Source organism: Bacillus sp. UNC322MFChir4.1, from assembly GCF_000746135.1.
In the GTDB taxonomy this organism is placed as follows: domain Bacteria; phylum Bacillota; class Bacilli; order Bacillales; family Bacillaceae_G; genus Bacillus_A.
In genome coordinates this window covers 1-42,152 of sequence record NZ_JQKQ01000036.1, presented here as the reverse complement: position 1 = coordinate 42,152, position 42,152 = coordinate 1, and the positions used below count along the sequence as shown (strand labels likewise).

General features: G+C 36.5%; 43 protein-coding genes, 1 pseudogene and 1 riboswitch. Of the genes and pseudogenes, 27 read left to right on the top strand and 17 right to left on the bottom strand.

Translation table 11 applies throughout. The features are described from left to right. Together BR72_RS14325 and BR72_RS26430 are read left to right on the top strand one after the other, a co-directional pair. Positions 1-730: pseudogene (locus tag BR72_RS14325) on the top strand (septum formation initiator); the annotation flags it as partial. A 105-nt stretch (positions 731-835) separates the two neighbouring features. Then, positions 836-991, top strand: a complete 156-nt coding sequence (locus tag BR72_RS26430) for a hypothetical protein (protein ID WP_156107946.1) — start codon at positions 836-838, stop codon at positions 989-991. 913 nt (positions 992-1,904) lie between these two features. Here the strand turns inward: BR72_RS26430 and BR72_RS14315 are convergent. Next, positions 1,905-3,323: an amino acid permease gene (locus tag BR72_RS14315; RefSeq protein ID WP_035433922.1), complete on the bottom strand. Its 1,419-nt coding sequence runs from the start codon at positions 3,321-3,323 to the stop codon at positions 1,905-1,907. 132 nt (positions 3,324-3,455) lie between these two features. Beyond that, a riboswitch (Lysine riboswitch) is annotated at positions 3,456-3,635 on the bottom strand. 279 nt (positions 3,636-3,914) lie between these two features. On the opposite strand from BR72_RS14315, the gene BR72_RS14305 reads away from it, so the two are divergent. Then, on the top strand, positions 3,915-4,244 hold the full coding sequence (locus tag BR72_RS14305; RefSeq protein ID WP_035433918.1) for a hypothetical protein: 330 nt from the start codon (positions 3,915-3,917) through the stop codon (positions 4,242-4,244). 57 nt (positions 4,245-4,301) lie between these two features. On the opposite strand, the gene BR72_RS14300 is transcribed toward BR72_RS14305, so the two are convergent. From BR72_RS14300 to BR72_RS14290, 3 genes are all read right to left on the bottom strand, one after another. Further along, on the bottom strand, positions 4,302-4,484 hold the full coding sequence (locus BR72_RS14300) for a hypothetical protein (RefSeq protein ID WP_035433916.1): 183 nt from the start codon (positions 4,482-4,484) through the stop codon (positions 4,302-4,304). A gap of 243 nt (positions 4,485-4,727) precedes the next feature. Next, complete coding sequence (locus BR72_RS14295; protein ID WP_035433915.1) at positions 4,728-4,913, bottom strand: hypothetical protein; 186 nt, start codon at positions 4,911-4,913, stop codon at positions 4,728-4,730. Positions 4,914-5,181: 268 nt separating this feature from the next. Next, positions 5,182-6,621 (bottom strand): NADP-dependent glyceraldehyde-3-phosphate dehydrogenase, encoded by a 1,440-nt coding sequence (locus tag BR72_RS14290; RefSeq protein ID WP_035433913.1) that lies wholly within the window; start codon positions 6,619-6,621, stop codon positions 5,182-5,184. A 687-nt stretch (positions 6,622-7,308) separates the two neighbouring features. Between BR72_RS14290 and BR72_RS14285 the strand changes: the two genes are divergently transcribed. The 5 genes from BR72_RS14285 to BR72_RS14265 all read left to right on the top strand — a co-directional run bounded on the left by BR72_RS14285 (position 7,309) and on the right by BR72_RS14265 (position 13,665). Next, a complete protein-coding gene (locus BR72_RS14285) occupies positions 7,309-9,063 on the top strand; it encodes an ABC transporter ATP-binding protein (RefSeq protein WP_035433911.1) in 1,755 nt (584 codons plus the stop codon). Next, on the top strand, positions 9,060-11,060 hold the full coding sequence (locus BR72_RS14280) for an ABC transporter ATP-binding protein (RefSeq protein ID WP_035433909.1): 2,001 nt from the start codon (positions 9,060-9,062) through the stop codon (positions 11,058-11,060). The genes BR72_RS14285 and BR72_RS14280 overlap by 4 nt, the downstream gene beginning before the upstream one ends. Before the next feature lie 348 nt (positions 11,061-11,408). Next, a complete protein-coding gene (locus tag BR72_RS14275; protein ID WP_035433907.1) occupies positions 11,409-12,215 on the top strand; it encodes an amino acid ABC transporter substrate-binding protein in 807 nt (268 codons plus the stop codon). Then, positions 12,202-12,903, top strand: coding sequence for an amino acid ABC transporter permease (locus tag BR72_RS14270; protein ID WP_035433905.1), 702 nt, complete (start codon positions 12,202-12,204; stop codon positions 12,901-12,903). Before BR72_RS14275 ends, BR72_RS14270 begins: the two co-directional genes overlap by 14 nt. A 27-nt stretch (positions 12,904-12,930) precedes the next feature. Next, a complete protein-coding gene (locus BR72_RS14265; RefSeq protein ID WP_035433903.1) occupies positions 12,931-13,665 on the top strand; it encodes an amino acid ABC transporter ATP-binding protein in 735 nt (244 codons plus the stop codon). Between the two features lie 162 nt (positions 13,666-13,827). Here BR72_RS14265 and BR72_RS14260 read toward each other — a convergent pair whose 3' ends face one another. The 6 genes from BR72_RS14260 to BR72_RS14235 form a co-directional block, all read right to left on the bottom strand. Continuing rightward, a complete protein-coding gene (locus tag BR72_RS14260; RefSeq protein ID WP_035433901.1) occupies positions 13,828-14,436 on the bottom strand; it encodes a hypothetical protein in 609 nt (202 codons plus the stop codon). Between the two features lie 19 nt (positions 14,437-14,455). After that, entirely contained in the window at positions 14,456-15,010 is a 555-nt protein-coding gene (locus BR72_RS14255) for a stage II sporulation protein M (protein WP_035433899.1), read from the bottom strand. After that, positions 14,964-15,659 (bottom strand): ABC transporter ATP-binding protein, encoded by a 696-nt coding sequence (locus BR72_RS14250; protein ID WP_035433897.1) that lies wholly within the window; start codon positions 15,657-15,659, stop codon positions 14,964-14,966. The genes BR72_RS14255 and BR72_RS14250 overlap by 47 nt, the downstream gene beginning before the upstream one ends. A gap of 10 nt (positions 15,660-15,669) precedes the next feature. Continuing rightward, entirely contained in the window at positions 15,670-17,160 is a 1,491-nt protein-coding gene (locus BR72_RS14245) for a hypothetical protein (RefSeq protein WP_035433895.1), read from the bottom strand. A 98-nt stretch (positions 17,161-17,258) separates the two neighbouring features. Continuing rightward, positions 17,259-17,561 (bottom strand): hypothetical protein, encoded by a 303-nt coding sequence (locus BR72_RS14240; RefSeq protein ID WP_051957323.1) that lies wholly within the window; start codon positions 17,559-17,561, stop codon positions 17,259-17,261. A 257-nt stretch (positions 17,562-17,818) separates the two neighbouring features. Next, the gene (locus BR72_RS14235) at positions 17,819-18,037 is read right to left on the bottom strand and encodes a hypothetical protein (protein WP_035433893.1); all 219 of its coding nucleotides are present in this window, start codon (positions 18,035-18,037) and stop codon (positions 17,819-17,821) included. 720 nt (positions 18,038-18,757) lie between these two features. On the opposite strand from BR72_RS14235, the gene BR72_RS14230 reads away from it, so the two are divergent. Continuing rightward, on the top strand, positions 18,758-18,976 hold the full coding sequence (locus BR72_RS14230) for a hypothetical protein (protein ID WP_035433891.1): 219 nt from the start codon (positions 18,758-18,760) through the stop codon (positions 18,974-18,976). Positions 18,977-18,996: 20 nt separating this feature from the next. On the opposite strand, the gene BR72_RS14225 is transcribed toward BR72_RS14230, so the two are convergent. Then, entirely contained in the window at positions 18,997-19,197 is a 201-nt protein-coding gene (locus BR72_RS14225) for an alpha/beta-type small acid-soluble spore protein (protein WP_035433889.1), read from the bottom strand. A gap of 252 nt (positions 19,198-19,449) precedes the next feature. Between BR72_RS14225 and BR72_RS14220 the strand changes: the two genes are divergently transcribed. Further along, positions 19,450-19,644, top strand: a complete 195-nt coding sequence (locus BR72_RS14220) for an alpha/beta-type small acid-soluble spore protein (RefSeq protein WP_035433887.1) — start codon at positions 19,450-19,452, stop codon at positions 19,642-19,644. A gap of 53 nt (positions 19,645-19,697) precedes the next feature. After that, entirely contained in the window at positions 19,698-19,943 is a 246-nt protein-coding gene (locus BR72_RS14215; protein ID WP_035433885.1) for a hypothetical protein, read from the top strand. 42 nt (positions 19,944-19,985) lie between these two features. Here the strand turns inward: BR72_RS14215 and BR72_RS14210 are convergent, their stop codons facing one another. Further along, positions 19,986-21,050, bottom strand: coding sequence for a YheC/YheD family protein (locus BR72_RS14210; RefSeq protein WP_051957322.1), 1,065 nt, complete (start codon positions 21,048-21,050; stop codon positions 19,986-19,988). A 306-nt stretch (positions 21,051-21,356) separates the two neighbouring features. Here BR72_RS14210 and BR72_RS14205 point away from each other — a divergent pair, with 306 nt between their 5' ends. The 3 genes from BR72_RS14205 (at position 21,357) to BR72_RS14195 (ending at position 23,962) form a co-directional block, all read left to right on the top strand. Further along, a complete protein-coding gene (locus tag BR72_RS14205; RefSeq protein ID WP_035433928.1) occupies positions 21,357-22,487 on the top strand; it encodes a DUF445 domain-containing protein in 1,131 nt (376 codons plus the stop codon). A gap of 113 nt (positions 22,488-22,600) precedes the next feature. Further along, positions 22,601-22,957 (top strand): YlbF/YmcA family competence regulator, encoded by a 357-nt coding sequence (locus BR72_RS14200; protein ID WP_035433883.1) that lies wholly within the window; start codon positions 22,601-22,603, stop codon positions 22,955-22,957. Between the two features lie 180 nt (positions 22,958-23,137). After that, on the top strand, positions 23,138-23,962 hold the full coding sequence (locus BR72_RS14195; RefSeq protein ID WP_035433881.1) for a DUF4037 domain-containing protein: 825 nt from the start codon (positions 23,138-23,140) through the stop codon (positions 23,960-23,962). A gap of 40 nt (positions 23,963-24,002) precedes the next feature. Here BR72_RS14195 and BR72_RS14190 read toward each other — a convergent pair whose 3' ends face one another. Beyond that, complete coding sequence (locus BR72_RS14190) at positions 24,003-24,617, bottom strand: DNA-3-methyladenine glycosylase (protein WP_035433879.1); 615 nt, start codon at positions 24,615-24,617, stop codon at positions 24,003-24,005. A 136-nt stretch (positions 24,618-24,753) separates the two neighbouring features. Here BR72_RS14190 and BR72_RS14185 point away from each other — a divergent pair, with 136 nt between their 5' ends. The 5 genes from BR72_RS14185 to BR72_RS14165 all read left to right on the top strand — a co-directional run bounded on the left by BR72_RS14185 (position 24,754) and on the right by BR72_RS14165 (position 30,404). Next, entirely contained in the window at positions 24,754-25,623 is an 870-nt protein-coding gene (locus tag BR72_RS14185; protein ID WP_035433877.1) for a Cof-type HAD-IIB family hydrolase, read from the top strand. Positions 25,624-25,928: 305 nt separating this feature from the next. Continuing rightward, positions 25,929-27,419, top strand: coding sequence for a coproporphyrinogen III oxidase (locus BR72_RS14180; protein ID WP_035433875.1), 1,491 nt, complete (start codon positions 25,929-25,931; stop codon positions 27,417-27,419). Positions 27,420-27,562: 143 nt separating this feature from the next. Continuing rightward, complete coding sequence (locus BR72_RS14175) at positions 27,563-29,122, top strand: fatty acid--CoA ligase (RefSeq protein WP_035433873.1); 1,560 nt, start codon at positions 27,563-27,565, stop codon at positions 29,120-29,122. 174 nt (positions 29,123-29,296) lie between these two features. Beyond that, complete coding sequence (locus BR72_RS14170) at positions 29,297-29,608, top strand: hypothetical protein (protein ID WP_035433871.1); 312 nt, start codon at positions 29,297-29,299, stop codon at positions 29,606-29,608. Positions 29,609-29,714: 106 nt separating this feature from the next. Next, entirely contained in the window at positions 29,715-30,404 is a 690-nt protein-coding gene (locus BR72_RS14165) for a pseudouridine synthase (protein ID WP_035433869.1), read from the top strand. 103 nt (positions 30,405-30,507) lie between these two features. On the opposite strand, the gene BR72_RS14160 is transcribed toward BR72_RS14165, so the two are convergent. Together BR72_RS14160 and BR72_RS14155 are read right to left on the bottom strand one after the other, a co-directional pair. Beyond that, positions 30,508-30,981 (bottom strand): hypothetical protein, encoded by a 474-nt coding sequence (locus tag BR72_RS14160; RefSeq protein ID WP_035433867.1) that lies wholly within the window; start codon positions 30,979-30,981, stop codon positions 30,508-30,510. A gap of 43 nt (positions 30,982-31,024) precedes the next feature. Beyond that, complete coding sequence (locus BR72_RS14155) at positions 31,025-32,440, bottom strand: O-antigen ligase family protein (protein ID WP_035433865.1); 1,416 nt, start codon at positions 32,438-32,440, stop codon at positions 31,025-31,027. Positions 32,441-32,630: 190 nt separating this feature from the next. Between BR72_RS14155 and BR72_RS14150 the strand changes: the two genes are divergently transcribed. The 3 genes from BR72_RS14150 (at position 32,631) to BR72_RS14140 (ending at position 34,393) form a co-directional block, all read left to right on the top strand. Then, positions 32,631-33,419 (top strand): enoyl-CoA hydratase, encoded by a 789-nt coding sequence (locus BR72_RS14150; protein ID WP_035433863.1) that lies wholly within the window; start codon positions 32,631-32,633, stop codon positions 33,417-33,419. Between the two features lie 86 nt (positions 33,420-33,505). After that, positions 33,506-33,841 (top strand): hypothetical protein, encoded by a 336-nt coding sequence (locus BR72_RS14145; RefSeq protein ID WP_035433861.1) that lies wholly within the window; start codon positions 33,506-33,508, stop codon positions 33,839-33,841. 225 nt (positions 33,842-34,066) lie between these two features. After that, a complete protein-coding gene (locus tag BR72_RS14140) occupies positions 34,067-34,393 on the top strand; it encodes a nucleoside triphosphate pyrophosphohydrolase (RefSeq protein WP_035433859.1) in 327 nt (108 codons plus the stop codon). A gap of 195 nt (positions 34,394-34,588) precedes the next feature. Here BR72_RS14140 and BR72_RS14135 read toward each other — a convergent pair whose 3' ends face one another. Further along, on the bottom strand, positions 34,589-35,587 hold the full coding sequence (locus tag BR72_RS14135) for an HAAS signaling domain-containing protein (protein WP_035433857.1): 999 nt from the start codon (positions 35,585-35,587) through the stop codon (positions 34,589-34,591). Next, positions 35,574-35,921: a PadR family transcriptional regulator gene (locus tag BR72_RS14130; protein WP_035433855.1), complete on the bottom strand. Its 348-nt coding sequence runs from the start codon at positions 35,919-35,921 to the stop codon at positions 35,574-35,576. Before BR72_RS14130 ends, BR72_RS14135 begins: the two co-directional genes overlap by 14 nt. A gap of 206 nt (positions 35,922-36,127) precedes the next feature. On the opposite strand from BR72_RS14130, the gene BR72_RS14125 reads away from it, so the two are divergent. From BR72_RS14125 to BR72_RS14105, 5 genes are all read left to right on the top strand, one after another. Beyond that, positions 36,128-37,177 carry a M42 family metallopeptidase gene (locus BR72_RS14125; protein WP_035433853.1) on the top strand — a complete coding sequence of 350 codons (1,050 nt, stop codon included), beginning with the start codon at positions 36,128-36,130 and terminating at the stop codon, positions 37,175-37,177. 164 nt (positions 37,178-37,341) lie between these two features. Then, positions 37,342-37,671 (top strand): PadR family transcriptional regulator, encoded by a 330-nt coding sequence (locus tag BR72_RS14120; protein ID WP_035433851.1) that lies wholly within the window; start codon positions 37,342-37,344, stop codon positions 37,669-37,671. Continuing rightward, positions 37,668-38,393 carry a VanZ family protein gene (locus tag BR72_RS14115; RefSeq protein ID WP_035433849.1) on the top strand — a complete coding sequence of 242 codons (726 nt, stop codon included), beginning with the start codon at positions 37,668-37,670 and terminating at the stop codon, positions 38,391-38,393. The genes BR72_RS14120 and BR72_RS14115 overlap by 4 nt, the downstream gene beginning before the upstream one ends. 244 nt (positions 38,394-38,637) lie before the next feature. After that, the gene (locus BR72_RS14110; RefSeq protein ID WP_051957321.1) at positions 38,638-40,683 is read left to right on the top strand and encodes a glycoside hydrolase family 13 protein; all 2,046 of its coding nucleotides are present in this window, start codon (positions 38,638-38,640) and stop codon (positions 40,681-40,683) included. A gap of 289 nt (positions 40,684-40,972) precedes the next feature. Beyond that, entirely contained in the window at positions 40,973-41,734 is a 762-nt protein-coding gene (locus tag BR72_RS14105; RefSeq protein WP_035433847.1) for a bifunctional DNA primase/polymerase, read from the top strand. Positions 41,735-42,152: the final 418 nt, after the last annotated feature.

Sequence of the window (42,152 nt, the reverse complement as noted above, 5' to 3'; positions counted from 1 at the left end):
GTGGAATACGTCAATGCTTAGTTTTTCAAGTGTTTCTACTGCTTCAACAGGCACAGGATATTTTGGAACGATATTGATGATACTACCAATCATCGTATTCTCGTTCAATCATTCGCCTATGATTTCATCATTTGTTATGAAACAGAGAGCTACCTATGGAATAGAAGCTACTGATGCCAAATGTGCTCAAATACAAAAAGCTTGTTATATCATGACATTCGTTGTTGTTATGTTCTTTGTTTGGAGCAGTACCTTGAGTTTGACTCCAGATGATCTTATAATGGCAAAAAAAGAGAACTTGTCAATCCTATCTTATCTTGCTAATGAGCTGAATTCACCTATAATCACGATTGCAGCTCCTATCATTGCTTTTGTGGCCATAACAAAGTCTTTCCTTGGTCATTATATTGGAGCATATGAAGTAATGCGTGACATGATTATCAAGTCCGGTAAAAAACGCGGAAAAGATTTGGGAGAAAAAACAGTTAAGACAATGATCCTTACGTTTGTTGTATTAACATGCTGGTATGTAGCTTATGCAAATCCAAGTATTCTTGGAATCATTGATGCCCTAAGTGGTCCGTTAGTTGCTGCTATCTTATGTCTATTACCAATGTATGCAATCCGTAAAGTACCAGTACTAGCTAAATATAGAGGGAAAGCGAGCAATGTATTTGTTATTATTATAGGTATACTTACTGTTCTAGCAAGTATTAGATCATTATTCTAATTCACTATTTAAACTAAAGAAATCATAGATAAGATGTAACTACTCAGCCACTTTATGAAAAAAAGGCGGAAAAGCATTTTTTTAAATGGGCGTGAGGGACTGGCCGTGCATAGAAGCGGTCAGGGCCTATTTCTGCCACGTGCAACGTTTGAAAACAAAGAAATGCAGCAAGGCGCATTACCATTTTTATCCCGCTATTCGTGGGCAGTAATACTCCCGCCTCAAAATTCAGCGGAAGCAAAGAAGTTAGGCGGGAGATAAACTGCCCGTAAAAGCTCGATTGGTTCAACTAATAATCAGTGGGGGGATGAAGAAAACCCCCACTGATTAAAGTTTCACTTTATCTTCATGGCAGCAATCTATGCGCTGAAAAGTGATAGGTAATAAGTGATGTATGGCTGATTAATTACGATAAAATATATCTGTTTTTGGACAAACTTCTCACCTTGGGGAGTTTGTCCTTTTTGATTATATGCATAACTTCTATTCCAGCAAACGCTTTGGACAGCTGTTTGCAATTGCTGTCCAAAGTGTTTCGATTGTCATTATAGTCATCTCTATATTGTAGGATTATTACGATTTGAAATATATGAACAGGTTCTCAAAGCGACTTAATACCCGTTTTTTCGAAAATGTTCCAGTCTTTTATTCTTATGTTTTCTTCTTTTTGGTGCGTGTTCAGTTGCCATGCATAGGCTAGCTATAATATACATGCAATTAGATATTGCTATTGCTAGTACGGTTAAAGAAAAAGGCATAATAGGTAAGACAGGGAAAACGGCTAAACACATAAGAAGTGAGCGGTTTAGAATAATTGCGAATATGACTAACGTGAGGGACATGAGTAGAAAGGGAAGAAATACTATCATTTCTATATCTAAGTAAAGGTTGCGAATAAACACAATTAAATTGAAAGCGCATCCTAAAATCCCAAATAAATACCCTACAATATGTACAACACTTCTCTTTTTAAAAATTTGTAACATGTTGCCAATACTCCTTATTCCTTTTTCTGTTATTTTATCATATACACATCACGATATTGTGGGTAAATTTGGAAAAGTTTTTTGATTTAACACTGCGTGTGGCAGAAAAAGAACATAGCCAGATCCTCTTGTCTACCCTAAAAAAGTGGGTTTATGTCTTTGTATGCATACAAAAAAGCAAGCCACCCTTAGGCAACTTGCTCGCTTTGTTTCTCTTTTTTCTCATCGCGTTTCATTAATGGATAAAATGCAAATCCGACAACAAATAATCCAATCCCAAGCAGGAATGTTTTCATATCAGCGGATCCTGTTTTAATAACCCATAATGCATAAATAAGTGCAATCGCCGCAATGATTCCATCTATGATGCGAGAGCCTTTTTGATTTTCGTATGTTTCACCTGTCATTACGAGTTTCAGCTGGAAGATTGGTGAAACGAGATATGGAATTAAGTATGCTAGCGTTGAAACGGTAATTACAAATGTATACGCTTCGGCAATTGTGCCTGATAGTGTTGAGAATAGGAACACTTGCGACATAATATTTGTGATACGAAGCGAATAAATTGGGCTTCCTTTTTTATTTGTTTTTGTAAAGAAAGAGGGGAAGAACCCTTCTTTTGCAGCTTGATATGGTACTTCTGAGCTTAATAAGACCCAACCAAGAATAGATCCAAATAAAGAAGTAAGTGCAAGCAATGCCATTAGTTTTCCACCGCCATGACCCATAGCTGCGGCTAAGGCATCTGCTAATGGTCGTTCAGATGCTTGCAGTTTATCGATATGAAGAACGCCCATTGTTAAGATTGTAATTCCTAAGTAAATACCAACTGTTAATAATAAACCAGCAACAGTTGCGTGTTTTACTGTTTTTGGTGAAACAGCACGGTTTGATAATAAGACAGCTGACTCGATGCCGATAAAGGCCCAAAGTGTTGTTAAGGCAGCTAAGTTTACTTGTGATAATAGTCCGTGTGAAATGCCTTCTTTATCAATAATCGGTGTATACCATTGTCCAAATTTAGATGCTTGGAAGGCAAATAACGTGACAACGATGAAGAGAAGGAATCCTGTTACTTTCGTTGTTGTTGCGAGGAAGTTTAGTTTCCCAGCGCCGTTTATGCCGTTCGTTAAAATCATATGCGTCCCCCATAGTAAAAGGGTACAAATAGAGAACGTAATTAGTTTTCCGACTTCAATGTCAAACGCTCCGATTGTAAATAATACACGTGTATCTTTCATAATTGGGAAAAAGAGCGATAAATAACCAGCAAATGATGTAATGATTGCTACGTTACTTGCCCAGTTTGCAACCCAGTAGCCCCATACGATGCTAAAACCCGCCATTTTTTTCGTTTTTTGTGAAGAAAAGAGCGCATAAGCATGACTTTGCGGACCTGTCGTTAAATCAGGGCGACGAATTGCTAAATTACCGAAAACAAGTGCTAGCATTAACACGCCAAACCCTGTTGTTAACCAAGCTAATGTAACCCCAAGAGGGCTAGCCGTTTGTGCTAATGTACTCGGAACCATGAAAATACCTGCTCCGACCATATTTCCAACTACAAATGCAGTGAGTACCCAAAAGCCCCATTTTTTTTGTTGCATAGAAACTACCTCCAAAATTAGTATAACCAAGTCAAGCGAGGAGATATGTATGTGTTTGAAGTTCCAAACAAAACAAAAAAGCGCGTATATGCTCACGCGCTCCTTAATCTTATTAAGAAACCCACGGACATATCTCTCGATAGCTCTCCACAAGCAAAAAGCTTGTGACAGTCCTGCACTTATTCAATGCAGACCCAGCAAGAAAGCGTTGTGGATACTTCTTACTTCGGCAATGATTCCTTTTTGATTTGTTCAGCGATGCCACACATCTCCCAAATCGTACTATTAATCATTGCAACCTCTACCTCACCGAGATACGAATGAGGATTTATATATATAGTTAACATAACCAAGGGTAACAAATGGATTTTTATTCGTCAATGCAAATGATTATAATCGGATGATTGTGAGAATAGAGTATGTTTTAAATAATGAAACAACTTCTGGATTTGCATCATACAATATGTATATAAAAGAAGGGAAAAGTGCAACATCTATCATGTGGAGCACTTTATTTCCTCAAAACTTTGAGGTAGGGATAAGCGGATGGAGAGCTGGTTTAAGAGAAACTGCTTTATATGTGGAAAGGGAATGGATACGTGTGAAAAACCGAATCCAATAGAGGAGTTAAAAAAACAAAATGAAGAACTCGCAGCTTCTTTAGAACAGTGTATGAGGTTACTCTATAATATACAAAAGAATGTAAGTAAAAAAGCAGAAAAGAGTGCATTGCCTCCTCTTTTTTCATTAGGAGATAAGATAGAAATATTTGACGGAGAAAATAGTATAGAAGGTATCTTTATTGAGTGTACAAATGAATGGTTATATTGGATTAACGTAGATTATGACTTAACCATTAGTCATATAAAAAGTGTAAAGCGTATTATAAAAAAAGAGTCTATTCAAAAAGGGTATGTATAACACTTTCTGAATAGGCTTAGTATCTTTTTGTGAGAGGGTTAAATCATTTTATAGGAATTAGGAAACTTTACGAATGCTAATTGTATCTAAACTTGTAACGTTGATATTTGCATTGTTATCAACCCAAACTAAGAAGTTGTTATCTACGCGAATGAAAACACCTCGGCCGTCAATTTCACGTCCTGCTGAGAACACGCGAATTTTGTCGCCTTCTACTAAACCATTTAATGTGATTGCCATAAGGCCGCCTCCCCTCTATTAGAAGTTAATATAATATATGAAAATGATAGAGAGTGTGTGCGATAGGAATGTAGTACAAGCAACCATTTTTATAGAATTACATTCAATACTAGTAACTACTCAGTCATATGAAAAGTGTAAAGTGTATTATAAAAAAAGAGTCTACTCAAAAAGGGTATGTATAACACCTTTTGAATAGACTCAGCGTCTTCTTGTGAAAGAGTTAAATAGTGTCATAGGGAATTAGGAAATTTTACGAATACTAATTGTATCTAAACTTGTAACGTTGATATTTGCATTGTTATCAACCCAAATTAAGAAGTTGTTGTTGTCAACGCGAAGGAAAACACCTTCACCATCAATTTGACGTCCCGCTGAAAACACGCGGATTTTATCGCCTTCTACTAAACCATTCAATGTGATTGCCATAAGACCGCCTCCCCTCTATCAGAAGTTAATATAATATATGAAAGTGATAGAGAATTGGTGTTAGAAAAAGGCTGTGCTAGAAACTATTTTCTACTTCCGCTAATATATCAATTTTTTTAACCTAAAAATGCTGCTATCCGAAACAACCCATGGCCAGCACTCACATTGTCCTTTTGTTTTAAACATCGCCCGTGGCAAAAAAAAGCCCCGACCGCTACTACGCACGGCCAGGAACTCTTGCCCATCTAAAAAGAGGGTTTTTATATCGTTACATCAAATTCAATACAGTTACTTTCTCGCGTGTCATTGATTCCAGGCTTTTACGAATACCTTGTGCGCCCATACCAGAACCTTTTACACCGATAAATGGGAAGTGATCTGGTCCGCGTTCTGTGCGGCCGTTAATTTGAACAGAGCCGGTTTCGATTTTGTTTGCGATGTGAAATGCTTTGTTAATATCTTTTGTAAATACACTTGCTTGTAAACCGAAATCAGATTTGTTTGCGATTTCTATTGCTTGTTCGTCAGAAGACACGCGAATGATTGGGAGAATTGGACCGAATGGTTCTTCCCAAGCGACTTTCATATCTTCTGTTACATGGTCAAGAAGTGTTGGATAGATTAAGTTACGCTCACGTTTGTTGCCGATGACAACAGTTGCACCTTTTTGCACTGCATCGTCTACTAAGCTTTGAACGAAATCAGCCGATTTATCATCGATTAATGGTACGATTGTGCTGTCTTGTTCCGGAGAACCAACAGATAGTTTTGTGATTTCTTCTTTTAATAAGCGAACAAGTTCATCTGCTACATGTTCATGTACAAGGACGCGTTTAATTGCTGTGCATCGTTGGCCGGAGTAAGAGAATGCTCCGCTAATAATATGATTAGCAGCTGCCTGTAAGTCTGCATCCGCGCGTACAATACCAGGGTCTTTTCCGCCAAGTTCAAGGACAAGTGGAATCATTGCAGCCTTTTTCGCTAAATGTCTTCCTGTGTATGTACCGCCTGTGAACGATACCATGTTGATGCCAGGATGCTCTACTAAATAATCACCAATGACAGAACCGCGTCCTGTTACTACGTTAACAAGTCCTTTTGGAAGACCTGCTTTATGCAAGGCTTCAATCATTTTAATACCGCTAATCGCGCCTTGTGTAGCTGGTTTAAAGATAACTGCGTTTCCTGTAATTAGAGCTGGTGCAAGCTTGGCAGCCGCTAAGTTGACAGGATAGTTAAATGGTGCGATTGCTAGAATAACGCCAAGCGGAGCGCGCTGAACAATAGCAAGTTTAGACTTAGCGCCGCCAGGGAAGCTATCGCCCATCATACTTTCACCATGCATGTGCATCGCTTCATCTACTGTGTAACGAATGAAGTCTGCTGTGCGAACAACTTCTTTTTGGGCATCTTTATATCCTTTGCCGACTTCTTTCATGATGATATCGGCAATTTCATCTTGCATATTCACGAGCTCATCAGCCCATTTATATAAATATTGTGCACGATCTTGAAGAGACGCTTCTGCCCAGTCTTTTTGCGCTTCTTTCGCAAATTGAATTGCTTCATCTACTTCCGAGCGAGTAATTGCTTGGACTTGTCCGATTACTTCATGAAGATAAGGAGATGAAATGTCGATTGTTTGCCCCGAAGAGCTTTCCTTCCATTCTCCATTTATATAAAACTTATACGTCTTTCTAGTTGTCATTGCTAAGTCCTCCTAAAAATTAGTGACTTGTAAGAGTGAGTATATGGTGATTGTAGGGGGTTTGAAAAAAGAATTCAAATGAAATGTTTGTGAAACCTATTTTTGGCATGATATTTGCAATCGCTTTCTTTTTTATAAAATGAGGTTCTGTTAAAGGATTATTAACGGGTCACTCGCTTTGCTTTCACATTGTCTTTGGCAGAAAAGGGTAGCATGGCTAGGAGCTCTCGTCCATCTAAAAAAAAGTGGTTTTTCAATTTTATAAAAAAACAATTGACAGAAAAGTCTTTAAAGTTATACAATTAAAAATGGAAAATAAAAGAAGAAGGAGGTGTGCGTGATGATTGTAACTGTATATGTGACTGGCTTAGGTGTTTTACAAAATAAATATCATCACGCAACCTCTACGGACAAATAACGCTTCTTGTTAGCTTGAAAAGAAAGCGTACGTTGCGTGTGCCGTGACGTACGCTTTTATGCGTTTTTCGCATATCGTCAAAGCGACGGTATGCCTTTTTTTGTCTCTTTTTTTAGATTGTTCCTATACATTTGTATAGGAACAATAATTAGCTTCAGAAAGGTAGGAATGACGATGGAAAAGTTTGAGGTGCGTATAGTAAAAACGGAGACGCTAGATAGCGGATAACGAGCTTATGTTCAAACAACAACGAGAAGGGAGAGGTTACATTGTTTTCTGTATTACAAAAATTAACATGGTTTTTTAAAACGCATTGGAAAAGGTATAGCATTGCCATTGTTTGTTTACTTTTTGTTAATGTCATCGAGGTAATCCCGCCAAAGTTAATTGGATTAGCAATTGATGATATAAAAGCTGGGGATTTAACAAACACAGGGATTATGGAGTATGTAGGGATGTTGCTCGCGGCAGCGGCAGCTGGTTATATACTTTCTTATGTGTGGCAATATCAGTTATTTGGCGGTGCATTTGTGCTTGAAAAAACGATGCGTACGAAATTTATGGGACATTTGCTGAAGATGACGCCAACTTTTTATCAGAAAAACCGTACAGGTGACTTAATGGCGAGGGCAACAAATGATTTAAAAGCGATCGCCATGACAGCTGGATTTGGTATTTTAACACTCGTTGATTCGAGTTTATATATGCTGACAATTGTGCTTATGATGGGGATTTCAATTAGTTGGAAGTTAACACTTGCAGCACTATTACCGTTGCCGATTATGGCGTATGCAGTGAGTGCTTATGGAAAGAAGTTACACGATCGCTTTACAGTTGCTCAAGATGCATTTGGAGATATGAATGATAAAGTGCTGGAGTCGATTGCCGGTGTACGTGTGATTCGTGCTTATGTACAGGAAAGAGAAGATGAGAAGCGCTTCAGTACGTTAGCGACAGATGTGTATGAAAAAAATATGAAGGTCGCAAAAATTGATTCACTTTTTCAACCGACAGTGAAAATGCTTGTGGGGATGAGTTATTTAATTGGCCTTGTGTACGGAGCGTTTTTAGTATTTCAAAATGAGGTAACGCTTGGGGAACTTGTATCGTTTAATGTGTACCTTGGCATGATGATTTGGCCAATGTTTGCGATTGGTGAGCTAATTAACGTTATGCAGCGCGGTAATGCTTCGCTTGATCGTGTAAATGAAACATTAGCATATAAGCAAGATGTACAAAACGTAAAGAAACCACTGCGCGTACATCAGCCAGATTGCATTGATTTTGAAGATGTATCGTTTTCTTATCCGACATCTTCTACGCTCAATTTAAAAAACGTATCGTTTTCGCTTAGCAGAGGGGATACGCTTGGGGTTGTTGGGAGAACAGGGAGCGGAAAAACAACGCTCGTTCGGCAGCTTCTGCGCCAATATCCACTAGGAACAGGGGAAATTGCAGTATCAGGTATACCGATGCAAAATGTTCACATCGATCAAGTATTAAGCTGGGTTGGATATGTCCCGCAAGAACACATTTTATTTTCCAAAACAGCGCGGGAAAATATTTTATTTGGGAACCGAGAAGCAAGTGAAGAGGAGTTGCAAAAGGCAATTGAAATTGCTGCGTTTACGAAAGACTTGGAATTTTTGCCGGATGGACTTGAAACGCTTGTTGGAGAAAAAGGTGTATCGCTATCTGGCGGACAAAAACAGCGTATTTCCATTGCACGGGCCGTCATTCAAAATCCAGAAATTTTAATTTTAGACGATTCGTTATCAGCGGTTGATGCAAGAACGGAAGCGGCAATTATTGAAAATATCCGGAACGAACGCAGCGGGAAAACGACGATTATTACGACGCATCGTTTATCTGCAACGCAGCATGCGGATTGGATTCTTGTCATGGATAATGGTGAAGTGATTGAAGAAGGAACACATGACATGCTCATTCAAAAGGGCGGTTGGTATACTGAGCAGTTTGAAAGACAACAAGGGGAGAACGTTGAAGGCGAGGTGAAAATATGAGTGTTGGCAAACGATTATTTCAATATGCGATGAAAGTAAAAGTAACGATTGGAATTGCTTTAGCGATGTTATTTATTTTCGTTATTGCGGAATTGGCTGGACCATTTGTTGCGAAAACGATGATTGATGAACATATTGTTGGCATTGAAAGGCCTTGGTATGAAACAGTAGAAGGAGATGATGCTGTTCTTTATCACAACACTTGGTATAAGCGAAGCGATCGGTTTGAAGCAGGTGAGCAGAAAGGAAAAGAAGTGCGCATTGTTCAAATTGGCCGCGACTATTATTTTATTCCGAATAAAGTTTCAAATGAAGGAACGCGCTCTGTAAAAGGAGACATGGTGACGATTCAGAACGGGAAAGCAGCGCAAGTATATAAAGGGACGAAGCTTACAGGGAAGGAAGTTTTCTCGTTTTATCAACCAGAAATAAAACGACTCCTGTTACTTGGCGGCGGATATTTAGCTCTATTACTCGTTGTATCTCTCTTTTCGTATGGAAAACAATTTTATTTACAAAAAGCCGCGAATAAAATTATTCAAATTATGCGAGAAGACGTGTTTTCTCACATTCAAACATTACCGATTCGCTACTTCGATCATTTACCGGCCGGGAAAATTGTTTCTCGTGTGACAAATGATACGGAGGCGATTCGCGAGCTATATGTAACGGTATTATCGACATTCTTTTCTAGCTTTATTTATATTACCGGTATTTTTGTTGCCTTGTTCTTATTGGATGCAAAGCTTGCGCTTATGTGTTTAATCCTGATTCCGATTTTATGTGCGTTGGCGGTTTTTTACCGGAAATATGCATCTGAATACAATCATAAAATGCGCTCACGCTTGTCGGACATTAATGGAACAGTAAATGAATCCATTCAAGGGATGCCGATCATTCAAGCGTTTCGTCAAGAGCGCAGGGCAAAACAAGAGTTTGAACAATTAAACGAAGAGTATTATATGTACCAAAATAAAATTTTAAGTTTAAATGCAGCAACGTCTCATAATATAGTTGGCGTGCTTCGCAACATTGCATTTACAGGTGTGATTTGGTACTTTGGCGGCGCATCATTAAGTGCAGCAGGTGTAATTTCATTAGGTGTGTTATATGCGTTCGTTGATTATTTAACGCGATTATTTTCACCGATTACAAATATGGTGAATCAGTTAGCGAACTTAGAGCAAGCGCGCGTTGCTGCTGAGCGTGTGTTTGAATTGTTAGATGAAAAGGGAGAAGCAGTGCAGGAAGAGCACATTCCGTCGATGAGAGGAAATGTTCGTTTTGATGACGTTTCGTTTTCTTATAACGGGAAAGATGAAGTGCTGCGAAATATTTCCTTTGAAGCAAAGCAAGGGGAAACAATTGCGTTAGTCGGTCATACTGGATCAGGGAAAAGTTCGATTATGAATGTACTCTTTCAGTTTTATGAATTTCAAAAGGGCAGCATCACAATTGATGGAAACGATATAAAAGAAGTGCCAAAACAAGCGCTTCGCGAACATATGGGAATTGTGCTGCAAGATCCATTTCTATTTACAGGAACAGTTGCTTCTAATGTAAGTTTAGAGCAAGAACGAATTTCGAAGGAAACGGTTGTGAAAGCACTGCGTGACGTTGGTGCAGAGCGTTTTGCGGCTAACATTGAGGAAGAAATAACGGAAAAAGGAAGTACGCTTTCAACCGGTGAAAGGCAGCTCATTTCTTTTGCCCGTGCACTTGCCTTTGATCCAGCCATTTTAATTTTGGATGAAGCAACATCGAGCATTGATACGGAAACAGAGGCAATGATTCAACAGGCGCTCGAAGTCGTGAAAAAAGGGCGAACGACATTTATTATTGCCCACCGTTTATCAACGATTAAAAGTGCGGACCAAATTATCGTACTAGACCGCGGAACGATTCTTGAGAAAGGCTCGCACGAAGAGTTGATGGAAAAGCAAGGGCGTTACTATGAAATGTATAAAACGCAAATTGCCGGTAGTCATAGTGCGTAGTGTTCACGTAATGTTCAGATAATTTTAAAATAATGTTTACAAGTAGGACGTATTCTCCCTTTGTCTATATGATAATTTGAATGAAAGGGGGAATATAAATGGAGGAATTATCAGTTACATTTAATATTGCGTTCTTTTTGTTATTATGCGGAATGATTGGATATTGTGTGTTAGATTCTTGAAGAACTTGCCAGGGGGCAAGTTCTTTTTTGTGGTTCATATAATTGATTTTGAATGAAAAGGATACACTAATTGAAAACATTTTGATTGAAAAATGTTGCAAGATTGAATAGAATAGATTTCATGTTACTCTTTAATTCCTATCAGAATACTTGGAGGATTGTCGTTATGAAAAAATTACTTTCATTCTTCGTACTTGCACTGCTAATTATAGGAGTTGTAGCAGGTTGCGGAAAACAAACAAAAGATAATACAGCGCAAAGCACTAGCAAAGATGCGCTTGAGCAAATTAAGAAGAGCGGAGAGCTTGTTGTTGGAACGGAAGGCACATACCCGCCGTTCACATTCCATGATGGAAGTGGAAAGTTAACTGGATTTGATGTTGAAATTGCAGAAGAAGTAGCAAAGCGTCTTGGTGTGAAAGCGGTATTTAAAGAAACACAATGGGATAGTTTATTTGCTGGACTTGATGCAAAGCGTGTTGATATGATTGCGAACGAAGTCGGAATTCGTGAAGATCGCCAAAAGAAATACGATTTCTCTAATCCATACGTATCATCTTCAGCAGTACTTGTCATTCCGAAAGATAAAGATAAACCAGCGAAATTTACAGATGTAAAAGGGTTAAAGGCAGCACAGTCTTTAACAAGTAACTTCAGCGACATTGCGAAGAAAAACGGTGCAGAAATCGTTGGGGTAGAAGGATTTAACCAAGCGGTTGAATTATTAAACTCCGGCCGCGTTGATTTCACAATTAATGATCGTTTATCCGTGTTAAATTACTTAAAAACAAAACCGGATGCAAAAGTAAAAATTGTTGATACAGAAAAAGAAGCATCAAAAAGCGGTTTTATGTTCCGTAAAGGCAGCGATAAATTGGTTGCTGAAGTAAATAAAGCATTGGATGATATGAAAAAAGACGGCACATACGAAAAAATATCGAAGAAATGGTTTGGTGAAGATGTATCTAAGTAATGCTATATTGGATTTAGATCGATTATCTGTTTGGGTTGATATAACAACAGCATCCTTCATGCCTATGCTGAAGGGTGCTCTATTCAATACGATACCGCTCACGTTGATTTCATTTGTAATTGGTTTAGCGTTAGCAACGTTAACAGCGCTATGCCGCATTTCTGGAAATCGTGTGCTTCAGTGGATTGCGCGTATCTATGTATCTATTATTCGCGGGACACCGCTTCTTGTTCAGTTATTTATTATTTTTTATGGACTGCCGACAATAGGGATTACAATTAATTCCTTCCCAGCAGCGGTGATTGGATTTTCTTTAAATGTCGGAGCGTACGCTTCAGAAATTATTCGCGCTTCGATTTTATCGATTCCGAAAGGGCAATGGGAGGCGGCATATACAATTGGGATGTCGTACCCGCAAGCACTCTGCCGCATTATCCTGCCGCAGGCAACGCGTGTTTCGATTCCGCCTCTTTCCAATACATTTATTAGTTTGATTAAAGATACATCGCTAGCGTCATTAATTTTAGTAACAGAAATGTTTCGGAAAGCGCAGGAAATTGCAGCGTCAAACTATGAATTTTTAATTGTTTATACAGAAGCAGGGCTTATTTACTGGTTTATTTGTTTCTTATTATCGGTTGTACAGCAAATACTTGAAAAACGAACAGAGCGTTATATTTTAAAATAATCCTTGTTAAAAGGAGTTTTTGTTTCTATGATTTCAATTCAACATTTACAAAAAAGTTTCGGTGATAACACCGTTTTGCAGCAAATTGATATGGAAGTAGATAAAGGAGAAGTTGTTGTTATTATTGGACCGTCTGGTTCTGGGAAGACAACATTGCTTCGTTGTTTAAACGTACTAGAAACGCCGAATAGCGGTGTTATTCGTATCGGTGAGGAAACACTTGATTTTTCGAAAAAAGTGACGAAGCAGGGTATCGTGAACTTGCGCAAGCAAACTGGTATGGTATTTCAGCATCATAATTTATTTCCGCATTTTACAGCGCGTGAAAATGTTATGGAAGGTCTTGTAACCGTTCAGAAAGTTTCAAAAGAGAAGGCGAAAGAAAAAGCGGAGTACTTTCTGAGAAAAGTGGGACTCGGCGATAAGATGGATTTATATCCATTTCAGCTTTCAGGCGGACAGCAACAGCGCGTAGGGATCGCCCGCGCACTGGCGATGGAGCCGCAAGTCATTTTATTTGATGAACCGACATCAGCGCTTGACCCTGAACTTGTCCAAGAAGTACTAAAAGTAATGAAAGAACTGGCACAGGAAGGGATGACGATGGTAATCGTTACGCACGAGATGCGCTTTGCCCATCAAATTGCGAACCGGGTTATTTTTATGGATGGCGGTGTCATTGTAGAAAAAGGTACGCCGGAAGACGTGTTAGTACATCCGAAAGAAGAGCGTACGAAGAAATTTTTACAAATGCTGCAGTAGCAAATATAAAAATGCAAATTGAAAAAACACCTTTTTTTAGGTGGGGAGGGCATCTGGCCATGCATAGAAGCGGTCAGGGCCCTTTTTTGCCACGTGCGAAGTTAAAACAAAGAAAGTAGCAGATTCATTTTTTGTTTAGGTTTTCTTTACTCTTGTTCAGTATTATAAGTTAGTAGCGATATAGGAAGCAATTCCATTAAAAGAAGTTAATATAATTAAAAGACCAGAATATGCTATAGTAATAGGTTTTTTGTATCTTTCGTCTGAATTTTTAAATATTAAGTAAGCCCAAGTACTTAAAAATATTATAAAAAAAATATCAATACTTTTAAAAATATTGAGAAGTATTTCGTTATGAAAAAAAACATTTAGTAATTCTAAAGAAAAATAGTTTATATTATCTGTTTTTATTACTATATTAGTAATGCCTTTAATTGAATTTCCAATTAATAAAAAAATATATGCTTTTATACCTGTATAAAAAATCTTTTTAAAATCTGCTTCTGTTGTAATTATTAAAAGTAATAACCAAATAATTGTACTATAAATTATTAAATTAAATATTGGTCCTGTTATACTAGAAAGAGCTCCTATACTTATTCCTATCCATTTTCCTATAACTAAGGCTTTATTATCATTTGTTATGTTGGAAAGGTGACTTTCTAATTCATTAAGGTTTAAAAAGGTAACTGATAGGAATATTAGTGCGTTTATTAAGGATATAAGGAATAAAGTTAACATGGGTTTTTTAGGTATTTCATAAGATAACATAGTAAGTACACTCCTTCTTTCATTTTAAAAGTTTTATTACCTCAAATTCAATTAATGCAGCTATTAATAGACATATAGTATTTGCAAGTATACATATAAGCAAACAATTTATAATTTTAGATATAATATTTTTTTGTCTTTTTTTTAAATTTTTGAAGAACATAGTGTATAAATATAATGAAGGTACGAATGCAAAATAAAAACCTAATAATTCAATTGGTGCATGGAATATTGAATGTTTTATAGAAAAAACAAAACTTTCAGTCAACGAGAAAAATATAAATGCCGCTGTAAAATTGAGTCCATTAAGAAACATTATTATCATAGGTACCAATCCTATTGTAAAAAAACCTGTGAAAAATATTAATAGGGATACTTTTATATTGTTAAGAAAAATGTCTTTAAAAGAATTTACGTCTTGATTTTGGATTATGGTATCTTTTTGAATATTGATCCCCATTGTAGCTATAGCTCCACCTATTCCAAAACACAATAAAAATAAGATGAAGATATTTATAAAAGTTTTTTTATCTTGCGATAATTCTTTCAAACTCTTGATTAATACGTTCCTCATCCCATTTCTCCTTTTGAACTGAATCAATTATACTTTTTATTTTCCCTTTATTAATGAAAATTAATTGGTCACATAATTGAGCGGCAAATGAGAAAATATGTGTAGAAAATACTACTAAATTACCTGATTTTGCATAAGAAGATATAGTTGCTTTCATTATTTTTAAATGATGTGGATCTAATCCAGTAAAGGGTTCATCAAGTAATAGAATTTTTGGTGAATGTAAGGTAGCTATAATATATCCTAATCTTTGTTTCATTCCTCTAGATAGTTCTGAAATAAAAGTATTTTTTTTATCAAGTAATTCTACTTTAATTAATATATTTTCTAGTTCTTTATGCTGTAAATTTAATTTTCGGATTAAGTTTATATATTGAAGCATTTCAAATACAGTTAATTGTTCATAAAAAGATGGATTATCTTCCATATATCCAATAAATTGATTTTTAGATTGGTTATTCTCTTTGAATATTATTTCCCCTTGAGTAGGAGAAATAAGCCCTGTTATAATTTCTAGGAGCGTAGTTTTTCCAGCGCCATTTCTACCGATAAAACCAACAATGTTAGAAGGTTTTAATGTTAAATTTATGTTATCAAGAGCTTTAATGTTAGTTTCGTATTCTTTTGTTACCCCTTTTATTTCTAACATGGTTTTTGAATCACTCCTTAAATAATTTTAAAGATATATAGTTTTTTGTAAGTGACTTTTTACTGAGTAATATTGATAGCTGATATGTGAAAAAGCCAATTCCAATCATTAAAAATGCATAGATTATAGTATAGACAAGGTAATTTTTAGTGAAAAAGATTAAAAAGAAGAAAATAATGTTTATACCTAATTGAATTGTATAAAAAGTAATAAAAGTTATTTTAGATAATGTTGTTGGAATTTCGTATATTTGTTCCCATTGGAAATTAGGGAAAATTACGGTTGAAAGTACAAGCATGTTTGAAGCATTTATATAAAAAAATATAGTTGAAATGAGAATTGTTATTAATTCTCTATTGTTATTAGGTGGAACAATAATAAAAGATAGTATAGTAAGTAATGTACTGAAAAGTAGAGTGAATATCAGAGAAATGGAAATTTTAAAGTTGATTTTCCATTTTAAAAAATTATTTATGTGTTGCATTTTGTGCATAAGGTTTTTATCTAAGTCGTAACTTATATAAGGATGTATTGCTAACATAACTACAATCATTGGCATATAGATCATAAAAACATATAATAAAAATCTATATTGATCGTCCATGTGAAGATTGTGTGTAGCTAAATAAGAGATACTACCAAATATTATTGTAGGAATGGTTAATATTACAATAAGTCCGGATAATTCTATTGGAGGATTTCTAAGTATTAATTTACTTTCTAAGATAAAAAGACTGTTGTTTTTTAACATTTTTCTTTTTTGTTTTTTTGGATGATTAGATAAGAAATATTCATTTAATGGGATTGTACTTTCTTCATTATTGTATCTAAAAAGTATTAGTAGACTTATGATTGTTAAAAAAATATATAGTAGTTCTGTAACAATTATAATGTTATTATGTAATCCATATTTATATAAACGATAAATGCAATATCCCAAAATACCATATCCAATCCATGATAAAAATGATAATCCTAGCATCATGATTTTGATTTTAATATTACTTATTTTAATAAGTAATATTAGTAATGAATATCTAAGAAAAAGACCTAAAAGTATATTTAAAGAACCGAATATTAATGATGTAAATGCTAGATTAAATTTAAGAGTAACCATATAACAAATAAATAAGGTTAGATTAGATATAAATATTAATAAAATGTAGTGATAAAACTTATATAAATCTTTAGAAATTATATAGGATAATCTATTAAATCCTAAAAGTTGTAGTTGTTTTTTATCATCAGCGAAAAATAATCTGTATATTGTTTTGTCTAAATTATGAAAAGTAATAAGCAAGGGGAATATAACAATGTAATGTATTGATTGCTCTTTTGTAAAATAAAATAATCCAATTGATAAAATAATTGGCATAAGGGCATCTATAAATAGAAAAATAAGGATACTAGTGAAGAAATTTTGTTTCTTAATAGTTTTATTTTTTAATTCTAGTAAATGATAGTAACAATAGATGAGTATTTTGTTTGTATTAGGTAACAATTAGACCATCCTTTACTATTTATTCTGCTTTTACATTATTATATTTTAATATAAAAAGAAGGACTTATTAAGTAAATAAACCCTTCTTTTATTGTTAATTACCATTGAATTGCATATCTTGTACCGTATTTACGAACTTGACTAATGAATATAGCGGCAACGGTTCCAAGTCCTGCACTTCCTAAAATAGCTGTAACTGCAGCAACCCATCCAGCAGTTTCTAATGCTACTCTAATAGCATGTATTGACCAAGCTGGAAGACCTGGGAATGTAAGTATTAAATTAGCCAATCCGGAAGAAGCACCTAGTTGTGCAAACATTAACGTCATGAGGGCGATTGTGGCAAGTGCTGTAAGACCTAAAAGTGCATTTATTCTGGTTTTGTTCAAAGTCATTGTCATTTTTTCACCTCCTTTCAATATTTTATAGATGGCTTTATTGTCGGAAATAACAGAAAATTACTCCCAGAGATAGGGTTTTCTTCCATATAATTCTATTTATATATTATATTTACATCTAAAAAAAATAAAGTGTTTGTTTAAAAGAAAAAGTTGAGAAAGTTTTTTTGCAAGTTATTTGTTGGGTATTAGGAATTATTGGATTGATAAAAGTAAAAAAAGACATCTAAAAGGTTATTAATAGATGTCTTTTTTTACTTTTACTTTTTGTTTGTTCTTTTTTTTAAAGTGTTAGTTAATATTAAGGAAATACAACCTATTCCTCCGATGAGAATTAGATAATCAAAAGTGTCTATCTTATTATTAATGAGATTTAGTATGAATTTTATAATACTAAATGTAGCTAATATTAGTAAGATTACTTTAAATAAGGGAGAGATATTATCTACAGGATTTTGAATTTTTTTAGGGTTTTCCATTGAATTTCCACCTTTTTGAATTTTATGAATATTTATAATAATAGTATATACATAAAAAATTTGATATATCAAATGAAAGAATAAAACCATTGATATTACTGTGCTATTTTTTGCCAATCTAATATGCTTGTCTTTCTAACTCTCTATATAAGGAGTTAAAGATTCCTAAAGGAACGGATAGTATTTTCTTTTGTTTTGTTATATTACCTCCTTGAAGAATTATTTTGGCAAGTATAGATATGTCGCTAAGCCGAACAGACAAAAACGGGATGTTGACCTGGTTTGACCTGGACTAGCAGTTATACCCGCCGAACCGCTAGTCCTTCCGTTCAAAATGGTGTTCTTTTGCTATATATATCAAAGCCATGTGGGGTTTTATCCCCGACACGACTAGCCAGCACTTACACCCAAAAACAAGGGAACTAATTGAGGGTTTGTAATAATTAGAATATTCCGCATTTTATTTCTAAAATATAATTAAGTTTACATATTGAGGTGATTATTTTTACGTTTAAAAGAATAAAAGGGGGATTGATGATGAAAACAATAGTTTGTAAAGAATATGGGTCTTCTGACTTAAAGGAAGGGGTATTAGGTTCTGAACAAGCACATGTGTATGAGACTAATAAGATATAGATATTTAAAAAAATTCAAAATTGCTTATGAAATTTTGTTTAATGGAGGAATTAGAAGCAGCTGTCATACAAGATCGTGAGGATCATGGGAAAAGCTTTAAACCTTAAAAAGGAAGGTGTTTCCACAAAAGATAAAATTCGCGAAAGTAAAACAGATCTAGACAGTGGTTTTTTAATGAGAGCTGGAAAACGATTATATAAAGTACGCTGTTCTACAATTGAGCGGAGTTTTGCCGATGCCAAAGAAATCCATAGTTACAATAAAAGTTCCCAACACTCTGGAAAGGTCTCAAGCGATGCTTGAGACCTTTTTGCCATATATATTTATTTGTGAAATCCGCCAAGGCTTTGTTCAGCCATTGCTACTAAACGTTTTGTAATTTCTCCACCTACTGAACCGTTTGCACGAGCTGTTGTATCAGCACCTAATGATACTCCGAATTCAGTTGCAATCTCGTACTTCATTTGGTCTAAAGCACTCTCTGCACCAGGTACTACTAATTGGTTAGAACTTCTGTTTGTCATAGTATATGTCCTCCTAAGTGTGAGTTTTTGGTTGGATTAGCTGGAGTTGAACCAGGATCGCCCCGTTTGGCACTAATCCATCGTTGGAGTGATTGTACTCATAGTATGGATGATACGTAGAAAGATATGCGAGTTATTGATTTGTAAAATTTGTAAATTTAAATAATGCCAAAAATTACACATGTTCTACTTGGATAGAAAAAATGTGCTTTTACATACTATGAATACACCAATACAAGGAGGTGAGATAACATGACTAGAAGCAATAATCTTGTAGTTCCTGGTGCGGAAAGCGCATTAGATCAAATGAAGTATGAAATCGCAACTGAGTTTGGCGTACAACTTGGCGCAGATTCAACATCACGTGCAAACGGATCTGTTGGCGGTGAAATTACAAAACGCCTTGTATCTTATGCAGAGCAACATTTAGGTGGTTTCCAAAAATAAATGTAAATGGCTATAGGGGACGGGAATACCGTCCCTTTTTTGGAGGAATCAAAATGGCGATTTGTCCGCTTTGTAATGCATTAGAATATAAAGAATATACTTGTCCTAATTGTACGAGCTTACTGCAAGATTGCGGAAAAACAGTCGATTATCTAGGTCCATATAGTGCATATCAAGATCAAGAATTGCTAGAGAAAGTCGATGGACTATCTGCACATGATTCGCAGCAATATTGCCTTCATCTGTTATATTGCCTGGTTTGTGAAAGGCAAACCGAAGTCACTGTACAGCTCATATAAAAACCCGTCTCAGCAAAAAGTTGAGACGGGTTTTTCGCGTATTTACATTTCCTGTTTACTGTTTTTGTTCTGATTTAGATAACGGTAATAATGAAGCGGTGCGGTACATATTTTTTCAGCTAAATCAACATTATGTTTGGTAAAGGCGGAGTAACTAGGGTTTGAATTGATATGATAGAGCCAAACAGCACCGTTATTGTCCATTACAATCGAAAGTTCTAATTCAAATAAGTGAGAAAAGGCATTTTCTAAAGTTTGAGGGACTTCTTTCGTAATGTTGTGTAAACTATCCTGCAGCAGTGTAAAGTCAATCTTAGATAGCTGATGTTGCCACTTCGTAAACGGAATACAACGTATTTGCTCTGTAAGAGGAAATAAGAAAGAATAAGGTGCTCCGGCTATTTGAATGAGCTTTTCTTGTTCTTCCCATATACCGCTTTTGTTTTTTTGTAAAAGATAGCGAATATGGACAGGGGGGGTCCGCACCATAGATTGCAAGTTATATTCACATGTTTGCAGCGACGATTGTAACCAAGAGAAAAATGGCTCTCTTGCTTGAAATGTTTTTGTCAGAAATTGATTTTGTTCTAATGTAGTAACATGAAACATCCGGTTTTGATAAGAAATATGATGAATGCTTTGTTTTGAAAATGGATGACAGGGCTTTAAAATCACATCTTTTTTGGTCTGTAATAATTGCAGAGTTGTCTTTTCATTTGCATGTTTGATTACTGGAACATATGGTGCTAGTTTTTTATTTGTGGCAAGAGTTTCATACATATCGGCTTCATTTGGAAGTTCAGCGTTTAAAAATACGGATTGCGGGCGGCTTTGCAACCATTTGATAATTGGGAGCACCTTCTTCATATTTTTTTCAGTTTTGTATGCGCATCGATTATAGATGTGAGATGGAATGGAGAATTGCTTTTCTACCCAATCTTGTTGATTGGCATCAAAAACAAGTCCGTTCACAAGCTCTGTTTGGGGATTGATGCTAAAGGGAGTAAACTGGGAAACAGTAATGTGATGGAAGCATGCGCGTTTTGCAATTTCTGTGTAGTATTCTTGCTCATGATGGAAACGTGATGTTAATAGTCCGAGAACCATAAGACAACCTCCTTTTATAGGGAACTAAACATGTATCTACTTGAGTAATATTCACAGAAATGTGTCTTATACCAACTATGAGTACTATTTTTGATGAATTGACTAGTATCTCGTTTACTGGTGCATCGTATAGCAGTTATAATGGAGGGTATGTGTATAAATCGATTAAAAATCCTTTTCTTTTTAGGTGAGATTTTTTGCTACATGCAAGAATGAAAACAAAGGGAGAAAGTAAGTGGCGATTTATATGTTAAAAAAAGAAAATGGATTTATATATAGGAAACGGAAGGTTGATATATTGTGAATATGTGGCTAAATCTGCTAACAACGACAGGAATAGGTGCGGTTATTGGCGGATATACAAATCATCTTGCCATTAAAATGTTATTTCGACCGCATCATCCTAAATATATTGGGAAGTTTCGGGTGCCGTTTACACCTGGACTAATTCCGAAGCGCCGGGATGAGTTAGCTGTACAATTAGGGAAAATGGTTGTTGATCATTTATTAACACCAGAAGGAATTGAGAAGAAATTAACAAATGAGTCTTTCCAGCAAGAGCTTATTAGCTGGGCGCAAACAGCGACGGACAAGCTTCTGATGAATGAAAAGACGTTGCATGAATTGTTAGAGAATCTGGATATGATTCATATGGAAGAACGAGTTACAAAGCAAATTGAAGGCATCATAACAGATAAAGTGGATTCATTATTTGAAACATATCGTGCTTATACGTGGGAACAAGCCTTGCCGCCGTCTGTTCACGAAAAGATTGATCAGAAAATGACAGATGCAGCAAATTTTATTATCCGAAAAGCTGTGGATTTCTTTGAAAGTGCAGAAGGGAAACAACGCCTCTCTAAAATGATTGATGACTTTTTTGCATCGCGCGGGACATTATTAAATTTAGTGGGCATGTTTTTAGGTAATGTAAGTTTGGCCGACAAGTTGCAGCCAGAAGTGATTAAATTTTTGCAGCAAGAGGGAACGAAACAATTGTTGTCTGATGTGATGAAAAAAGAGTGGGAAAAGCTGAAACAACGTGAAGTGAGCGAAGTAGAAGCATTCGTTTCAAAAGAAGATGTCCTAAAAGGCATTCTGTCTTTTGTGAAAGTGGAACAAACGGTAAGTACTATATTCAATCAATCTGTTCGTGATATATGTGCTCCGATTCGTGATAATGTAAGAAACAATGTGATTCCAAGTGCTGTACAAAAGGGTTTACAGTGGGCGACAAATCATATCGGGGATATTATGCAACGTTTGCATTTAGCTGATATTGTCCAGCAAGAAGTAGAAACATTTCCAATTGAGCGTATAGAAGAACTAGTTTTATCTATTACAAAAAGTGAATTGAAAATGATTACGTATTTAGGCGCATTACTTGGTGGTTTAATTGGAGCCCTGCAGGGGTTATTATTAATTATAACGTCATAAAGTGAATTTACTTCACATATGATACATAGTCTGATATCGTAAGAAGAGTATGTAAGGATTGAAAACATATAAACAATGTGATCGTATATCGCATTGCAAGGAGGATATATAGAATGGCAAATAACATGCATGATGTTGCGTATGAATTACAAAAAACAATCTCAGAACATCCAGATTTTCAATCATTAAAAGTGAGCTACGCAGAAGTACAAGCTGATGCAGATGCGAAACAACTATTTGATCGTTTCCGTATGATGCAAATGGAGCTTCAGCAAAAAATGATGCAAGGTGAGCAATTAACAGAAGAAGATAATCAAAAAGCGCAAGAAGTTGTAGCATTAGTACAACAAAACGCAAAAATTACAAACTTAATGCAAGCAGAGCAACGTTTAAATGTTTTAATCGGCGATGTAAACAAAATTATCATGAAGCCGCTTGAAGATTTATATAACGTTTATATGCAAGCGTAATAACAGAGCACTTTCTCGTTAGCGAGGAAGTGTTTTTTATTTTGCCTATACAAAGGTTTATGCAGTCTGAGTGAATAACAGGATATTTAAATAAGAGGAATTAGTACTCTAAAAGTAGAAATAGAGTATTTGTACGAAAGCTTAGGGGAGAAACTTTAGAATGTTTACGGAGGAAATAAGATGGATTTAAAACAGAAATCAATAGAGATGGCAGCTATATATAGGGAAAATCCAAAAATAGAAGCTATTATTTTAGCTGGATCCGTATCAAGAAATTGGCATGATGAAAATTCTGATATAGAGTTACATATTTTGTGGTCAGTACCACCAGAAGATGAAGATCGTCAGGCACCGATACAACGCGTGGAAGGACATGTTTTGTCTTATCATCCTTACGAAGAAGAAGAGTGGTCTGAATCTTATGTAACGAAAGATGGTATTAAATTAGAAATAAGCAATTTTTTATCTTCAACTGTAGAACGATTTATTTCTGATGTGATAGAGAAGTATGAAACGGATTATGATAAACAATGTATTGTTGCTTCTATTCATGATGGTGTGAGCTTGTATGGAGAAGAAAAAGTTAACATGCTAAAAAATAAAGTGGCAGAATATCCTGTAGAACTTTCCAAACATATGGTTTCAGAAAATCTTTGGCTTGGAAATCGTTGGAATAACCGTGAAGCACTTTTGAAACGAAAAGATTGGTTGATGTTCTATGATGTACTTTGTGATGTGCAGAAGAAGTTGTTTGGTGTTTTATTTGGATTGAATCAAATGTATGTTCATCATCCGGTATTTAAATGGATGCCTTTTAATACTGAACGTATGAGAATCAAACCAGAAAATCTTCATGATCGCATGACTACTATTCTAATGGATAATCCAGAAAAAAGTACAAAAGAATTAGAATCGTTAATTGAGGAAGTAATTAATCTTGTTCACGAACACCTTCCTGAATTAGATATTCATGAACAAAAGAATCATATGAGATATACGAAGTGATAGAAAAGGTGTTTTCATGTATCGAAGACACCTTTTTCGTTTATTTTGAAACAAACGGGTGATCTTGAAAGTAAAAACGCCATGGATAATGCACCGCTTCTTCGGCGTAATCAATATTAATACGCGGGCCTGCAGTGATGTTATATGAATGAGAAAGGTGATGTTCTGGAGAAACCTGTTCAATATAGAGCTCATCACTCGTAAGGAGAAGCCCTTTTTGCTTTAACGTAATTCCCAGTGCCTTGCATAGTTTTCCGGGTCCATTTGTTAAGTTTTTGAACTGTGATTTTGTAATTGTTGTTTTTCCGTATCTTGCTTGCTTTATTTCTTCGATGCCGTCTACTGGCTCTAATGCCCGAATTAACACTCCTTGCGGGGTTCCTGCTGGTGCTGTAATGACATTACAACAATGGTACATGCCATAAATAAGATACACGTAAGCATGGCCAGGAGATTCGTACATAATTTCTGTTCGTTCTGTGCGGCGGCCGCCATAGCTATGGGCCGCTTTATCATTAGGTCCTTTATATGCTTCTACTTCGACAATGATTCCGCTTCGTTTTACTCCATCTACAATGTGAACAAGTTTATGTCCAAGCAACCGTTTCGCAACGTCTAACGTATCGCCTTCATACCAAGAAAGTGGCCATTTCATTTTAGCAAATTCCTTTCGTTGTTTTATCTCTTATTAAAGCAAATTTATTGCGCAAATGCCAATTCGTTCTAATTAACAATATTGTTTCATAAATTAATGATAGAACAATGCAGCTAAGAAGAGGAGGTACTTCATCATGATTTATCGGTTACTAGCTCTTAATATAGATGGAACACTCTTACTTCCAAATGGGAAATTACAAAAGGGAACGCGTGAAGCGATTGAATTTGTAAAGAGAAAAGGTGTATACGTTACGCTATTTACGAACCGGAATTTTCAATCTGCTCACAAAATATCAAAATCATTAAAACTGAATTCGATTTTAGTGACGCATGGCGGTGCGTTTATTTCATCTTCATTAGATAAACCATTAACTCAAAAACGTTTATCAGAAGAAACAACGTTTAATATTGTGCAAGTACTCGAATATTTTGAATGTAACATTCGCATTTCTCATGAAAGGTTTTCAATTGGTAATCGCCATCAACATACACCAAATTTAATTGCCCGAACAGTTCTATCCACTTCGGAGCCGTTATTTTATCCGGTTCAATTTGTAGATTCGCTTGGCGATGCATTGCGTGATCAACCGGTCGCTGCCCCAAAAATTGATGTAACATTTTCAAGTCAAAGCGAAAAGCAGCGTGCACTTACGACTTTACAAAAATCATTTGAAAATGCGCATTTTATAGAATGCGGGAAAGTACAAATCGAAATTGTACCGCCTCATGTATCAAAATTACGCGGGCTACAATTATTAGGAGAGCATCTCGATATTGATCTGAAAGAAATGGTAGCGATTGGAGATAGCCTTGAAGATTTAAGTGTTATTGAAAATGTTGGATTAGGAGTAGCAATGGGCAATGCTCCGATTGAATTGAAAAAAGCTGCCGATTGGATCACACGATCAAATGACGAAAACGGCGTGCAATATATGGTTAAAGAACATTTCCGAAAGCAGTTTCCAATTAAATTTTTAAACAATCATTTACAAACGAAGAAATAGTAATGGGAATCTCAGGCGGGTGCCTGGGGTTTCTTTGTATTGTATCGGAGCAATTCGGAAATATTGGAGCAATTCGGATGTATCAGCGCTTTTTCAGATATATCAGCGCTTCGACACGATATAAAGACCACTCTACATTATTCGACATAAATGCACTGCAGAAAAAGGCCCTGACCGCTTCCACACATGGCCAAACCCCCTCGTCCCCCTAAAAAAGAGGGTTTTCGCATCCCAGTAGTTCCTTGTTGACCTCCTATCACCCTTCAAGTAAACTAAAGGAAGTTTGAAAATAGAAAAGGTGATGATTGTTGTTAATTTCAATTAAAACGTTACAAGATGATCGTTTTTTACGTCCGCTTCAAAATATTAGCGGCTTATTTTTTGAAGAAAGTACGGTAGCATTTGAACAGGAAGATGCAAATGTCATTGTTGATATAAAAATAGAAGGAAATGTGACGGCTTCTGCTCGCTTAACAGAAATTGAGACTGGAAACGTGTATGAAGAGACGTTTTCTAAAGATTTATCGTCCTTTACAGAAGAAAAGGAACGTATGAAGCAAGTGAAACATGTTGTTTCTTATGTATATTTGTCTGTTCTTCAGCAGTTAACAGGCGTGGAACAAAAGTGGGGAATCTTAACAGGTGTGCGCCCAACGAAGCTTCTTCATAAAATGTTGCAAAGCGGTATGACAAAAGAAGCAGCACATCATGAACTGCGTGAAAGCTATTTAATTCATGATGAAAAAATTGAGCTTATGCAGCGCATTGTCGATTGTCAATTATCTGTTGTTCCAGATTTATATCGTTTAAAAGAAGAAGTAAGTATTTATATTGGGATTCCGTTCTGTCCAACGAAATGTGCATATTGTACATTCCCAGCGTATGCGATCAATGGACGCCAAGGATCTGTTGATTCATTCTTAGGCGGTTTACATTATGAGGTTCGTGAAATTGGTAAGTTTTTAAAAGAAAAAGGCGTGAAAGTAACAACGATTTACTACGGCGGCGGTACGCCAACAAGTATTACAGCTGAAGAAATGGACATGTTGTATGAAGAGATGTATGAGTCGTTCCCAGATGTAAAGCAAGTTCGTGAAGTAACGGTAGAAGCAGGGCGCCCAGATACGATTACACCAGAGAAGCTAGATGTGTTAAATAAATGGAATATCGACCGCATTAGCATTAATCCGCAGTCGTACCATCAAGAAACATTAAAAGCAATTGGACGTCATCATACAGTAGAAGAAACGATTGAAAAGTACCATCTTGCTCGCGAAATGGGTATGAATAATATTAATATGGACTTAATTATCGGTCTTCCAGGTGAAGGATTAGATATCTTTAAGCATACGTTAGATGAAACAGAAAAGCTTATGCCAGAATCGTTAACGGTGCATACATTATCCTTTAAGCGTGCTTCTGAAATGACGCAAAATAAGCGTAAATATAAAGTAGCAGGCCGCGAAGAGATTACAGCGATGATGCGCGAAGCAGAAGAGTGGACGAAAGAGCATAATTACGTACCTTATTATTTATATCGTCAAAAGAATATTTTAGGTAACTTAGAGAACGTCGGCTATGCAATGCCAAGTCAAGAAAGCATTTATAACATTGTCATTATGGAAGAAGTACAATCTATTATCGGTCTTGGCTGCGGTGCATCAAGTAAATTTGTTCATCCACAGACGGGAGCGATTACGCACTTTGCGAACCCGAAAGATCCAAAATCATATAATGATGGTTATGTAAAGTATACGGAAGATAAACTTAAAATTTTACAAGAGTTATTCGGATAAGAAACTGCCAGTTTGGCGGTTTCTTTTTTTCTTTGTAAAAGGTTGTCGAGAATAATCAGAAAAAGGAAGTAAAAATGAGCAGGAAATGTCTATTCGTGAACGAATTCATAAAATTATGAAAATTAAAAGGGGGAATATGCGGCATGTACATGACTGTTGGTAGAATTTTTGATTTAGCTGTGCAAAAATATCCACAGAAAGAAGCGTTAGTAGAACCTGCAAAAAACATTCGCTTTACATATAAACAGTGGGATATGGAAGTAAATAAAACGGCAAACGCTCTTCTTGCAGAAGGAGTACGAAAAGGAGACTGCGTTTCAGTATACTTATATAATTCACATGAATTTGTAACGGTTTACCTCGCTTGTGCGAAGATTGGCGCAATCTTTAACCCGATTAATTTCCGTTTGAAAGCGAAAGAAGTTTCCTACATATTACAAGATGCTTCCTCTAAAGTTGTTGTGTTTGAAAAAGAAGTTGAATCAACAATTGCGTTAATTGAACGTGACTTTCCGCAAACTTCATTTTGGTACATTGAAGAGGACACGCCGCCCTTTGCCGTTTCTTATCATGAAAAAGTAAATGAGGCAAAGGCAGAACCGACAGGCATTGAAGTGGATGAAATGGATTACTGCTCGATGCTTTATACGAGCGGGACGACTGGGAATCCGAAAGGGGTATTGCACCGCCACCGAGACATGGCTGAGCATAGTATGATTTGTACATATTATTTAAAATATAAACGCGATAGCGTTGGATTAGTTGTTGCGCCGCTATATCATTGCGGTGAATTGAACGCTGGTATTTTGCCGCGCATTCAAGTTGGTGGGAAAAATGTGATTTTGCATCATTTTGATACGAAATCAGTGTTAGAAACAATTCAAAAAGAGAAAATTACAACGTTCTTTGCGGCGCCGACAATGTGGAATATGCTGCTGCAAGAAGATTTAACAGAATATGATTTAACTTCGATGAAGGTTGGAATTTACGGCGGAGCAGCAATGGCACCGGCGCTTGTGAAAGAGTGTAAAGAACGTCTGTATATCGATCTTGTCCAAATTTATGGAATGACAGAGTTTGGCCCTGTTGTTGCGTTTCTTGTAGAAGAAGATCAAATTACAAAAGCAGGATCAGCGGGTACACCTTGCTTTAGTCATGAGGTGCGCATTGTGAAGTCAAATGAAGATGAACCATCCGAACCGGACGATATTCTTGCGCCTTACGAAGTGGGAGAAATCATTGTACGCGGGCCAAGCATGATGGCTGGATATCACAAGCGCGAAGAAGCAACGAAAAAGGTAATGTATAAAGATTGGTATCATTCTGGTGATCTTGGCTATTTTGATAAAGATGGGTACCTATATGTAGCAGACCGCGTTGATGACATGGTCATTAGCGGCGGTGTGAATGTTTACCCGCGTGAAATTGAGGACTTCTTGCATAGTCATGACGGTGTTTTAGACGTAGCTGTACTTGGTGAACCAGATGAACTATGGGGCGAGCGCGTCGTCGCGGTAGTTGTGAAGAAAGATGAGTCATTAACAGAAGAAGAATTAGAGCGTTACTGTAAAGAAAGTGATGAGTTAGCCGATTATAAACGCCCTCGTCGTTACGAATTTGCGAATGAGCTGCCGCGTAATGCGAGTGGGAAATTACAGAAATTTGTATTGCGTGAATCTTTGAAGGAAGCGAAGAAATCTTAAGATAGCGTAAAAGCACAGCTGCAGTTTTGTGGCTGTGCTTTTTCTTGTTAACTTGTTATGCTAAATACATATATTTCGTTTGAATATTTTTGCTTTTAAGTTATATTCAGCTATCTGAGGATCTCATGATCAGTATTGCCGCGATATGCAAGAAGATATAGAGGAAGTGGGAAGATGGAGAAAAGAGTCAAAGATATAATGAATGCTACGCAGCTGCTTTACGGCTTATTAATTGTGCTAGGATTTGTTCCAGGTATTATGACGGGAATGATTTTTGATGCACCAGGTTCAGAAAAGGATATTTTCAGACGGTGCATTTTTTATTCGTATCCTTGTTTTGTTTTAACAGTCATAGTAACAGCACTACTGGCAAGGATATTTTATCGAAGAGGGAAATACAAGCTAATCAAATGGTTCAATATAATTCCTACCTTTTGGTTTCTTTGGTTTATCTTTTGGTCCTATTATTGGAGCTTACAAGGTTAAAAGTTTATGGGGAAATATTAAAATGCTCAGAATGATTTCGAGCATTTTTGTGCTGTGTACATTCATGATAGAATGGGAAAAGCGCGAATAAGGAAAGGAACTTTGCATGAGAATTAATAAATTCATTAGTGAAACAGGTTATTATTCAAGAAGAGAAACGGATCGTCTCATTGCTGCAAAGCGAATTACCGTGAACGGTGAAATTTGTGAGCCTGGACAAGAAGTAGAACCTGATGACATTGTCCTTGTTGACGGGAAGCCGATTCCTAAGAAGACGCACCCTATTTATATTGCATTAAATAAACCGGTTGGGATTACCTGTACAGCGGCGAAGCATATTGAAGGAAATATTATCGATTTTGTTAATTATCCGGAACGCATTTTTCCAATTGGCCGCTTAGATAAAGCATCACAAGGATTAATTTTAATGACAAATGATGGCGATATCGTAAATAAAATGATGCGCTCCGAATATGGTCACGAGAAAGAATATATTGTCACAGTTGATCAGCCATTTGACGATGCTTTCTTAAAAGGAATGGCCGGCGGTGTAACGATTCGCGATGGAAAAACGAATCCGTGTGAGATACACCGGATCAGTGATTGTGTCTTCCGAATTATTTTGACGCAAGGGATGAATCGGCAAATTCGCCGGATGTGCCGCGCATTTGGCTATACCGTTATGAGGTTAGAGCGCATTCGGATTATGAATATCACACTAGATGGAATAGAGATAGGGAAGTGGCGCGATTTGACTGAGGAGGAACTGAGTAAGCTTCTTGCGCTGTTAGGATAAAAGAAAAAGAAGGAGGCGATGCCTCCTTCTACTAGTGAGTCGAATATCGTCGAAGGGTCTTTAAATCGTGTCGAATCGCCGATATAGTGCAGACCCGTCTTTCTTACTTACGTGTAAATCCTTCTTCATCAAGGTATTGTGCTGCTTCTTTGTAAGAGTTAAATGTACCATCTAACTGTATCCCAGCATAAACGTTCCACATATCTTCATCTTCTTTAATAAGAGTTAAGGTATGATTGTCCTCATTTACCCACTCTTCTTCTTGAAAGTTCTCCGCAATTGCAACTTCTTCTACTGGTTCTTGTGAAAGGGAAACAATTGATTTTTCAAGTAAGGAGCGAAGTTCTTCCGCTGAAAAATCGCGGATGTTCACCATTCCTTTATCGTTCGTTTTGTAGCCTTTTAGATGCCCGGCATAGACAAATCCATTTCCGTTCGGATGTAAATGGTATACAACATTCTTTTTGTCTAGGCGGCTTTCTTCATAATGAAAATTAATGCGTCCTAGAGAGACAGTTTTTCTTTCTAGCTCTGGAAAAGATTCAATAATCGTTAATTTTTCTTCAAAAGTTAGCATAGTTCCTCCGTAATTGTAATTAATAATGTGATGGTTCATTATATCACTCTGCTTGTAAGTCCACAATCAGATAAGCGAGTAAGGCAACAAAGAAAATGCTGACAGCCGGTGCGGCAAATACATGTCCAGCTGTAAATGCGGTGGCGATTGCAAGCGCGATTGCTGTGCCAAGCAACATATATTTTACTGTAATAATAGACTTGAAGTTTGTGAGAATGCGCAACATAAGCCTGATACCGAAGTAAACAAATGGCAGTATGTATATGATGAATCCGATAATACCGAACCAGAAGAATAGGTCATGGAAGTCTCTTTCTACCACTTTTGGTGTTTCTTCATAGTTGCCGGCATAGCCCATGCCTAACAATTTTTGTGACAGTGGTGCTTCTTGAAAGTACTTTTGATGCATGTTTAAAAATTTGTCACGATCACTATAAATTAAACTGTTTACTTCTCCAGTTGTTAACGTTCGTTCTTCTTGTTTATTAGGTTGTTGTTCTTGTTGTTTATTAGGCTGTTGTTCTTGTTGTTGTTTATTAGGCTGTTGTTCTTGTTGTTGTTTACTAGGTTGTTGTTCTTGTTGTTGTTTATTAGGTTGTTGTTTATTATATATTTGTAAGTGAATGTCCATATTTTTGGCGATGGGAGTATGTGGCGTTACAATTATGACACCTCCTAATACAATCAAGGCGAGAATTGTATTAATGAGCTGCGGACGGCTTCGCTTCATCATATATTCGATAAACGAAAAGAATAGTGACACTCCTAATGTCACAATAATAGATACGTATCCAACCTTTGTTCCGATCATAATACTGGAATAGAGTGCTAGTATCGTCGGAAGCCAGTAGTATGCTTGCGTAAAAGAAGTTGTCTTATGAATCGAGTATAGGACAATAACTGGGAATGTAATAGCTAAAATGGCACTGATTTCGTTTGCGGCATAAAACCATCCTTTCGAGCCAATTTTCTCGATCGTATAACTTTGATAGTCTGTTCCAGTTGCGATGGAAATAACCATGACAAAACTCATAAATAAACTGGCATATAAGAAATAACGTAATAATGTATCGTACGAGTTTTGCTTGCCTCGCAAAGTTTTAAAGACAAGAATATATCCGAACAACATAACGATTGGATACATACATTTAGCCATAAACTTAACTTCTTCTCCAAGTGAAATGGGATGTTTTACAACGAGATTATTAAGAAGTCCAGCTGTCATGATAACGCCTAATAGGCAAATATACACGATAGATTTTTTATTTTTCTGATAAATAAATAGATAGATCATCGCAAGAAGCATCACGCCAAAACGTACGACAATACTTAACGTTGCATCCATATGTAACATTTGAATGGACAGTGATGTTAATAAATCTAAGACCGGTTGCAGTGCTATGAATAATAGAAAGAAATACGTGAAATAATGTTCCTTTTGTATCAATTTGGTACTCATTTTGTCCCCTTTCATAATCGAAGAAATGAATGTAGTTTTTTTTATACAATACACTACTTTGGTAAAATAGTAAATAAATGGCAGGGTAATTGCGAGTAAATTCGACAGAAAATTAAGAAAAAAAGAAGGGTTTTGAAAGCCCTTTCTATAATTATATAAGGATAACAGATTATAGAAGGAGAGAGAGTTTATGACAGTTTCAAGCAAAGCAGAATCAGTAATTGTACAATATGAAGGGCGCGTTGCGACGATTATGTTAAATCGTCCAGAAGTGCTAAATGCATTGGATGAGCAAACGTTAAAAGAACTACTACAAAAATTAAAAGAAGTAGCTGCAAGTTCTGTTCATGTTGTGGTACTATGCGGAAACGGCCGTGGTTTTTCAGCGGGCGGCGATATTAAATCGATGTTAGCAAGCGGAGATGAAAGTGCGTTTGACGGCATTATGAATACTATTTCCGAAATTATTGTAGCGCTGTATACAATGCCAAAGCTTGTGATTAGTGCGATTCATGGCCCTACGGCAGGGCTTGGACTTAGCATTGCCTTAACAGCTGATTACGTAATGGCTGATACTTCATCTATTATTGCGATGAATTTCATTGGCATCGCTTTAATTCCAGATGGCGGCGGACACTTCTTCTTACAAAAACGCCTTGGCGAGCATATGGCAAAAGAAATCATTTGGGAAGGAAAGAAATTATCCGCAAGCGAAGCGCTTGAGATTGGCATGATTGATGAAGTAATCGGTGAGAATTTCCAAGGTGCAGTGAAACAAAAAATTAGCGAATGGCTGCAAAAACCAATTGCTTCTATGATTCAAACGAAGCAAGTTTTGGCTGAATTAAACCGCCCTTCGTTAGAAAAAACGCTAGAGCTTGAAAAACGTGGTCAATACGCAATGAGAAGAACAGCGGATCATCGTGAAGGAATTACTGCATTTTTAGAGAAGCGTCCACCGGTGTTTAAAGGGGAATAAAAGTTTTATAAAAATAGAAAGTGTTAACACATTTTTTTGTATAATGGTGTTAGCACTTTTTTCTTGAATGATAAAAGGAGAAGTGGATGAGCTTAAAACAAAAAAGAATAAGCATAATCATAATCGTAGGATGGTTACTCGTATACGTGCTGTTACACCGCACACCAACCGCAGCAATTCGAACAGAGATGTTTCTATCTGGAAACCCAAAGGCAGCTATAAAAAGTGAGATTGAGAGAATGGAAGACCCATATGACGGTGTTGTGCCAGATCATCTCCGCGCTTTTTACGGTGTGCCAGAGAAAGAATATGAAAATTATTTCTTTCCAGAAATAAGTCATATTTCATCTAGTATTTATATGTCGTCAGCTTGTGTAAAAAAACATTGGTTTTTATATTATGCAGAGTTAGGGTGTTTTTGAGTATAGAAATTCACGTAACTACTCAGCCATACACTTCATTAGCAGATATATTGCTCGCATGAAGATAAAAATGTAAATGCACCTTGTTACTTTTCTTTGTTTTAAAACTTTGTATGTGGCAGAAAAGGGCCCTGACCGCTCCTATGCATAGCCAGACGCTCTCGCTCATCTAAAGAAAGAGGTTTTTAAGTTATACTTATAATAGAAGAAAAAGGAGGTATCCTCATGTCAGCTTATAATAAAATCGTCCGCGATCGTGTACCAGAAATGATTTTAATGTCTGGTAAAACATATACGTCGAAAAAATTAAGTAAACAAGAGTACATAGAAGAATTATCGAAAATTGGAATAGAGGAAATGCGTGAGTTTGTATCTATGCAAGAACGTGAGCATGCATTAGATTCATTAGCCGATGCATTAGAAGTGATTAAAGCATTGGCACAAGCAGAAGGTGTAACCTTAGAAGATGTTGAGCGTGTTCGCCAGGAGAAAGAAGCGGAGCGCGGCGGATTTGAAAAAGGTGTGTATTTAGTGGAAGTGAGTGAAGAGTAGAAGGCATCGCAGTATATGCGATGCCTTTTATCTCGCTATTCGTCGGCAGTAAGACCACAATCTTAAATTGTGAGGAAGATAGGTGGGAAACTCACTGATGGACTTAGCTTTATTTAAAAGTAAAGCGCCCGATAGTTAAATAACGACTACTTAATTATTTATTGTTTTTGGATGGTAGTTTAATAAGCAAATATATTAACGAATTCTAGCCTTACGGAAGCCATCAAATACACTGATTGCTGCAAATAAAATAAAGATGAAAATTCCACCGCCAACTACCCATGTTTCAAATTGATTAGCTGTTATGTTACATAAATTAGTCATATACGTAATATAATCTTTGGTTATCACATTCGGATTTATTACTATAACAGTGAATACAATGGTGGAGATAAGCTGGAGTGTAGTATTACAAATTGCAATTCCTTTTGTCCATTGTCCTTGTATTAATTTATAGAGAGCTAATGCTACTTCGAAACAAATTACAACAAGAACGATTGGCCAATATCCAAGTAAAGCTTCCTGATTAAAAGTTAGGGTCACGAGTTCAAGTCCGTCTCTGCCGCGTTCATATACACCTACAAGATGACTCGCATAAAAATAAAGAGTTGACCAAATCGCAGTCCACATTAAACTTCCAAATACTTCGCCCTTCGTAATCGCTTTTTTCTTAGGAATGTTAGGGGTATTCTTCAAATCATCAGGTGTCCATTTTTTAAAGCTTGCTGTTAATGGCTCCCCATCTCTTCCTTTATCTACTCTTTCTAAAATAGCAAACACAAGTGTTAGCCAAAAGAATACGTGGATCCCTACTTCAATGATGCCCCCTATTCCTTTTCCTATAAGACTAAAAACAGTATTTATAACCGCTTGTTCGCCGCCATAGCCAATAAAATGTTCGGCAATCACCGAGATTAACGAAATGACAGCGGCAATCGGTAAAATCATTTTTAGTAGCGTCACATATCCCTCAAAATAGTGTGGACCAATTAAGTGCATTGGCCAGTCTCGATAACCATTAGCCATTGTGACTGGATTCCCCAATTTTGCAAGAACCGCCTTTACATCTTCTTCACTATAATCATCAGGCAGCATATCCTCAATGGTTGACCGTAACTCTAGCGCAATATCCTCACGATTTTTTTCAGGCAGCCTCCGAGTAACTTCTTGTATATAAATCTCAATCAGATTCATCGTCTTCCTCCCTTTTTAATAAGCTATAGAGCTCTTTCGAATTCTTAAGCCATTCCCTTTTTAACTGCAAAAAGATCTCTAACCCATATTCACTTAAAACATAAAACTTACGGGGTCTACTCTCAGACGTATCCCAACTACTTGTCACTAATTCCTGTTTCTCCAATCGGCGAAGCAATGGATATAAGGTACTTTGTTCAATGGTAATGCCCGATTCCTCCAATAACTGAACAAGTGAATATCCATACTGGGGTGTTCGTAATTGACTTAAAACGGCTAATGTCAACGTTCCCCTCCTAAGCTCAGTCGTTAATGAATTCAATAAAGTACTCATTTACCCACCTCCCTTTTTATTTACTATATGTCATACAGTATATAATTCATGCTATGCATCATACAGTATTTTTGTTACAACATTATTTGACATGAAATTTGATTCATCTTTTTTTTAAGTCTACAATGGGAGTTCCGTTTTATTTCTATTTCGTCATTTTTCTATTATACTGAATATTAGAACGATAAAAGAGAGGGGAAAAGCATATGGCACATAACGTAAAAGACACAATGGAGCTAATTAAACAACTTGTTTCAATTCCAAGTCCATCTGGAAATACGAACACAATTATTCGTTTTATTGAGGACTACGTAAAAGAGTGGAATGTAGAAACGAAGCGCAACAATAAAGGCGGCCTAATTATAACGGTGAAAGGGGAAGACGATACGAAACAACGTCTCCTTACTGCTCACGTTGATACATTAGGCGCAATGGTAAAAGAAATGAAAGCGGACGGACGCCTACGATTATCTATGATTGGCGGATTTCGCTGGAATGCGGTAGAAGGAGAATATTGCGAAATCGAAACAGCATGTGGTAAAACGTATACTGGTACAATTTTAATCCATCAAACGTCTGTCCACGTATACAAAAATGCTGGAGAAGCAAAACGTGACGAACAAAATATTGAAATTCGTATCGATGAGCGTGTCTCTTCACCAGAAGAAGTACGCGAACTTGGCATTGAAGTAGGGGATTTCGTATCATTTGATCCGCGCGTTCAAATGACAGACAGCGGCTACATTAAATCGCGCCACTTAGATGACAAAGCAAGCGTAGCGATCTTACTGCAATTGATTAAAAGATTACAAGACGAAAATACGAAACTACCATATACAACTCATTTCTTAATCTCTAATAATGAAGAAATCGGTTATGGCGGTAACTCTAATATTCCAGAAGAAACAGTAGAATACTTAGCGGTTGATATGGGTGCACTTGGCGATGGTCAAGCATCAGATGAATACACGGTATCGATCTGTGCGAAAGACTCGAGCGGTCCATACCATTATGCAATGCGCAAACATTTAGTAGAACTTGCGAAAACAAATAATATCGAATATAAAGTGGATATCTATCCATTCTACGGATCTGACGCATCAGCAGCAATCCGCGCCGGAGTAGATGTGAAGCATGGATTAATTGGTCCTGGTATTGATGCTTCTCATGCTTATGAGCGTACACATGAGACATCGATTGCGCATACAGAGGCGCTTATTTATGCGTATGTACAATCACAGTTAGTAGGAGAATAAGGAATAAAGGAAAGAGCTGATCTGAGTGAGGATTGGCTCTTTTTTTATATAAGGGGTTCTGCCGCTGATTAAAATAAAGCTTTCATGAAATTAAGTTACTAAAAGTATCCTTATGTTGTTTTGCGACATATGTCGTGTTACGATGTATGTTAGGAGGTGGAAAAATGGATAAAGAGATGATGAAAGGAAGTATTGATATACTCGTACTTTCTATAATTTCTCACGATGATACTTACGGTTATGAAATTATTCAAAAACTTAAAGAACAAAGTAACGATGTTTACCATATGAGTCAAGGCACACTATATCCAGCACTCAAACGAATGGAACAAAAGAATTTGATTGAATCTTACTGGGGAGAATCAGAAACAGGACAAAAAAGAAAATTTTACCGTATTACTGCAGCTGGCAAGGAAGAACTAGGGAAGAAGCTGAATTATTGGGAGCAAATTACTGCGCTTATTCAAGCTTGCAGGAAAGGAGAATTTGCATGAAAGAGTTTGAAAATTACATAGAACGTATTGTAAAAAAGACTGCTCTAGATAAGGCGGCTCGTGAAGAACTATCTTTAGAATTGCTCGATCACCTCAATAGTTTAAAAGAAGAATATATTAAAAAAGGGATGTCTGCAAAACAAGCAAAACAATTAGCCATACAACATTTTGGAGAACCAAATTTTATTGGTGGAGAACTTCGAAAATCTATTTTTCCATATGAAAAGTTCATAAAGCGTTTTGCATGGTCTTTATTTGTTCCTTACATATTATTCTTTATTTGGTATGAGTACTTAGGAAATAGCGTTGGTCGTGAGTGGTTTCTTGGGATTATTGAGCAATTTTCAAGAAATCATGATGTGATGTGGTTGCTTCGCACTTTTATTGATATTACACCTTTCTATACCCTTTTTCTGTATAACATACCTGGTTTTTGGATAGCTCATGCAGTTAAACCCATTATCTTAATGATTCCATTGGGATTTTTAATTCCGATTTTATTTCATAGGTTCCGTTCTTTTAAAGCAGCTTTCATGCTCTTTATTAAATTAAATTTAAGCATTGAGTTGTTGTATATTGTCATGCTAGTAGGTACTTTTAGCACGACTGGTCTTATTTTAGATTTGGTTGGTCTCTTAGTTGGGTTTATGGGGTGGAAATTACTACAGAGGCTGCAAGTTAAGAAATTCATTAAACCATCTAATCCGAACTATGTGAAGTGATAAGTTTATTGTAATTCATTCACAAAAGATCTTGGGTCTAAATAAAAAATATACAGGAATTTTTTTGTCTTATTATTATTCAGGTGGCAATTTAGACTATTCCTTATATGTAAAAAAGCGCTATTCTTTTGTTAAGCACATACACGAAAGAATAGCGTTTTTGAGATTAATATAAAATTCATTTACTTTTACTAGATTCCTTATATAATAAAAATGAAAGCACTTACATTATAGGAGGTTTGTGATGAAAAAAGTAAAGAAAGATAGAAAAGCACGCTCTATTATGCAAACGATTGCATTATCTTCACTTGTTTTAGGGACATCTTTACTGTACACGCCAGCTTCATCATCGGCTTATGCTGCCGCTAACGACAACAATGTAGAGTGGAATGGTTTATTCCATGACCAAGGTCCTGTTTATGATAGCGCGCCAGAACCGACATCTGCTCAAAGTGTGATGCTGAAATTCCGGACGTTTAAAGGGGATATTACCGGTGTCAATATAAAGTATTATGATACCGTTGACGGGGCGTTCCATGTTATTCCGATGTCATGGGCGTCGGGTGATTCTACGGGGACGTTTGATTATTGGCAAGGAACAATCCCGGCTAGTTCTTCGCGAAAATATTATCGTTTCCAAATTACTGATGGGTCTTCTTCTATTTGGTATAATGCGAACGGCCCTTCTACATCTGAACCATCATCAGGTGATTTTTATGTTCTTCCGAATTTTAAAACGCCGGATTGGATGAAAAATGGTGTGATGTATCAGATTTTCCCTGACCGCTTTTATAATGGTGATACTTCGAATGACGTGCAAACGAATGCATACACTTATGACGGTGCATCAACGGAGAAAAAAGCTTGGGGAAGCAGCGTTTATGCTAATTCTGGTCATACGAACAACCTTGTGTTCTTCGGCGGTGATTTGGCGGGAGTCAATCAGAAGCTCGGTTACATTAAACAAACATTAGGAGCGAATATCATTTACTTAAATCCTATTTTTAAATCTCCTTCTAACCATAAGTATGATACACAAGATTATATGAATGTGGATCCTGCATTTGGGGCAAACGAAACTTTGCAAACGCTATCATCGAATGTTCATAGTACAGCAAACGGACAAAAAGGGTATTTAGTATTAGATGGTGTATTTAACCATACTGGAGACACTCATCCATGGTTTGATAAGTACAATCAATCTTCCTTTTTAGGCGCTTTTGAGTCGCAATCGAGCCAATGGTCTAATTATTATACATTCCAGTCTTGGCCGAATACATATGCTAGCTTTTTAGGATTTAACAGTTTGCCGAAGCTAGATTATGGAGCGAGTGGGTCACCAGTAAGAAAGCAAATATATGGCAATAGTGATTCCGTAGCAAAAACGTATTTGAAAGCCCCGTATAACATTGATGGCTGGCGATTAGATGCACCTCAATATACAGATGCTGGCGGTGCAGATGCTGGTGGAGGAAATGGTAGTAGTTTGGTGAATCACCAAATTTGGTCTGAATTCCGAAGTGCCGTGAAGTCTGTAAACGAGAATGCAGCAATATTTGGCGAATACTGGGGAAATGCAAATTCTTGGACAAATCAAGGGAACCAATGGGATAGTACCACAAACTTTGACGGATTTACACAACCAGTTTCTCAGTGGATCACAGGAAAAGATTTCAATAGCAATGCGGCTTCCGTATCTACTTCCGGGTTTGACAACTGGTTAAGAGGGACGCGTGCAAATTATCCAGCAAACGTTCAGCAAGCGATGAGCAATCATTTATCCAATCACGATATTTCACGTTTTGGCGAACGTGCTGGCGGCGATATTTGGAAGACGTATTTAGCGCTTATTTTTCAAATGACGTATGTTGGTACGCCAACGATCTATTACGGAGATGAATATGGCATGATGGGAGGCGCCGATCCTGACAACCGCCGTACGTTTGACTGGTCACAAGGGAATACTTCTAATCGTGCTGTAGCTTTAACGCAAAAACTTATCAGTATCCGTAATCAATACCCGGCATTAAGAACAGGTTCGTTTATGACGCTGCAAACAGATGATACAAATAAAATCTATTCCTATGGCCGCTTTGACACAACAAACAGAATCGCAGTTGTACTTAACAATGATTCTGTCGGTCATAGTGTAACCGTTCCTGTATGGCAACTCAGCATGCAAAATGGCAGTATCGTTACAGACAAATTGACTGGTAAAACGTACACAGTTCAGAATGGAATTGTTACTCTTACAGTTGATGGGCATTACGGTGCAATTTTAGCACAATAAATCGTATAACCAATATATCTCCATGGATTGCTCTTGTTTTGCCAGCTAAGCTGAGCACTCTTAAAGTGTTTTTGAAACAAGCAAAGGCTTCCTCGATTTCAGCGAGGGAACCTTTGCTATTTTTTTGTAAAGGAATTTTCCATTTTTTCAGATAGAATTTCACCTTTGTAAGTATATAAATATGCAATTTTACATATGTTCCTGAATTTATCTACATCTTTAAAACTTAATGTTAAGATTATGCAGGAAGGTAGCGTAATCATTTTTGAAAATAAGGAGGAGTTCAGATATGTTCGTGAAAAGAAAACTACCTATACTTACGGTCTTATTATTACTATTTAGTTTAATCGTAACTGTTTTTCCTACAAATTCTGCTTATGCAGCTGAGGGCAATCGTATACTGGATATTTATGGAGATCCAGTCAAGACAAATAAAGATTATATAATGGTACGTAAAATTTGGGATGGTAAGCCTCGGTATGCTGCTTATGCAGGTGTAGGTCAGAAGAAACTTGGGGTAACTTATGAGAAGTTTGCGGGTTGGCATTATGTAATTCAGTATAAAGATAAATCTTATTATGGTACTGCTGAGACTCATAAGGATACAAAAGGTAATGAGTACTATGGTACACCTATCAATTTTGAAGCTCCAGATGGGGTAGAAAGTGATGGATATATAAGACATAATACACCAGTTACCATGTCAATGTGGATTGGTGGACCGAATGCTGAGGCAGGAGGAACTAAAAAATATGTCAATGCAGGGAATCGCGGCTGGATTTATTTTAGCGACCAATCAAAAAGCACGTTAACAGTTTGGGAACAAAATTCACAGGAAATCAATTTAATAACAGGTAAAACTGATTACCTGAGAGATAAAATGGGCAGACCTTGTGATTGGTACAGTGCAGATCCACAAAATTCTGAGTATGGCGTTACATCATATTTCGAGCTAGAGACTTCAGAGCAACCATTTTCAAATCAAGATAAATTATGGGGAAGTTCTGCGCCGCCATATCAATCTGGTTTTGAATTCGTACCTTTACAATAAAAAAATCGATTACATGTAGCAAATAAAAAAGCGAAGAATGATAAATATTCTTCGCTTTTTTAATGAAATTGTAGGGTAAAAGCGACGCTATGTATGGAATAGTCTCGCCTTATAACAAAGTAAACGATGTATATATTATGTATATAGGTTTTTATATTGTTACATTTATTTTTTTGACATGCTTACTATGCAGAATACAACATAACCATTACTTGCTTGCTCCCTTTGTTTTAACATGTTTCCAAAAGAATTCCCCTTCCTCAAGGAATGAGAAGGGTGAAGCCCAATGAGTAGGGAGGGGATGAATTTTGGTTGGCGTAAGTCAAAGGATTGAAAAAGGAATTTCCTCGAATCAGATAGAATGTATGTAAAGAATGATTTGGATCTCAAAGTTATCGTTTGCTGGCTGTGGGCGGTG

What these genes read in the sequence shown, in the direction of transcription:
- BR72_RS14315 (WP_035433922.1), bottom strand. Translation starts at nt 3,323, where the DNA reads ATGCAACAAAAAAAATGGGGCTTTTGGGTACTCACTGCATTTGTAGTT.
- BR72_RS14305 (WP_035433918.1), top strand. Translation starts at nt 3,915, where the DNA reads ATGGATACGTGTGAAAAACCGAATCCAATAGAGGAGTTAAAAAAACAA.
- BR72_RS14300 (WP_035433916.1), bottom strand. Translation starts at nt 4,484, where the DNA reads ATGGCAATCACATTAAATGGTTTAGTAGAAGGCGACAAAATTCGCGTG.
- BR72_RS14295 (WP_035433915.1), bottom strand. Translation starts at nt 4,913, where the DNA reads ATGGCAATCACATTGAATGGTTTAGTAGAAGGCGATAAAATCCGCGTG.
- BR72_RS14290 (WP_035433913.1), bottom strand. Translation starts at nt 6,621, where the DNA reads ATGACAACTAGAAAGACGTATAAGTTTTATATAAATGGAGAATGGAAG.
- BR72_RS14280 (WP_035433909.1), top strand. Translation starts at nt 9,060, where the DNA reads ATGAGTGTTGGCAAACGATTATTTCAATATGCGATGAAAGTAAAAGTA.
- BR72_RS14275 (WP_035433907.1), top strand. Translation starts at nt 11,409, where the DNA reads ATGAAAAAATTACTTTCATTCTTCGTACTTGCACTGCTAATTATAGGA.
- BR72_RS14270 (WP_035433905.1), top strand. Translation starts at nt 12,202, where the DNA reads ATGTATCTAAGTAATGCTATATTGGATTTAGATCGATTATCTGTTTGG.
- BR72_RS14265 (WP_035433903.1), top strand. Translation starts at nt 12,931, where the DNA reads ATGATTTCAATTCAACATTTACAAAAAAGTTTCGGTGATAACACCGTT.
- BR72_RS14260 (WP_035433901.1), bottom strand. Translation starts at nt 14,436, where the DNA reads ATGTTATCTTATGAAATACCTAAAAAACCCATGTTAACTTTATTCCTT.
- BR72_RS14255 (WP_035433899.1), bottom strand. Translation starts at nt 15,010, where the DNA reads ATGAGGAACGTATTAATCAAGAGTTTGAAAGAATTATCGCAAGATAAA.
- BR72_RS14250 (WP_035433897.1), bottom strand. Translation starts at nt 15,659, where the DNA reads ATGTTAGAAATAAAAGGGGTAACAAAAGAATACGAAACTAACATTAAA.
- BR72_RS14240 (WP_051957323.1), bottom strand. Translation starts at nt 17,561, where the DNA reads ATGACAATGACTTTGAACAAAACCAGAATAAATGCACTTTTAGGTCTT.
- BR72_RS14235 (WP_035433893.1), bottom strand. Translation starts at nt 18,037, where the DNA reads ATGGAAAACCCTAAAAAAATTCAAAATCCTGTAGATAATATCTCTCCC.
- BR72_RS14230 (WP_035433891.1), top strand. Translation starts at nt 18,758, where the DNA reads ATGGGAAAAGCTTTAAACCTTAAAAAGGAAGGTGTTTCCACAAAAGAT.
- BR72_RS14225 (WP_035433889.1), bottom strand. Translation starts at nt 19,197, where the DNA reads ATGACAAACAGAAGTTCTAACCAATTAGTAGTACCTGGTGCAGAGAGT.
- BR72_RS14220 (WP_035433887.1), top strand. Translation starts at nt 19,450, where the DNA reads ATGACTAGAAGCAATAATCTTGTAGTTCCTGGTGCGGAAAGCGCATTA.
- BR72_RS14215 (WP_035433885.1), top strand. Translation starts at nt 19,698, where the DNA reads ATGGCGATTTGTCCGCTTTGTAATGCATTAGAATATAAAGAATATACT.
- BR72_RS14210 (WP_051957322.1), bottom strand. Translation starts at nt 21,050, where the DNA reads ATGGTTCTCGGACTATTAACATCACGTTTCCATCATGAGCAAGAATAC.
- BR72_RS14205 (WP_035433928.1), top strand. Translation starts at nt 21,357, where the DNA reads ATGTGGCTAAATCTGCTAACAACGACAGGAATAGGTGCGGTTATTGGC.
- BR72_RS14200 (WP_035433883.1), top strand. Translation starts at nt 22,601, where the DNA reads ATGGCAAATAACATGCATGATGTTGCGTATGAATTACAAAAAACAATC.
- BR72_RS14195 (WP_035433881.1), top strand. Translation starts at nt 23,138, where the DNA reads ATGGATTTAAAACAGAAATCAATAGAGATGGCAGCTATATATAGGGAA.
- BR72_RS14190 (WP_035433879.1), bottom strand. Translation starts at nt 24,617, where the DNA reads ATGAAATGGCCACTTTCTTGGTATGAAGGCGATACGTTAGACGTTGCG.
- BR72_RS14185 (WP_035433877.1), top strand. Translation starts at nt 24,754, where the DNA reads ATGATTTATCGGTTACTAGCTCTTAATATAGATGGAACACTCTTACTT.
- BR72_RS14175 (WP_035433873.1), top strand. Translation starts at nt 27,563, where the DNA reads ATGTACATGACTGTTGGTAGAATTTTTGATTTAGCTGTGCAAAAATAT.
- BR72_RS14170 (WP_035433871.1), top strand. Translation starts at nt 29,297, where the DNA reads ATGGAGAAAAGAGTCAAAGATATAATGAATGCTACGCAGCTGCTTTAC.
- BR72_RS14165 (WP_035433869.1), top strand. Translation starts at nt 29,715, where the DNA reads ATGAGAATTAATAAATTCATTAGTGAAACAGGTTATTATTCAAGAAGA.
- BR72_RS14160 (WP_035433867.1), bottom strand. Translation starts at nt 30,981, where the DNA reads ATGCTAACTTTTGAAGAAAAATTAACGATTATTGAATCTTTTCCAGAG.
- BR72_RS14155 (WP_035433865.1), bottom strand. Translation starts at nt 32,440, where the DNA reads ATGAGTACCAAATTGATACAAAAGGAACATTATTTCACGTATTTCTTT.
- BR72_RS14150 (WP_035433863.1), top strand. Translation starts at nt 32,631, where the DNA reads ATGACAGTTTCAAGCAAAGCAGAATCAGTAATTGTACAATATGAAGGG.
- BR72_RS14145 (WP_035433861.1), top strand. Translation starts at nt 33,506, where the DNA reads ATGAGCTTAAAACAAAAAAGAATAAGCATAATCATAATCGTAGGATGG.
- BR72_RS14140 (WP_035433859.1), top strand. Translation starts at nt 34,067, where the DNA reads ATGTCAGCTTATAATAAAATCGTCCGCGATCGTGTACCAGAAATGATT.
- BR72_RS14135 (WP_035433857.1), bottom strand. Translation starts at nt 35,587, where the DNA reads ATGAATCTGATTGAGATTTATATACAAGAAGTTACTCGGAGGCTGCCT.
- BR72_RS14130 (WP_035433855.1), bottom strand. Translation starts at nt 35,921, where the DNA reads ATGAGTACTTTATTGAATTCATTAACGACTGAGCTTAGGAGGGGAACG.
- BR72_RS14125 (WP_035433853.1), top strand. Translation starts at nt 36,128, where the DNA reads ATGGCACATAACGTAAAAGACACAATGGAGCTAATTAAACAACTTGTT.
- BR72_RS14120 (WP_035433851.1), top strand. Translation starts at nt 37,342, where the DNA reads ATGGATAAAGAGATGATGAAAGGAAGTATTGATATACTCGTACTTTCT.
- BR72_RS14115 (WP_035433849.1), top strand. Translation starts at nt 37,668, where the DNA reads ATGAAAGAGTTTGAAAATTACATAGAACGTATTGTAAAAAAGACTGCT.
- BR72_RS14110 (WP_051957321.1), top strand. Translation starts at nt 38,638, where the DNA reads ATGAAAAAAGTAAAGAAAGATAGAAAAGCACGCTCTATTATGCAAACG.
- BR72_RS14105 (WP_035433847.1), top strand. Translation starts at nt 40,973, where the DNA reads ATGTTCGTGAAAAGAAAACTACCTATACTTACGGTCTTATTATTACTA.